At 73.5% G+C, this 54,314-nt stretch carries 58 protein-coding genes and 1 tRNA gene (1 of these 59 running past the window's edge); 31 read left to right on the top strand and 28 right to left on the bottom strand.

Annotated elements, in window-relative coordinates:
• Positions 1–580 carry the 5' portion of an HAD family hydrolase gene (locus ACZ55U_RS00295; RefSeq protein WP_465520833.1) on the bottom strand. The gene continues 107 nt to the left of window position 1, outside the view, so the window shows 580 of its 687 coding nt (coding positions 1–580); its start codon is at positions 578–580; its stop codon lies beyond the left edge, outside the window.
• Positions 577–1,425 carry a GntR family transcriptional regulator gene (locus tag ACZ55U_RS00290; RefSeq protein WP_380533194.1) on the bottom strand — a complete coding sequence of 283 codons (849 nt, stop codon included), beginning with the start codon at positions 1,423–1,425 and terminating at the stop codon, positions 577–579. Before ACZ55U_RS00290 ends, ACZ55U_RS00295 begins: the two co-directional genes overlap by 4 nt.
• Positions 1,426–1,957: 532 nt before the next feature.
• Here ACZ55U_RS00290 and ACZ55U_RS00285 point away from each other — a divergent pair.
• The 16 genes from ACZ55U_RS00285 (at position 1,958) to ACZ55U_RS00210 (ending at position 12,134) form a co-directional block, all read left to right on the top strand.
• Positions 1,958–2,227: a hypothetical protein gene (locus tag ACZ55U_RS00285; protein ID WP_465520831.1), complete on the top strand. Its 270-nt coding sequence runs from the start codon at positions 1,958–1,960 to the stop codon at positions 2,225–2,227.
• Positions 2,224–2,877, top strand: coding sequence for a hypothetical protein (locus ACZ55U_RS00280; RefSeq protein WP_465520829.1), 654 nt, complete (start codon positions 2,224–2,226; stop codon positions 2,875–2,877). The genes ACZ55U_RS00285 and ACZ55U_RS00280 overlap by 4 nt, the downstream gene beginning before the upstream one ends.
• Positions 2,874–3,035: a hypothetical protein gene (locus tag ACZ55U_RS00275; RefSeq protein WP_465520827.1), complete on the top strand. Its 162-nt coding sequence runs from the start codon at positions 2,874–2,876 to the stop codon at positions 3,033–3,035. Before ACZ55U_RS00280 ends, ACZ55U_RS00275 begins: the two co-directional genes overlap by 4 nt.
• Positions 3,023–4,300 (top strand): hypothetical protein, encoded by a 1,278-nt coding sequence (locus tag ACZ55U_RS00270; RefSeq protein WP_465520825.1) that lies wholly within the window; start codon positions 3,023–3,025, stop codon positions 4,298–4,300. The genes ACZ55U_RS00275 and ACZ55U_RS00270 overlap by 13 nt, the downstream gene beginning before the upstream one ends.
• Entirely contained in the window at positions 4,297–4,638 is a 342-nt protein-coding gene (locus ACZ55U_RS00265; RefSeq protein ID WP_465520823.1) for a hypothetical protein, read from the top strand. The genes ACZ55U_RS00270 and ACZ55U_RS00265 overlap by 4 nt, the downstream gene beginning before the upstream one ends.
• Before the next feature lie 134 nt (positions 4,639–4,772).
• Positions 4,773–4,910, top strand: a complete 138-nt coding sequence (locus tag ACZ55U_RS00260; protein WP_465520821.1) for a hypothetical protein — start codon at positions 4,773–4,775, stop codon at positions 4,908–4,910.
• 230 nt (positions 4,911–5,140) lie between these two features.
• Positions 5,141–5,953 carry a hypothetical protein gene (locus ACZ55U_RS00255; RefSeq protein WP_465520819.1) on the top strand — a complete coding sequence of 271 codons (813 nt, stop codon included), beginning with the start codon at positions 5,141–5,143 and terminating at the stop codon, positions 5,951–5,953.
• A 16-nt stretch (positions 5,954–5,969) separates the two neighbouring features.
• Entirely contained in the window at positions 5,970–6,401 is a 432-nt protein-coding gene (locus ACZ55U_RS00250) for a hypothetical protein (RefSeq protein WP_465520817.1), read from the top strand.
• Positions 6,401–7,132: a hypothetical protein gene (locus tag ACZ55U_RS00245; RefSeq protein WP_465520815.1), complete on the top strand. Its 732-nt coding sequence runs from the start codon at positions 6,401–6,403 to the stop codon at positions 7,130–7,132. The genes ACZ55U_RS00250 and ACZ55U_RS00245 overlap by 1 nt, the downstream gene beginning before the upstream one ends.
• A 151-nt stretch (positions 7,133–7,283) precedes the next feature.
• Positions 7,284–7,448 carry a hypothetical protein gene (locus ACZ55U_RS00240; RefSeq protein WP_465520813.1) on the top strand — a complete coding sequence of 55 codons (165 nt, stop codon included), beginning with the start codon at positions 7,284–7,286 and terminating at the stop codon, positions 7,446–7,448.
• A 115-nt stretch (positions 7,449–7,563) separates the two neighbouring features.
• The gene (locus tag ACZ55U_RS00235; RefSeq protein ID WP_465520811.1) at positions 7,564–7,731 is read left to right on the top strand and encodes a hypothetical protein; all 168 of its coding nucleotides are present in this window, start codon (positions 7,564–7,566) and stop codon (positions 7,729–7,731) included.
• A gap of 33 nt (positions 7,732–7,764) precedes the next feature.
• Positions 7,765–7,935: a hypothetical protein gene (locus tag ACZ55U_RS00230; protein ID WP_465520809.1), complete on the top strand. Its 171-nt coding sequence runs from the start codon at positions 7,765–7,767 to the stop codon at positions 7,933–7,935.
• Between the two features lie 104 nt (positions 7,936–8,039).
• Positions 8,040–8,330 (top strand): hypothetical protein, encoded by a 291-nt coding sequence (locus ACZ55U_RS00225; protein ID WP_465520807.1) that lies wholly within the window; start codon positions 8,040–8,042, stop codon positions 8,328–8,330.
• Positions 8,327–10,303 (top strand): YfjI family protein, encoded by a 1,977-nt coding sequence (locus ACZ55U_RS00220; RefSeq protein WP_465520805.1) that lies wholly within the window; start codon positions 8,327–8,329, stop codon positions 10,301–10,303. The genes ACZ55U_RS00225 and ACZ55U_RS00220 overlap by 4 nt, the downstream gene beginning before the upstream one ends.
• Before the next feature lie 254 nt (positions 10,304–10,557).
• Positions 10,558–10,743, top strand: a complete 186-nt coding sequence (locus ACZ55U_RS00215; protein ID WP_465520803.1) for a helix-turn-helix transcriptional regulator — start codon at positions 10,558–10,560, stop codon at positions 10,741–10,743.
• Positions 10,743–12,134 carry a tyrosine-type recombinase/integrase gene (locus tag ACZ55U_RS00210; protein ID WP_465520801.1) on the top strand — a complete coding sequence of 464 codons (1,392 nt, stop codon included), beginning with the start codon at positions 10,743–10,745 and terminating at the stop codon, positions 12,132–12,134. Before ACZ55U_RS00215 ends, ACZ55U_RS00210 begins: the two co-directional genes overlap by 1 nt.
• Positions 12,135–12,285: 151 nt before the next feature.
• On the opposite strand, the gene ACZ55U_RS00205 is transcribed toward ACZ55U_RS00210, so the two are convergent.
• Positions 12,286–12,366: transfer RNA gene (locus tag ACZ55U_RS00205), tRNA-Tyr, on the bottom strand.
• Positions 12,367–12,583: 217 nt separating this feature from the next.
• Here ACZ55U_RS00205 and ACZ55U_RS00200 point away from each other — a divergent pair.
• A complete protein-coding gene (locus tag ACZ55U_RS00200) occupies positions 12,584–13,072 on the top strand; it encodes a YajQ family cyclic di-GMP-binding protein (RefSeq protein WP_465520799.1) in 489 nt (162 codons plus the stop codon).
• 98 nt (positions 13,073–13,170) lie between these two features.
• On the opposite strand, the gene ACZ55U_RS00195 is transcribed toward ACZ55U_RS00200, so the two are convergent.
• Both ACZ55U_RS00195 and ACZ55U_RS00190 read right to left on the bottom strand, forming a co-directional pair.
• Positions 13,171–13,665 carry a hypothetical protein gene (locus tag ACZ55U_RS00195; RefSeq protein WP_465520797.1) on the bottom strand — a complete coding sequence of 165 codons (495 nt, stop codon included), beginning with the start codon at positions 13,663–13,665 and terminating at the stop codon, positions 13,171–13,173.
• Between the two features lie 42 nt (positions 13,666–13,707).
• Entirely contained in the window at positions 13,708–14,367 is a 660-nt protein-coding gene (locus tag ACZ55U_RS00190) for an ArsR/SmtB family transcription factor (protein WP_465520795.1), read from the bottom strand.
• A 139-nt stretch (positions 14,368–14,506) separates the two neighbouring features.
• Here ACZ55U_RS00190 and ACZ55U_RS00185 point away from each other — a divergent pair, with 139 nt between their 5' ends.
• From ACZ55U_RS00185 to mug, 4 genes are all read left to right on the top strand, one after another.
• The gene (locus tag ACZ55U_RS00185) at positions 14,507–15,907 is read left to right on the top strand and encodes an MFS transporter (protein WP_465520793.1); all 1,401 of its coding nucleotides are present in this window, start codon (positions 14,507–14,509) and stop codon (positions 15,905–15,907) included.
• Between the two features lie 584 nt (positions 15,908–16,491).
• The gene (locus ACZ55U_RS00180) at positions 16,492–17,571 is read left to right on the top strand and encodes an aminopeptidase P family protein (protein WP_465521247.1); all 1,080 of its coding nucleotides are present in this window, start codon (positions 16,492–16,494) and stop codon (positions 17,569–17,571) included.
• 117 nt (positions 17,572–17,688) lie between these two features.
• On the top strand, positions 17,689–18,720 hold the full coding sequence (locus tag ACZ55U_RS00175) for a phosphatase PAP2 family protein (protein WP_465520791.1): 1,032 nt from the start codon (positions 17,689–17,691) through the stop codon (positions 18,718–18,720).
• 14 nt (positions 18,721–18,734) lie between these two features.
• On the top strand, positions 18,735–19,283 hold the full coding sequence (gene mug, locus ACZ55U_RS00170; RefSeq protein ID WP_465521245.1) for a G/U mismatch-specific DNA glycosylase: 549 nt from the start codon (positions 18,735–18,737) through the stop codon (positions 19,281–19,283).
• Between the two features lie 23 nt (positions 19,284–19,306).
• Here mug and ACZ55U_RS00165 read toward each other — a convergent pair whose 3' ends face one another.
• Complete coding sequence (locus ACZ55U_RS00165; RefSeq protein ID WP_465520789.1) at positions 19,307–20,323, bottom strand: LysR family transcriptional regulator; 1,017 nt, start codon at positions 20,321–20,323, stop codon at positions 19,307–19,309.
• Positions 20,324–20,547: 224 nt separating this feature from the next.
• Between ACZ55U_RS00165 and ACZ55U_RS00160 the strand changes: the two genes are divergently transcribed.
• Entirely contained in the window at positions 20,548–21,552 is a 1,005-nt protein-coding gene (locus tag ACZ55U_RS00160) for an NADP-dependent oxidoreductase (protein WP_465520787.1), read from the top strand.
• Positions 21,553–21,585: 33 nt separating this feature from the next.
• Here the strand turns inward: ACZ55U_RS00160 and ACZ55U_RS00155 are convergent, their stop codons facing one another.
• Entirely contained in the window at positions 21,586–22,458 is an 873-nt protein-coding gene (locus ACZ55U_RS00155) for a sigma-70 family RNA polymerase sigma factor (RefSeq protein ID WP_465521243.1), read from the bottom strand.
• A gap of 302 nt (positions 22,459–22,760) precedes the next feature.
• Here ACZ55U_RS00155 and ACZ55U_RS00150 point away from each other — a divergent pair, with 302 nt between their 5' ends.
• Entirely contained in the window at positions 22,761–23,447 is a 687-nt protein-coding gene (locus ACZ55U_RS00150) for an NAD(P)H-dependent oxidoreductase (protein WP_465520785.1), read from the top strand.
• Between the two features lie 6 nt (positions 23,448–23,453).
• Here the strand turns inward: ACZ55U_RS00150 and ACZ55U_RS00145 are convergent, their stop codons facing one another.
• The 13 genes from ACZ55U_RS00145 to ACZ55U_RS00085 all read right to left on the bottom strand — a co-directional run bounded on the left by ACZ55U_RS00145 (position 23,454) and on the right by ACZ55U_RS00085 (position 36,422).
• A complete protein-coding gene (locus ACZ55U_RS00145; RefSeq protein WP_465520783.1) occupies positions 23,454–24,410 on the bottom strand; it encodes a M48 family metalloprotease in 957 nt (318 codons plus the stop codon).
• 3 nt (positions 24,411–24,413) lie between these two features.
• Positions 24,414–24,839 (bottom strand): BlaI/MecI/CopY family transcriptional regulator, encoded by a 426-nt coding sequence (locus ACZ55U_RS00140; protein WP_465520781.1) that lies wholly within the window; start codon positions 24,837–24,839, stop codon positions 24,414–24,416.
• Positions 24,840–25,021: 182 nt separating this feature from the next.
• A complete protein-coding gene (gene htpX, locus ACZ55U_RS00135) occupies positions 25,022–25,885 on the bottom strand; it encodes a zinc metalloprotease HtpX (RefSeq protein WP_465520779.1) in 864 nt (287 codons plus the stop codon).
• A 275-nt stretch (positions 25,886–26,160) separates the two neighbouring features.
• Positions 26,161–27,708, bottom strand: coding sequence for an NADH-quinone oxidoreductase subunit N (locus ACZ55U_RS00130; RefSeq protein ID WP_465520777.1), 1,548 nt, complete (start codon positions 27,706–27,708; stop codon positions 26,161–26,163).
• Positions 27,709–27,764: 56 nt separating this feature from the next.
• Complete coding sequence (locus tag ACZ55U_RS00125) at positions 27,765–29,345, bottom strand: complex I subunit 4 family protein (protein ID WP_465520775.1); 1,581 nt, start codon at positions 29,343–29,345, stop codon at positions 27,765–27,767.
• Positions 29,346–29,398: 53 nt separating this feature from the next.
• Positions 29,399–31,459 carry an NADH-quinone oxidoreductase subunit 5 family protein gene (locus tag ACZ55U_RS00120; RefSeq protein WP_465520773.1) on the bottom strand — a complete coding sequence of 687 codons (2,061 nt, stop codon included), beginning with the start codon at positions 31,457–31,459 and terminating at the stop codon, positions 29,399–29,401.
• On the bottom strand, positions 31,456–31,848 hold the full coding sequence (gene nuoK, locus ACZ55U_RS00115; RefSeq protein ID WP_465520771.1) for an NADH-quinone oxidoreductase subunit NuoK: 393 nt from the start codon (positions 31,846–31,848) through the stop codon (positions 31,456–31,458). Before nuoK ends, ACZ55U_RS00120 begins: the two co-directional genes overlap by 4 nt.
• A complete protein-coding gene (locus tag ACZ55U_RS00110; RefSeq protein WP_465520769.1) occupies positions 31,848–32,630 on the bottom strand; it encodes an NADH-quinone oxidoreductase subunit J family protein in 783 nt (260 codons plus the stop codon). Before ACZ55U_RS00110 ends, nuoK begins: the two co-directional genes overlap by 1 nt.
• Positions 32,627–33,178 carry a NuoI/complex I 23 kDa subunit family protein gene (locus tag ACZ55U_RS00105; protein WP_465520767.1) on the bottom strand — a complete coding sequence of 184 codons (552 nt, stop codon included), beginning with the start codon at positions 33,176–33,178 and terminating at the stop codon, positions 32,627–32,629. The genes ACZ55U_RS00110 and ACZ55U_RS00105 overlap by 4 nt, the downstream gene beginning before the upstream one ends.
• Positions 33,179–33,278: 100 nt before the next feature.
• Complete coding sequence (gene nuoH, locus ACZ55U_RS00100; RefSeq protein WP_465520765.1) at positions 33,279–34,238, bottom strand: NADH-quinone oxidoreductase subunit NuoH; 960 nt, start codon at positions 34,236–34,238, stop codon at positions 33,279–33,281.
• Positions 34,235–35,383: an NADH-quinone oxidoreductase subunit C gene (locus ACZ55U_RS00095; protein WP_465520763.1), complete on the bottom strand. Its 1,149-nt coding sequence runs from the start codon at positions 35,381–35,383 to the stop codon at positions 34,235–34,237. Before ACZ55U_RS00095 ends, nuoH begins: the two co-directional genes overlap by 4 nt.
• On the bottom strand, positions 35,380–36,015 hold the full coding sequence (locus tag ACZ55U_RS00090) for an NADH-quinone oxidoreductase subunit B (protein ID WP_465520761.1): 636 nt from the start codon (positions 36,013–36,015) through the stop codon (positions 35,380–35,382). Before ACZ55U_RS00090 ends, ACZ55U_RS00095 begins: the two co-directional genes overlap by 4 nt.
• Complete coding sequence (locus tag ACZ55U_RS00085; protein WP_465520759.1) at positions 36,006–36,422, bottom strand: NADH-quinone oxidoreductase subunit A; 417 nt, start codon at positions 36,420–36,422, stop codon at positions 36,006–36,008. The genes ACZ55U_RS00090 and ACZ55U_RS00085 overlap by 10 nt, the downstream gene beginning before the upstream one ends.
• Before the next feature lie 340 nt (positions 36,423–36,762).
• Between ACZ55U_RS00085 and ACZ55U_RS00080 the strand changes: the two genes are divergently transcribed.
• The gene (locus ACZ55U_RS00080) at positions 36,763–37,932 is read left to right on the top strand and encodes a sensor histidine kinase (protein WP_465521241.1); all 1,170 of its coding nucleotides are present in this window, start codon (positions 36,763–36,765) and stop codon (positions 37,930–37,932) included.
• Between the two features lie 145 nt (positions 37,933–38,077).
• On the opposite strand, the gene ACZ55U_RS00075 is transcribed toward ACZ55U_RS00080, so the two are convergent.
• A complete protein-coding gene (locus tag ACZ55U_RS00075; RefSeq protein WP_465521239.1) occupies positions 38,078–39,187 on the bottom strand; it encodes a S1C family serine protease in 1,110 nt (369 codons plus the stop codon).
• 211 nt (positions 39,188–39,398) lie between these two features.
• Between ACZ55U_RS00075 and galE the strand changes: the two genes are divergently transcribed.
• Entirely contained in the window at positions 39,399–40,385 is a 987-nt protein-coding gene (gene galE / locus ACZ55U_RS00070; RefSeq protein WP_465520757.1) for a UDP-glucose 4-epimerase GalE, read from the top strand.
• A gap of 64 nt (positions 40,386–40,449) precedes the next feature.
• Here galE and ACZ55U_RS00065 read toward each other — a convergent pair whose 3' ends face one another.
• Positions 40,450–42,816 carry an outer membrane protein assembly factor BamB family protein gene (locus ACZ55U_RS00065; protein WP_465520755.1) on the bottom strand — a complete coding sequence of 789 codons (2,367 nt, stop codon included), beginning with the start codon at positions 42,814–42,816 and terminating at the stop codon, positions 40,450–40,452.
• A 361-nt stretch (positions 42,817–43,177) separates the two neighbouring features.
• On the opposite strand from ACZ55U_RS00065, the gene ACZ55U_RS00060 reads away from it, so the two are divergent.
• On the top strand, positions 43,178–43,825 hold the full coding sequence (locus tag ACZ55U_RS00060; protein WP_224284690.1) for a TetR family transcriptional regulator: 648 nt from the start codon (positions 43,178–43,180) through the stop codon (positions 43,823–43,825).
• A gap of 347 nt (positions 43,826–44,172) precedes the next feature.
• Here the strand turns inward: ACZ55U_RS00060 and ACZ55U_RS00055 are convergent, their stop codons facing one another.
• The 6 genes from ACZ55U_RS00055 to ACZ55U_RS00030 form a co-directional block, all read right to left on the bottom strand.
• On the bottom strand, positions 44,173–45,120 hold the full coding sequence (locus ACZ55U_RS00055; RefSeq protein WP_465520753.1) for a beta-ketoacyl-ACP synthase III: 948 nt from the start codon (positions 45,118–45,120) through the stop codon (positions 44,173–44,175).
• Positions 45,121–45,242: 122 nt separating this feature from the next.
• On the bottom strand, positions 45,243–46,463 hold the full coding sequence (locus tag ACZ55U_RS00050; protein ID WP_465520751.1) for a L,D-transpeptidase family protein: 1,221 nt from the start codon (positions 46,461–46,463) through the stop codon (positions 45,243–45,245).
• A 117-nt stretch (positions 46,464–46,580) separates the two neighbouring features.
• The gene (gene mqnE / locus ACZ55U_RS00045) at positions 46,581–47,744 is read right to left on the bottom strand and encodes an aminofutalosine synthase MqnE (protein ID WP_465520749.1); all 1,164 of its coding nucleotides are present in this window, start codon (positions 47,742–47,744) and stop codon (positions 46,581–46,583) included.
• Between the two features lie 53 nt (positions 47,745–47,797).
• On the bottom strand, positions 47,798–48,760 hold the full coding sequence (locus tag ACZ55U_RS00040; protein WP_465520747.1) for a threonine ammonia-lyase: 963 nt from the start codon (positions 48,758–48,760) through the stop codon (positions 47,798–47,800).
• A gap of 3 nt (positions 48,761–48,763) precedes the next feature.
• Entirely contained in the window at positions 48,764–49,222 is a 459-nt protein-coding gene (locus ACZ55U_RS00035; RefSeq protein ID WP_030055719.1) for an Lrp/AsnC family transcriptional regulator, read from the bottom strand.
• 119 nt (positions 49,223–49,341) lie between these two features.
• A complete protein-coding gene (locus tag ACZ55U_RS00030; protein WP_465520745.1) occupies positions 49,342–50,016 on the bottom strand; it encodes a UbiX family flavin prenyltransferase in 675 nt (224 codons plus the stop codon).
• 89 nt (positions 50,017–50,105) lie between these two features.
• Between ACZ55U_RS00030 and ACZ55U_RS00025 the strand changes: the two genes are divergently transcribed.
• From ACZ55U_RS00025 to ACZ55U_RS00005, 5 genes are all read left to right on the top strand, one after another.
• Positions 50,106–50,849: a cyclase family protein gene (locus ACZ55U_RS00025; protein WP_465520743.1), complete on the top strand. Its 744-nt coding sequence runs from the start codon at positions 50,106–50,108 to the stop codon at positions 50,847–50,849.
• Between the two features lie 67 nt (positions 50,850–50,916).
• Positions 50,917–51,633 (top strand): MOSC domain-containing protein, encoded by a 717-nt coding sequence (locus ACZ55U_RS00020; RefSeq protein ID WP_465520741.1) that lies wholly within the window; start codon positions 50,917–50,919, stop codon positions 51,631–51,633.
• Positions 51,634–51,758: 125 nt separating this feature from the next.
• Positions 51,759–52,151, top strand: a complete 393-nt coding sequence (locus tag ACZ55U_RS00015; protein WP_465520739.1) for a GntR family transcriptional regulator — start codon at positions 51,759–51,761, stop codon at positions 52,149–52,151.
• Entirely contained in the window at positions 52,148–53,056 is a 909-nt protein-coding gene (locus ACZ55U_RS00010; protein ID WP_465520737.1) for an ABC transporter ATP-binding protein, read from the top strand. Before ACZ55U_RS00015 ends, ACZ55U_RS00010 begins: the two co-directional genes overlap by 4 nt.
• A complete protein-coding gene (locus ACZ55U_RS00005) occupies positions 53,053–54,045 on the top strand; it encodes an ABC transporter permease (protein WP_465520734.1) in 993 nt (330 codons plus the stop codon). The genes ACZ55U_RS00010 and ACZ55U_RS00005 overlap by 4 nt, the downstream gene beginning before the upstream one ends.
• Positions 54,046–54,314 lie beyond the last annotated feature (269 nt).

The following is a 54,314-nucleotide window of genomic DNA, read 5'->3' as shown; positions in this document are numbered from 1 at the left end:
GGATGCCGGCGGCCTCTCCAGCCTCGACGTCGCGGGCCGCGTCGCCGATGAAGATGCAGTGCTCGGGCCCGGTACCTGCGGCTTCCATGGCTTCAAACAGGAGGCGCGGGTTCGGCTTCATGGAGGAGGGGTCGCCGGGGGTGCGCCCGAAGACGCCGGCTACGTAGTCGCTGAGGCCGTGCTCGGCGAGGTAGGCCGTGATGGCCGCGCTCGCGTTGTTGCTGACCACGGAGACCAGGCGGCCGGAGCGGGCACACGCATGGAGAACCGATTCTCCGCCCGGGGTCGGGCGAGCGGCCCGGACAGCTTCAGTCTCCAGCGCAGCCAGCGCTGCGTCCGTGCTCTCCGTGAGGTCGGGCCGGGCATCCGAGATCAGCCGGAGCAGGGCGAGCGGGTCGTTCTCCTCCTCCGCCCCGGCCGGGGCCTGCTCGCCCGCGGCTAGCAGGCCCTCCAGGAGGCGCCGTGCGACCTCCGGAGCCGGGAGGCCGGCGAAGACCGAGCAGACCGGCCCGTCGAAGTCGAAGAGCACGTGCTTCACCGGCCGTAGCACATCGGCGAGTTGCCGAGGGGTCGCGATCATGGCTGCCGCTCGTACGCGATCGTGCTCCACACGCTGTCGAACCACATCTGGGCCTGCTGGACGTACTGCGATCCGAGCGAGGCGTCGTCCGGGCCGGCGGCGTGGTGGAACAGGGTGGTGTCCTTGCCGGTCACGTCGTAGAAGGTGTGGGCGGTGTCGTCGATCGCCACGGTGCGCTCGCGGAGCGGGTAGAAGCCGAAGAAGGCCTCCGAGCGGTTCAGGATGTACAGCTTGAACAGGCTGGACGCCCGGTGCACCTTGACCTGGACGCTCGCCTTCTGGACCAGGCCCAGCTCGGCCAGCATCTCCACCGAGTGCGCGATCCCGCCGGCGTTCGTCAGCGCGATGTTGCGGGCGCGCTGCCGGAGGGCGGCCTCGTCCTGGAGGCCGTCGACCAGGACCGGCACGGCCATCGGCGCCGTGGTGTCCGGCAGAAGCAGCCGGACCGTGATGGACTCCGGCGCCAGCCGCCCGGAGCGGACCTTGTCGAGCGGCTCCTGCAGCGCGTTGTGCAGCGTCTCGCTGGAGAAGCCGGCGAAGTCGAGCGTCACCTGCTGCTGCTCGAAGGCCGCTTCGAGGTGCGGCCGCAGCCCGACCGGACGCGAGGTGCGCTCCCGAACGAACGAGCCGCTCCCCTGCCGGGTCACGATCAGCCCCTCGGTGCGGAGCAGGTCGAGCGCCTTGTCCACCGTGCCGCGCGCCACGCCGAAGTGCTTCGCCAGCTCGGGGCCGGAGGGCAGCTTGTCGCCGGTCTCGAAGCCCGGCTTCTTCGTGAGGATCGAGGCCCGCAGAGAGCTGCCGACCTGCTGATACGGGGGGCGAGAGTCATCCGGGTCTAGGGCCATGGACCAATGCTAGGGGAGGTGCCCAACAGGCGCGAGAAACCCAACTCTCTTGACCTGCCTAAGCAGGTTGTCTATGTTGTGCGTGTCGCACCGAGTGAGACAGGGGCGGCACAGAGGGGCCTTCTTTGGGCTGCTCTGACCTGCACGAATGCGCCCGTGAATGGCCGGCTGCCGCCGTGTCCAGGGCGAAGGGGCCCGGGACAGATCGGGCCGAGGCAACCGGCGCCTTGGCAGTCCGGATGGCTAGAGACCGAAAGGTCAACGCCGCCCATGCCTGGGAGTACATCCCGAAAAGGCGGCATCACGGGCCCTGCCCGCTTCGGCGATACGGGCCCGTCTGCGTGAACGAGTGACTTTGGCCCGGCCCTTCCGCTTCGCGGCTGGGCCGTGGCCATGGCTACTCGTGCACCACGAGTGGCTGGGCCCACATCAAACGGGCCGCCGCGCTCCGGCCAAGGAACGCGCGGCGGCCCTCAGGCCCGCCCCCTACGAGAGAGGAGGTAGACCCGTGAGGTCGATTGTTGCAGGCCAAATGGCCTTGAACGAAGACGAGTTCGCCGAGCTGGCGCTCGGTCTCGCCGTGGACTCGGAGTTCACCCGGTTGTTCACCGGCATGCCCGGCGAGGACGAGGCCGAGCGCGAGGCCCGGATCGACGCGGCCGAGGACATCGTCACGGACCTGCGCCGGGAGGACCCGGAGCTGGCCGCCTACGCCGAGCGCCTGCTGGCCATCGCGCCGGTGCCGCTGCGGCGCCCGGCCGTCATCCGCCGCACCGCCAGCGTCGAGCGGGTGGCCGCGTGACCACCACCATCAGTTCGGCCTGGCACCTGGACGACGAGTCCGGGGCGATCACCCGCCACCCGAAGCCGCCGATCACCTTCCCGACCACCGCCTACCGCATCCTCGACCTGCCGGACCATCTGCTGCGCGAGAAGATCGCCGTCCACGAGGCCGGACACGCCGTCCTCGCGCTCCACCTCGGCCTGCGGTTCACGTCCGTGCAGGTCGCCGACGACCTCGGCCACAACGCGGGCAAGCTCGGCTCCGCCGGCTACGTCGAGATCGTCGGAGGTTTCACCGCGCCGGCGTACTCCGTGATGCTCCTCGCCGCCGCCGGGGAGCGGGCCGAGGACCGCTGGCTGCGCGAGCGGGGGCTGTGGACCCCGGTCCGCGCCTGGGTGGTCGAGCGCCTCGCCGCCTCCGACCGGGCCCTCATCGACCACACCGCCCGAAGCCTCCACCCCGACGGCCTCACCTACGGCACCGGCACCGACCCGCACCGGGACCTCGCCGCACTCCACGACGACACGGACGCCCTGCTCGACTCGCTGTGGGAGCAGGTCTGCCGGGTCGCCGACGCACTGAACGAGCGCGGGCGGCTGACGGAGGAGCAGGCCGCCGAGGCCGCCGGGTTCACCCTCCTGTCCAGCCGCCCGGAGGTGGCGTCGTGACCGCCGACGCCCGCGCGGACGCGGAGCGGGCCGTGGCCGCCGCCGAAGCCGCCCGGATCGCCGCGGCCGCCGCCGCCGAGGCCGCCCGCACCACCCGGGAAGCCGCCCAGCCCCTGATCACCGCCGAGATTCCCGGAGGTACCCCGTGCGCGGACTGAACGACTACCGCGCCGAGCGGCGCGAAGACCGCCGGGCCGACCGTGCCGATGACCGGGCGGACCGGCGCGAGGAACGCGAACAGCGCCGTCTGGACGCCGAGGCCGCCCGCCTTCGGCGTCAGGCCGACCAGCGCGATGCCGAGCAGGCCAGGAACCGGCGCCGCGCGGCGCGGGCCGCGCGCTTCGGCCGGGTCACCGGCTGGGTCGCGGCCAACCCCGCGCGGGCGTTCGTCCGCCTGGTGCAGGCCTGCTCGATCGTCCCGGCCGTGGTCTCCCAGGTCGCCGCGCTCGACCACGCCAAGGTCGCGATGGTGCTCGCGGTGCTGCTGGCCGCCATGCTGGAAGGCGGCGCGTGGGCACTGGTTGCCATGGGCGCCCAGGCCGAGGGCGAGCGCTCCACCCACACCTACCGCCTCGGCGCCTGGGCGGCCGGTGGCGTGGCCGCCGGGATCAACTTCGCCCACGGCTGGACGCAGTACCCGCAGCACCACTGGGTGGCGTTCGTGCTGGCTCTGTCCAGCATCGGTGCCGTCTGGCTGACCGATCTCCAGACCCACGGCGGCCGGGGCCCGACCACGGCCGAGAAGAAGACGGCCAAGGAGCGCGCCGAACACGCCCGCCGACGCGCCGAGCACCACCCGCAGGTGCGCGAGGTCGCGGACCGTCTGCTGTCCGCCGCCGCTTACGGAGCGTTGTCGGCGGACGAGGCGTGGCGGATCGCGTGGGAGTACGTCCACGGCGTCACCGCCCCCGGGCTGACCGCCGAGCTGCTGGCCCAGCGGCTCAACGCCCGCGCCCGCGTGGCGGAGCTGAGCGCGCTTCCCGCACCGGCGGATCTGTGGCCGGGGATGCCCGACGACCCGTTCCCCGCCCTCACCCTCCCGCTGCCCTCCGGACCGCCGGACAGCGTCTATCTCGACACCGTTCCCGGCGGCCTGCGGAACGCTTCCCCGATCACGACGGAAGCGCTCGAAGCCCTTTACGGAACAGGGTCGACCGTGCCCGCACCGAACCCGACCGAGTCCGCGAACGAGCCCCCGGCCGACGGCGGCGGGAACGCTTCCGCCCCGCCCGGGGAACGGCCGCTGGACCCCGTCGATCTGGCCCGGGTCCGGGTGCTGGCCGCCGACCTCGCCGCCGCCGGCGAGGAGTTGTCGACCCGCAAGGTCCGCGCGCTGCTCGGCTGCCGCAACGAGACCGCCGTCCGCCTGCGCGCCGCCGTCGAGGCCGAGCGCACCCACCCCGGCGAGGAGAACGCACAGTGACCACCCCCGAGTACCCGGCCGGAGCCCCTCAGCTCACCGCCGCCAGCGCCCTGCTCTCCGTCCTCAGCGCCCACACCACCCTGCCCGAGCCGCACGTGAGGCTGAACCTCGTCCGCCGCGGCGGCGACGACCGCCCGACGCACTGGGGCGTGGAGCTGGTACTGAACGACGACATGGCCGGCTTCGAGCAGTGGCGCGAGGCCCTGGGGATCGATCCCGCCGACGTCGACAGCGGCCGGTACGAGCTGACCGGCTGGCTCATCGCCGGCACCACCCACGCCGGCGCCCCGGTCACCCTGGTCGTCTACTTCGACCTGCCCGACCCGGGCGACGAGTAGCCCCGCGGCCCGGCCCCAACTCCGGGCCACGGAGAGCCGCCGGGCCCTGTCCGCCGCACCTGTCCGCGCACCTCGGCACCTGCCTGACCTGCGCTGACCACGCCGCCCTCGCGGCCTAAAACCAAGGACCCACCATGGACAGCTGCCTCTTCTGCGGCACGACCGACGACGTCGAGATCTGTGCGGACCCGTTCGCCAAGGACGTCAACAACGAGGAGTGGATCATCCCGATCTGCTCCGACTGCTACGGGATGCGCTGCGACGAGGTCTGACCCTCGAAGCCCGCGCCGCTGACCAGGAGTTCGACCCCGCGACCCGGCCCCGCGCCCGGTCGCGGTCCTCCTGCCTCACCCGAGGGGCCCGGCTCCGGCCGGGCCCGACCCCCCGAGAGGGAACAGACCGTGATCTCCATGCTGCTGTGCTGGGCGTTCTGGGTCATCGACCTCGCCCTGGCCTGCTACGCCACCAGCCTCCTCGCCCGCCGGGGCCGGGGGTGGCGGCGATGACCATCCCCCCTCCCCCGAACAAGCCGCCCACCGCCGGCATCCCCACGCCCGTGGCCGAGTGGTGGCGCAAGAGCGGGCCGTGGAGCCCGCAGCGCGCTTCCGCCGAATCCGCCGGATCCGCGCCGCTGCCACGGTTCACCGCCGAGCCCGTCTACGTCGACCTCCGCAAGACCGACTCCGCCGGCGCCACCGAGGATCAGGCCACCGAGGACGACGACCAGGAGCAGGCCGACGAGCAGGCCTCCGAGGAGGACCAGGCCGCCGAGGACGTCGAGGACGCGCCGCGGACCTCCGCCTTCCAGAGCATCCGCGACATGATCAGCATGACCCCGGAGGAGCACGCCGAGCAGGCCCGCCTCCGGCGTGAGGAGACCCTCCGGCGGATCGAGGCGGAGGAGACCCCGGAGGAGCGCGAAGAACGGCTCCGCGCCGAGCAGGCCCGGCTCCACGCCGACCAGGTCACCCGCGAGCGCCGGGCCTCCGTGCTGTGGCGTCAGCCCCACTCCGAGCGCGCCCGCCGCTTCCGCCGCTGGTGCGTCCTCACCGCCGCCTCCGGCATCGCGGGCTACCAGATGGGCCTGGTCACCCTCGCCGCCCACGTGCCCCTGAGCGTCGCCACGATCGGCGCGGGCCTCGGCTGGCTCATCGACCTGCGGATGCGCGGGTGGGGCCACGTCCGGGTCTCCGAGGTCCGCGGCCCCGTCGGCATCGCCGTCCTGGTCCTCGTCCGGGTGCCGTTCGCCTCCGCCCTGGTCGGCGCGCTCGGCCTCGTCCCCCTGATCGCCCTCGCCTCGACCACCCCCCACTGACCGTCAGGAGATCGACATGGACACCCAGCTCCTCGGCTCGTTCGGCTCCGGCGGCGTCTGCCTGACCATCGCCGTCTGGATCATCCTCGGCAGCCGCAAGGCCGACAAGCAGGGCAAGCTCGCCAAGAAGCACAAGGCCGAGCACACCGCCTGGCTCATGATCGCCTTCGGGACCTTCGCCGCCGGGGCCGGACAGGCCTTCAGCGCCCCCGGCCAGGTCGGCGAGGCCCTCACCCACGCCCTCACCTCCCAGGACGCGTTCGGCAACGTCGGCGCCGGCGCCGTCGCCGCGATCCTCACCTTCCTGCTGTTCGGCACCAAGCCCCACCCCGTCAAAGACTCGGTGCTCGGCGCCACCGTGCCGAGCGTCTACGCCGCCGCCCAGGGGCTCTGGGCGCTGCCCCTCACCGTCATCGGCTCCGTTCTCAAGGGCGCGGTGGGCGCCTGATGAAGCCGCACCGCTACCTGGAGGGCGCCTCCCTCACCGCGCTCGGCCTCGGCAACCGCCTGATCATCCGGACCCTCCGGCCACGCATCGCGAAGGCCAAGGTGACCAGGCGGCAGGTCGGGGGAGCGCTCGCCCTCGCGGCGTTCTTCTCCCCCGTCCTGGCCCGGCCCGTCGCCCGGTACGCGCCGACCACCATCACCGTCGTCCTCGTCCTGTGGGTGGTCGTGGCCGTCGTCCTCGGCAACACCCCGGCCGCCGCCGAACTCGCCCAGGCCGACGAGGACGCCCGGGAGAAGGCGGCCAAGGCGAAGCCCGCCAAGAAGGCCGCAGCCACGACCTCCCCCAACACCGGGACCGGGGAGGGGACTTCGGCGGACAACCCCTCCCCCGCCGAGCAGGACAGCGCCGACAACCAGGCCGGGCCCGGGCCCCAGGACGCCCCCGCCGACGCCGACCTCTACGCCCTCATCCGGTACGTCGCCGCCATGTCCGACCAGGGCACCGCCGCACACCTGTCCCACGTCCTGGAGGAGGGCCAGGCGCGAGGCCTCTTCGGCGGCTGGGAGGTGCCCGATCTGAGGGCCCACCTGGAGGGCCGGGGGGTGGCCCTGATCGAGGGCAAGAAGCTGAGCTTCAACGGCCGCCCGCGCAACCGTCTCGCGGTGGCCCTGGACGCCCTCCCCGAGACCGCCCCCAGCCCCGTCCCGGCGGCCCTCCAGAAGTCCGCCTGACCCCTCTCCCCCACCCCCTCCCGACGCCCCTCCCGGGAGCCGGTAGGGCGGTAGGAACCGCAGGTCAGCCCCTACCTACCGCCCTACCTACCGGCCCCCTACCTACCGCCCTACCCCACTTCGGCCGCCCCCCCAGAAGGGGAGGACGATCATGAATCACCGCCAGAACCGCACCCGCCGGGCCCTTCTCGCGGTCCTGACCTACACCACCGCCCTCGCCCTCCTCTCCCTCGCCTTCCTCGGCTTCTACGCCGCCTTCACCACCCTCGGCGAGCTGGCCGACATCGCGGGCTACCTCATCCGCCCCGACCGCTGACCCCTCCCCCTGCCCAGCCCCCTCCCGCACGCCGGTAGGGCGGTAGGAACCGCAGGTCAGCCCGCGCCTACCGCCCGACCCGGCCGACCAACCCGCCAGAAGAAAGGCACCTGCCATGACCGACCGCTGGCCGAACAAGACCGTCCCCGACTTCACCGACGCCGAGCTGTCCACCGCGATCGAGCAGCACCAGAACGACCCCGACCCGGCAACCCGGGACCTCGTCCGCAGCTGCACCCGTGAGTGGGAGCGCCGCCACGGGCTCACCCCGGCCGAGGACTGAGCCAAAGCTCCCCCGCAACGAAGGGACAACACCGTGTACGACGACTACGACGAGGACGACGCCGCCGACTGGGCGCCGGGCGAGTGCGACCACTGCACCGGAGGCGAGCCCAGCGACACCCCGCTCGGACTCATCTACTGCGCCTGCCAGATCGGCCAGGGCGCCGCCCCCGAGGACTGCCTCTGCGGTCCCGAGGACGACTGACCGACACAGCACAAACGCCCCGCAGCAACCGTCGACCTTGGCGGGTGACAGCCGGTTGCTGCGGGGCCCATCCGATCCCCTTCCAGAGACCAGAGGACTCCAGCATGCCCGGAAACACCCCCGCGCCGCAGCAGCTCCGCTGCGAAGCCGCCCACCTGGGCGACGAAAGCCCCTGCGAGGGGCCGCGCGACGCCGTGACCATCCTCGACCGCCACGGCGACGCCGCCAAGGCCTGCGTCCACCACGGCATCCGCCTGTACGCCAGCCTCGTCGGCCCCCGTGTCTACCCCGGCAGCGTCCCCGGCGCCGCCATCGAGGTCTACAACCGCGCCCAGACCACCTCGGCGTTCGCCTGGCTCGACCACCACCAGCTCCCCAGCGAGGACGAGCGGTGATCGAGTACGCCCCGAACGTGATCCCGTTCCGGCCCGAGCCCGCCGAGGTGAAGACCGCCGAGCAGGCCGTCATCGGCGCCGCCCTGCTCGACCCCGTCCAGATCCCCGTGCTCGCCGCCCAGCTCGGCGACCCGGGCGCGTTCTACCACCCCGCGCATGAGACGATCTGGCGCGCCATCACCCGCATGGCCGGCGGCGAGCGGCCTGTAGACCCGATGCTGCTGGCCGAAGTCCTACGCGCCCAGGGCGACTTGGGGCGCGTCGGCGGCCCCAGCTACCTCCACGCCTGCATCGAGGCGACCCCGACCGCCGCGAACGGCGAGTACTACGCTGAGATCGTGCGCGTGGCCGCCGAACGGCGCCGCATCAACACCGCGACCAGCCGCCTCGCCCACATGGCCGGCGACGACCAGGCCGACCTGGACGCCGTCCGCACCGCCGCCCTCGCCGCCCTCGCGGACCTCGCCTCCGGCGAGACCTGGCTCGACCCCGTCCCGCTCGGTTCCCACGGCGCCCTGCCGACGTTCCCCGTCCACGCCCTGCCCAAGTGGGTGGGCGCGTACGTGGAGGCGGTGGCCGAGTTCACCCAGACCCCGGCCGACATGGCCGCCACCATGGCCCTGGCCGCGCTCTCGACCGCCGCCGGCGGCCGGGTGAACGTGGAGATCCGGCCCGGCTGGCGCGAGCAGTCCAACCTCTACCTGGTGTGCGCGATGCCGCCCGCCAGCCGGAAGTCAGACGTGTTCGCGTTCATGACCGCGCCGATCTACCGGATCGAGGACGAGCTCCGCGCCGAGGCCCGCGCCCGGATCATCGAGGCTGAGACGGCCAAGGAGACCGCGCTCGCCGAGGTCGAGGCGCTCATGGCGAAGGCCCGCAAGAACCCCGACCTCGACCGTGCCCACCTGGTCGCCGAGATCTCGGCGGCCCGGATGCTGGCGGAGGAGATCACCGTCCCTCCAAGTCCGCGGCTGACCCTGTCCGGGGATATCACCCCGGAGACCGTCACTCACCAGCTCGGCGTGCACCGCTGCCTGGCCGCGCTCTCGCCCGAGGGCGACCTGTTCGACAGCATCGTGGGCCGCTACAGCAGCAAGCCGAACCTGGGCGTGTTCCTGCAGGCGCACAAGGGTGAGCGCCTCCAGGCCGACCGGATCACCCGCGAGCAGCCCACGGTGGACAAGCCCGCGCTCACCATCGGCGTCACCCCGCAGCCCGCCGTCCTCCAGGAGCTCGGCGCCGCTCCCGGTGCCCGCGACCGCGGCCTGCTCGCCCGCTTCCTGTACTCCCTCCCGGCCTCCAACCTCGGCTACCGCAAGATCCGCACCACCCCCATCCCCGAGCCGGTCGCCACCACCTACGACGTCCGCCTGTCCGCGCTCCTGCGCACCCTCACCGCCCTGGACGAGCCGGTCACCGTGAAGATGACCGAGGCTGCCGACCTCGCCGTCGAGAAGCTCCAGGAGAAGTTCGAGGTCCAGCTCCGCCCGGACGAACCGCTCGCCCACATCAAGGACTGGGCGGGCAAGCTCGTCGGCCACATCACCCGCATCGCGGTCCTCCTCCACCTCGCCGACCACGTCGGCGGCGACTGGCGCGCCCCCGTCCAGGCCGCCACCGTCGACCGCGCCGCCGAGATCGCCGAGTACTACACCGCCCACACCCTCGCCGTCTTCGACCTCATCGCCGCCGACCCCGCCACCGAGGACGCCCATGCCCTCCTCCAGTGGCTCCAGCGGCCGAAGAGAGACGGCACCTTCCGCACCCACATCAAGGCCCACGACGCCGTCGCCAGCAGCCGCCGGTTCAAGAAGGTCGCCGACGTCGAACCCGCCCTGAACCTCCTCGAACAGCACGGCTGGCTCCGCACCGACCAGCCCCCGGCCGGCGGCCAGCGCGGCCGCCCTCAGGCTGTCACCTACCGTGTCCACCCGGCCGCGAGCACCAGCACGGACACGGAAACGATCACCTGACCGTCAGGAGTGTCAGGACAAAGCCCTGACCAGCCCAAACACCGCCGGACAGGCCGTCAGGGAACGTCAGGGCTGTCAGGGATAACCGAGATCCCCTGACAGCCCTGACACCCCCTGACGCTCCGGCAGGCGCCATATCCGCAGGTCAGTGACTTCCCCTGACTCTCCTGACGCTCTCCGCCCTTCGCATCCGTCCGCGAAAGGGCCAACAGCACTCCGCGACCATCATCCGCATCCCAGCAGGAGACTTCGCCATGCCCAAGCGCGAACTGCTCAAGCTCTCCGTCGTGCTCGCCGAACTCGGCATGTCCCGTGCCGCCTTCTACCGGATGCGCGCCCGGGGCCAGGCGCCGCGCCTCATCAAGCTTCCCAACGGCCAAGTCCGGGTCGACCGGGCCGACCTGAACGCGTGGCTCGAAGCCTGCGAGGTCGCCGCCTGATGGCCACCTCGTACAAGGTCAAGTTCTGGGACCACCGACACCGCCCGGACCGGCGGGCGCCCTGGATGGTCCGCTGGACCGTCGCGGGGCGGGAGTTCTCCGAGTCCTTCCTGACCAAGACCGCAGCCGACGGCCGGAAGTCCGAGCTGATCTCCGCACTCCGCGACGGGCAGCCGTTCGACGTCGACCGGGGCCTGCCGCTCTCCGAGCTGCGCAAGGAGAAGCAGATCAGCTGGTACGAGCTCGGCCGGCGGTACGTCGAGGCCCGCTGGGAGGGTGCTCCGGCCAAGACCCGCACGACCTGGGCCGACGCCCTCGCCACCGTTACGTTCGAGCTGGTGAAGTCGAAGGCCGGCATGCCGGACAAGCGGATCGTCCGCCGGGCGCTCTACAGCTGGGCGTTCAACGTCAACGCGTGGGGAGAGGAACCGCCGGCCGACTGGGCCAAGGCCCTGGCGTGGGTGCAGAAGCAGTCCGTGGCGGTCTCCGCCTTCGAGGAGCCGCCGATGGTGCGCCGCTTGCTGAACGCCCTGGCGGTGAAGCTGGACGGCAAGAAGGCGGCCCCCTCGGTCATCCTGCGCAAGCGTCGCATCCTCGGTCACCTCTTCGGCTACGCCGTGGAGGAGGGCTACCTGACCGCCAACCCCCTGCCGACCGTCCAGTGGCAGCCGCCGGAGGCCGAGGAGGAGGTCGACCCCGGTGTGGTGGTCAACGAGGACCAGGCCGCGGCGCTGATCGAGGCGGTCGGGCGGCAGGGGAAACGCGGGGCCCACCTCCGGGCCTTCTTCGCCTGCCTCTACTACGGCTGGCTGCGGCCGGCCGAGGCCGTGTTCCTCACGCTCGCCCGCTGCCACCTCCCGGTCGAGGGCTGGGGCTACGTGGTCCTGGACGAGACCCGACCGCGGGTCGGCTCGGCCTGGACGGACGACGGGACGTCGCACGACAAGCGCGGGCTGAAGCACCGGGCCGAGAAGGCGACCCGTCGCGTTCCGATCCCGCCCGAGCTGGTGGCGATCCTGCGGGAGCACGTCGCCGCCTTCGGCGCCGCGCCCGACGGGCGGCTGTTCCGGACGTCCCGGGACGGCATGGTGCAGGAGAGCGGGTACGGGGTCGTCTGGCAGCGGGCCCGCGCCGAGGTGCTGTCGCCGGTCGACTGCGCGACGAAGCTCGGCAAGCGGCCGTACGACCTGCGGCACGCCGGGATCTCGCTCGGGCTGAACTCCGGGGTCGACCCGACCGAGGTCGCCCGGCGGGCGGGGCACAGCGTGGCCGTCATGCTCCGGGTCTACGCGAAGTGTTTGCACGGCACCGTCGAGTACGCGAACGAGTTGATCTCGAAGCGGCTCAACCGGAACCGCCCGGCGCCGCCGACCCCGGATCCTGGTCCGTAGCTGGTCCGTATGCGCTGGTCAACACCGGGATTCAGGTGGCGCAAAGTGAGACAAGCCACCCAAATGGGGCCCGACGCCGTCCGCAAGTCAACTCAATGAGAAAGGGCCCGTGATCTGCGTTTCCGCAGGTCACGGGCCCTTCTCTATCCTGTGGCTGGTGCAGGGTTCGAACCTGCGTAGCTTTCGCGACAGATTTACAGTCTGCTCCCTTTGGCCGCTCGGGCAACCAGCCAGGATTTTCGTTTCCCGGGGCGTTCGCCCCGTTCGACTTGGTAAACCATACCTGATGCCGGGGGGTGCTTCGCCACTCGATAGGTCACGCGATGATCAAGAGGCCTGGGGCGGCCGCTACGGGCGGGGCCGGTGTGGCGCTGGATAGGCTGGGGCCGTGGGCCGCACGGTGGGCGGGCCGCGCCAGTGAAGCCAGAGCATCAAGGAGACCAACACCCATGGCCGACTCCAGTTTCGACATCGTCTCGAAGGTCGAGTGGCAGGAGGTCGACAACGCGATCAACCAGACCTCCCGCGAGATCGCGACCCGCTTCGACTTCAAGAACGTGGGCGCCGAGATCAGCCGCTCCGGCGAGAAGATCGAGATGAAGGCGAACGGCGAGGAGCGCGTGCGCGCCGTCCTCGACATCCTCCAGACGAAGTTCGTCAAGCGGGGCCTGTCGCTGAAGGCGCTGGACGCGAACGAGCCCCAGCTCTCCGGCAAGGAGTACAAGATCTTCGCCAACGTCAAGGAGGGCATCAGCACCGAGGACGCGAAGAAGGTCGCGAAGATCATCCGCGATGAGGGCCCGAAGGGCGTCAAGGCGCAGGTCCAGGGCGACGAGCTGCGGGTCAGCTCGAAGAGCCGCGACGACCTCCAGGCCGTGCAGGCCCTGCTCAAGGGCAAGGACCTGGACTTCGCGATCCAGTTCGTGAACTACCGCTGACCCCGGTCGGTCGGTCCGACGGACGACGGCGCGGCCCTGCTTCCCGGTTCGGGGGCGGGGCCGTTCGCGTCGGTGGGGCGGCGCGGGTGGGCGGCGGCTCAGTCGGTGGGTTCCGCCCAGCCGGCGGTGGTGCGGTGCCGGCCCAGGCCGACCGTCTCGAACTCGTCGGCCCGGCCCTCCTCGGTGCGCGCGCCGATCCGTCGCAGGACGCGGGAGATCGGGGTGCCCTCGTCCGGGGAGGGTTCGAACTCGCCGATGGTGAGCGGGCCGAGGGCGATCTTGCCGTCCACCCAGACGGCGGCGCGCTGGGTGCCGCTGCCGCCGAAGTACTCGGCCTCGACGCAGGCGATCGGGCCGGCCTTCGACCAGGCGGCCAGCCGGAGTTCGAAGCCGTCCGTGTGCCAGCCGAACCCGGCTCCGCCGCCCGGCTCGCGCACGCTGCCGTCGCTCTGGAGCCCGGCGAGGACGGCGGGGGTGACGGGGATCAGCGCCAGGCCCTGCGCCAACGGCACCACCCGGGCCGCGGGAACCTCCGCCGCCGCCACCGCCAGCAGCTCCTGTGTTCCTATCAGCGCCTGGAGTTCGTAGGACATGCCGGACATGGTGTCCCACCGCACTGACAGTCGACCCGGAATTTATGATTCCGTGCCCGGTCGGAGACCGTAGAGCAGGGTAAAGGCGGTCACGTCCAGCGCATCCTCGCTCGCGCTCGGACCTTCTTCGTTCAGTTCGTCGAAGATTTCGGCCAGTTGGGAGCGCAGGCGTTCGAGCCGCTCCGGACTGAGCCGCATCGTGAAGTCCGCGAACAGCCCGTGCGGCGGGCGGCCCGAGCCGTCGGACGGACGGCCGAAGTCCAGCCGCCCGTCGACGATCCTGGCGCGGAAGTCGGCCCGCACCCGGTCCATCGCCGCCACGATGGCCTCGTAGGCGTCGGAGCGGGCCGGCGAGTCGGCGGTGAACATCCCCGGGGACAGCCGGATCGAGGCCTGGGCGACCCGGTAGCGGCTCTCCACGATGCCGGAGACCAGCCGGGTGCCGGCCACCAGGACCAGCCCGGCCTTCTCCAGCTGCTTGATGTGCCGGTAGAGCTTGGTCTGCGGCTCGTCGAGCGCGGCGGCGATCTCCTTGGCCGTCAGCGGGCGCTCCCCGGAGGACTGGAGGGCGCCGAGGATGGCCAGGCGCAACGGGTCGGCCAGGGCCTTGAGGACCGCGACGTCGGACACCTGGCGCTCCTTGACCCAGGTGACGGGCTGCTGCTCGCCGCTGTCGGCGGGTTCCGGTGCGTGCTCGACCACGGGCCCACCCTTCCAGACCGGTCGCGCCCGACGCAATCACGCCTCGGTGAGCGCTCACCCTTGTGGGATCAATCATGTGTTCGTCATCATTCACTCAAGCGTGAATGGTGACAGCGGTCGCAATGATGGGGGCGGGCAGATGACGGACCAACCGACGGGAGCGGCGGAGGCGGCGGAGGCGGCAGCAACGGCGGAAGCGGCGGAGCCGCGACCCGAACCGCTGTCGCCGCTCGTGCCGCTGCGGCGCAACCTGCGGTTCCAGGCCCTCTGGGCCGGCCAGGCCTCCGCGACGCTCGGCATGGTGATCGGCGACACCGCCTTCCCCCTGCTGGTCCTCGCGCTCACCGGCTCCTCCACCTCCGCCGGGGCCTTCGGCGCCGTGCAGATGGTCACCACCCTGCTGCTGGGCGTCCACGGCGGTGCGGTGGCCGACCGGGTCGACCGCCGCCGGGTGCTGATCGCCTCCGACACCGCCCGGCTGCTCGCCCTCGCCAGCGTCCCGGTGGCCCTGGCGTTCGGCCCGGTGAACCTCGCCCACCTGCTGCTGGTCGCCGCCGTGATCGGCGCGACCGTCGCCTACAGCGGCCCGGTCCGGCTGCTCGCGCTGCGCTCGGTGGTCCCGCCGGAGCAGCTGTCCCAGGCGCTGGCCCAGGACGAGGCCCGGATGAGCGGCGCCTCGCTGGCCGGACCGCCGCTGGCCGGGTTCCTGTTCGGGCTCGGCCACGCGGTCCCCTTCCTCGGGGCCGCCCTCGCCTCGCTGTTCGCGGCGACCGCCGCCGTCGCGGTGCGCTTCCCCAGCCCGCACCGGTCCGGGGCTCCCGGCGAGCGCACCGCGGACAGCGCCCTGGCCGGCTTCCGCGTCCTCGCCGCCTCCCCGCTGCTGCGGAGCGCGCTGGCCGTCCTGCTGGTGCTCAACCTGGCCGGGGCTGCGCTGCTGCTGCCCGTCATGGTGCTGCTGCGCGAGCACGGCACCAGCAGCGCGGGGATCGGCCTGGCCCTGGCCGGCGAGGCGGTCGGAGCGCTGGCGGGCGCCGCGCTGGTCGCCCGGCTGCACCGGCTGGCCGGGCCCGGCGTCCTGCTGCTGGCGGTCGCCTGGAGCGCCGTACCGGTCCCGCTGGCGCCGCTGCTGCCCGGCGGAGCGGCCACCGTCTTCGCCGCGCTGTTCGTGTTCGGCGCGGGTGTGCCGACGCTGCGGGTGATGCTCGACCTGCTGGTCTTCCGCCAGGTGGCGGACGCGCTGCGCGGCCGGGTGATCGCGGCGACCATGACGTTGCTCACCGCCGGCATGCCCGCCGGGAGCTTCGTCGCCGGCCTGCTGCTGGACCGCTCCTCCCCCGCCACCGTACTGGCCGCGCTCAGCGCCCTGCTCGCCGTCGCGCTGCTGGCCGCGACCGCGAGCGGCACGCTGCGCCGCGCCGCCTGGCCCGCCGAAGCGACGGCCGAGACGACGGTGGAGGCGGCGGCCGAAGCGAGGGCCGAAGCGGTGGCCGAGGCAACAGCCGAGACGAAGGCCGAAGCGACGGCCGGGCAGCAGGGCTGACGCCCCGGCCGGGCGACCACCGGTCCGTGACCGGCCGGTCACCCGCCCGGGCGCCCGCCGCATGCGACGCACCCGGCAACCGGGTGAACTGACCGGGTACGGCCCGCAGCGGGGTGCTCCCGGGCGGGCCGCGGCGCGGTGACGGCACGCCCGCGCCGGGCCCGCACCCGAGGAGGACCGGATGAGCTCCACGGCCCCGCCCCCACCCGGCGCCAGGACGGCCGGCCATCCGGCCGTGACCGCCCTCCTGCGCTTCCTCCGCCTCCTCCGCCTCCTCCGTCTCCTCCGTCTCCTCCAGCTGCTCCGTCCTTCCCGGCCGCCGACCGCACCCTCTGCCTGCCCGCCGGCCCCGCACCCGCCGCCCCCTACCCGGACCGCTCCCCGGACCGCTCCCCGGACCGCTCCCCGGACCCGCCCGGCCGACCGCGCCCGTCGGCCGGGCCACCCTGCCGCCTCCCCACGGGCTTCGCCAACTCGGCCAGCACATGATGGAGTTGACGCGCCGAAGCACCAACCGCCCCACCCGGCCCCGAGGAGGAACCGCCGTGCCCAGCCCGTTCACCGTCGAGGACCACCGCGCCCGGATGGCCCGTGCCACCGCCGAGGCGACCGCCGCCGGACTGGCCGGCCTGGTCGTCGCCCCCGGCCCCGACCTGGCCTACCTGTGCGGCTACACCCCCACCGCGATCACCGAGCGGCTGACCGCCCTCGTCCTCGCCACCGGGCGCGAACCCACCCTGGTCGTCCCCAAGTTGGAGCGCCCGGACGCCGAGAAGGCGGTCGGCGCCCCGGCCGTCCGGCTGCTCGACTGGTCCGACGGCGAGGACCCGTTCGCCACCGCCGGCCCGCTGCTCGACCCGACCGGACGGTACGGCGTCTCCGACAACACCTGGGCGCTGCACCTGCTCGGCCTCCAGGCCGCACTGCCCGGCGCCTCGTTCACCTCGCTCACCGAGACCCTGCCGATGCTCCGCGCCGTCAAGGACACCGAGGAACTGGAGCTCCTGGCCGCGGCCGGCGGCGCGGCGGACGCCGCCTACCGGGGCATCCTGGAAGTCCCCTTCGCCGGCCGCCGGGAGACCGACGTGGCCGCCGACCTCGCCGCACTGCTCATCCGGTACGGGCACAGCCAGGTCGACTTCACCGTCGTCGGCTCCGGCCCGAACGGGGCCGATCCGCACCACGAGGCCGGTGACCGGGTCATCCGTACGGGTGACACCGTGGTGCTGGACTTCGGCGGCCTCAAGGACGGCTACGGCTCCGACACCACCCGCACGGTGCACGTCGGCCCGGACGTCCCGGAGGAGGTGCGGACCGTCCACGAGCTGGTCCGGCGCGCCCAGCAGACCGCCTTCGAGGCCGTCCGCCCCGGGATCGGCTGCCAGGAGATCGACCGGATCGCCCGCCGGGTGATCACCGAGGGCGGGTACGGCGAGTACTTCATCCACCGCACCGGCCACGGCATCGGCACCACCACGCACGAGCCGCCGTACCTGGTCGAGGGCGAGGAGCGGCCGCTGGTGCCCGGGATGTGCTTCTCGATCGAGCCCGGGATCTACCTGCCCGGCCGGTTCGGCGTGCGGATCGAGGACATCGTCACCGTCACCCCGGCCGGCGGGCGCCGCTTCAACAACACCCCGCACGAGTTGGCCATCGTGTCCTGACCCCGCCCGGCCCGCCGGACCGGCCTTCGAATCGAGTGTCGACCGGCCGGACACTCTTACGATCCAGTCATATTTCACCCAGAGTCCTCCAAGTTTGGGTTGGTAGGTTCGGTGCGCATGACCAAGACCCTTCCCCCGGCCCCGCACGACGTGCGGGCCGGGCAGCCGCGCCCGGTGCCTCCGCCCCGCCCACGCGTGACGGGCTGGTCGAGACTCCGGCTGCTGGCCTGGCCGATCTACCTGACGTTCTTCCTCTGGTTCCTGCGGACCGAGGGCATCCCCGCCGCCAACGACGTCCTGTTCCTCTGGCTGATCGCCGCCCTGCTGACCGCCGCCGTGCACAGCGGGCACGGCCCCCGCGGCTTCCTCCTGGTCCTGCGCGACTGGGTCCCGGTGATGGCCGTGGTGTGGACGTACTCGCTGCTGCGCGGCTACGGCGCCCACACCCCGTGGGCCCCGCACTGGCTGCCGCAGCTGCGCTTCGACGAGGTGCTCGGCTTCGGCGAGACCTGGACCGTCCGGCTCCAGCACGCCCTCTACACCCCCGGTTCGCCGCACTGGTACGACTACGCCGGGGTGGCCGTCTACCTCTCGCACTTCTTCGTCGTCTTCCTGCTGCTCGCGGTGCTCTGGCGGCGCGCCCACCACCGGTTCCGGCAACTGCTCGCCGCCTACCTGACGCTGACCTTCGCGGGCTTCGCCACCTATCTCCTCTACCCGGCCGACCCGCCGTGGCTGGTCGCCCAGGAGGGCAACCTGCCGCACCTGTCCCGGGTGGTCTGGGAGGTGATCTCGGTGAGCGGGCTGCCGCAGGCCGGCTCGCTGCTGGAGAACGGCAGCCAGTTCGCCAACGACGTCGCCGCGATGCCCTCGCTGCACTCCGCCTACCCGGCGATGCTGCTGTTCTTCTTCTGGCCCACCGCCAAGCCCTGGCTGCGGGCGGTGCTGGTCGCGTACCCGCTCGCGATGACGTTCACCCTGGTCTACGGCGCGGAGCACTTCATCATCGACGTCTTCGTCGGCTGGGCCTACGCGGCCGTGGTGGTGTTCGGCCTGCGCCGGCTGCGCGACCGCCGGGCGGCCGCCAGGAGCGCGGCACCGGCCCCGGCACCGGCCCCGGCGGAGGGCACGGCAGACTTGGCCGGGTGAATCCGCGCGCACCGATGAAGCCCACCCCCGAGCAACTGCTGGCCGCCAAGGACACCACCATCCCGGACGTCTCCGGGCCCGGGCTGCGGGTGCTGTTCTGCGGCATCAACCCGGGCCTGTGGTCCGGCGCCACCGGGCACCACTTCGCCCGCCCCGGCAACCGCTTCTGGCCAGCCCTGCACCGCTCCGGCTTCACCCCGCGCCAGTACCGTCCGGACGAGCAGCGGGAACTGCTCGCACTCGGCCTGGGCATCACCAACGTCGCCCCGCGCACCACCGCCAAGGCGGACGAGCTGACCGCCGAGGAGCTGCGCGAGGGCGGCGCCGCGCTGCGCGAACGGGTGCTGCGGCTGCGTCCGCGCGCCCTGGCCGTGCTCGGCATCGGCGCCTACCGGACGGCCTTCGGGCAGCACCGGGCCGCGCTCGGGCGCCAGCCGAAGGGCATCGGCGACACCGAGGTGTGGGTGCTGCCGAACCCCAGCGGCCTCAACGCCCACTACACCGTGGACGGGCTGGCCGCGGAGTTCCGCAGGCTCCGGGAGGCCGTGGAGAGCCCTGCCTGATCGGACCGCACCGGAACGGAGGGTCACGCCCGAGCGGAGGCCCGTGCCTGAGCGGAGGGCTGGAGGGAGGGCTGAGAGGACCGAGCCGAGGACCAAGCGGTGGGCTGAGCGGAGGGCCGAGCGGAGGCCTGAGCGACCGCCGGACGAGCCGCCGACAGCCCGGCCGGCAGCGGCAGCTCGCGCAGCTCCCGGATCACCGCCCGGACGGCCGCCGTCCCGGCCAGCTCGGGCGTGGTGACGTACCCGACGGAGCGGCTGGGCGGCCGCGGCCCGAGGTCGGTGACGGCGAGTCCGGCCGGGGCGCCGAGCAGGGCGGTCCGGGGCATGATCGCCATGCCGAGGCCCTGGGCGACCAGCGAGAGCGCCACCGTGTCGTCCTCCACGTCCACGGTCGCGGGCGGGATCCACTCCTGCCGCTGCCACCAGTCCCGGGTGTACGAGCCGCAGTTCTCGTCCCAGTCGACCAGCGGGAGTTCGCGCGGCGCCGGGTGGCCGTGCGGGTGCGCGAGCGCGTACGACTCCTCGTACAGGCGCACCGCGACCAGGCCCGGGACGGGCGGCGGCCCGCCGGCGTCGAGCGTGGCCAGCCCGAGGTCGGCGCGCCCGTCGGCGACCTCCCCGGCGCTGCCCCGGCCGATCTCCCGGACGATCCGGACCCGGGTGCCGAGCCCGGGGTGGCGCTCGGCCAGCCGGGCCAGGACGGGTGGCAGCAGATGGGCCGCGGCGCTCCGGAAGGCGGCGATCCGCACCGTGCCGGTCAGCGGCCCGTCCGCTCCGGCGCCGCGCACTTCGGGGCCGATCGCATCCAGCAGCCGCAGGATCCGGCGGGCGTACGCCACCGCCCGAGCGCCGCCCTCGGTGGGGCGTGCGCCGTGGCGCCCGCGGTCGAAGAGCACCGTGCCGAGCTTCCGCTCACAGGCGCGCACGGCGTGCGAGACGGCGGACTGGGTGGTGCCCAGGCGCACGGCGGCCGCCGTGAAGCTCCGTTCCTCCTCGACGGCGACCAGGGCGCGCAGCTCGTGCGGGGCGAGATCGGTCATGGGCCCGAATCTAGCCCCCCGGGCGCCGCGCCACCCGCCTCGGCCCGCGCCGCCCCACCTCGGACGCACCTCTTCTCCGCCCCACGCCCCCGCCTCGGATCCGCGATCCATCGATCCCGCTCATGGATGCCGCCGTTCCATCGGCCGGTACCCCTGCCCGGCCGCTCCCCCGCTTCCTACGGTGATCACGTCCCGTCGCCGTAGCAGCCCCCGGAGCAGCCCCGATGTCCCGTCCCACCGTCCGCGCCGTCCACCTGGTCTCCCGCCCCGACGGCATGCCGACCCCCGGGAACTTCGCCTTCGTCGAGGAGGCCGTCCCGGCACTCGCGGCGGGCGAGGCCCTCGTCGAGAACCTCTACCAGTCCGTCGATCCGTACATGCGCGAGGAGATGGAGGAGGGCGGCTGGGCGCTGCACGCACCGCTGGAGGGCCGCGCCCTCGGCCGGGTGGTGGAGTCCCGGGCCGACGCCCTGCCGGTCGGGGCGCTGGTCCAGCACCGTCAGGCCTGGCGCACCCACTCGGTGGTCACCACCGAGCGGGCGAGCCCGCTGCCCGCCTTCGACGGCGTTCCGCTCAGCGCCCACCTGTCGGTGCTCGGCGGCACCGGGCTGTCCGCCTGGGTCGCGCTGACCAGGATCGCCCGGCTCCAGCCCGGCGAGACGCTCTTCGTCTCGGCGGCGGCCGGCGGGGTCGGTACCGCCGCCGGCCAGCTCGCCCGGCTGCTCGGCGCCGGACGGATCGTCGGCAGCACCGGCTCCGCCGCCAAGGCCGCCCGCCTCACCGAGCGGCTCGGCTTCGACGCCGCCTTCGGCTACCACGACGGCCCGATCGCCGAGCGGCTGCGCGAGGCCGCCCCCGACGGGCTGCACGTCTACCTGGACAACGTCGGCGGCGACCACCTGGAGGCCGCCATCGGCGCCCTGCGCGACCGCGGCCGGATCGCCTGGTGCGGCGCCGTCGCCCAGTACAACCGGCTCGGGAACCCGCCGGCCGCCCCGCGCAACCTGTTCGACGTGGTCGGCAAGAGCCTGCGGCTGGAGGGCTTCCTGGTCCGTGACCACCTGGACGCCCGGCCGGAGCTGTACGACTTCCTCGTCCCGCACCTGCGCTCGGGCGCCGTCGTCCCGGACGAGACGGTCGTGGACGGCTTCGACCGGGTGGTGGACGCCTTCCTCGGCATGCTGCGCGGCGCCAACACCGGCAAGATGCTGGTCCGGATCGCCGACTGACGTCCACCGGAGCCCTCGGGCCGCCGGCCCGGCTCACCCGGGCAGGACGGCCAGTTCCAGCGCGGCGAGCCGGGCCTGGTCGGCGATCACCTCGAACCCGGCCACCCGGCCGTCCGCGACCGCCATCCGCAGCACCAGCCGCAGCCGCCCGTCCGGGGCGACCAGGATGCCGGGCATCCCGTCCACCAGCGCCACCGCGCCGTAACGGGCCCGGCGGCCGAAGACCGTGGTCTCCTGGGCGATCGCCTCCGCGCCCCGGGCCACCGGGGCGCGGCCCGGCAGCAGCGCCGCCGGATCGGCGCGGCGCACCGCGTCCGGGGCCAGGACGGCCAGCAGGGCGGACAGGTCCCCGCCCCGGGCGGCGGCCAGGAACGCCTCCACCACCCGCCGGTGCCCGGCCAGCGGCTCCGGCGGCAGCGCGGCCGTCCCCCGGACCCGCTGCCGGGCCCGGCTGGCCAGCTTCTTGGCGGCGGCCGGGGTCCGCCCGACGATCGGCGCGATGCGGTCGAAGGGCACCGCGAAGCCGTCGTGCAGCACGAAGGCGACCCGCTCGGCCGGGCCCAGCCGGTCCAAGACCACGAGCAGCGCCCGGCCCACCGACTCGACCAGCAGCGCCTCCCGCTCCGGCTCCGGGCCGCCGCCCGTCGGGTCCGGCAGCGCCTCGCCGGTCGGCTCCTCGCGGCGCGCGGCGCGGGCCCGCAGCAGGTCCAGGCAGATCCGGGAGACCACCGTGGTCAGCCAGCCGGGCAGGTTGTCGATCTCCGCCTCGTCGGTGCGGACCAGCCGCAGCCAGGCCTCCTGCACGGCGTCCTCGGCCTCGCCGGTCGAGCCGAGCATCCGCTGGGCGATCGCCCGCAGCCGTCCGCGCTCCGCCTCGAAGCGAGCCGCCACCTCCTCTGCTGCCACCGACCCTGCCACCGCCTCCCCGGCCGCCAACCGCTCCACCGCCGCTTCCCCTGCTACCACCGACCCGGCCGTCTCCCCTGCCGCCACCGACCCTGCCACCGCCCGCCCGGCCGCCAACCGCTCCACCGCCGCTTCCCCTGCTACCACCGACCCGGCCGTCTCCCCTGCCGCCACCGACCCTGCCGCCGCCCGCCCGGCCACCGCCTCCGGCATCCCGTTCCGGTCCATCGGTCACCTCTCCCCGGCCCGCCTCGTCACCGCTATGACGATCCGTCCTCCTCCGAGGTGACCAGGAGACCACCATGACCCCCGCCACGCTGCTCCACCTGGACTCCAGCATCAGCCCGTCCGGCTCGGTCAGCCGTGCCCTGACCGCGCGGTTCGCCGCGGCCTGGCGCGCCCGGCACGGCGCCGCCGCCCGGTACCGGCACCACGACCTCGCCGCCGACCCGCTTCCGCCGGTGCGCGCCGCCTTCGACGCCCTCGGCCGCCGCGCCGAGCGCAAGGGGGTGCTCCCGCTGGACGACATCGGCCGCCTCGCCGAGGAGCCGGACGAGGCGCGCGAATGGGCGCTCAGCCGCCCGCTGATCGAGGAGCTGCGGACCACCGGCACCCTGCTGATCGGCAGCCCGATGTACAACCTCACCGTCTCGACCGGCCTCAAGGCGTGGATCGACCGGGTCTCCTTCCCCGGCGTCTACCAGGACCCGGACAGCGGCGAGCCGCTGCTGCGCGACACCCGGGTGGTGGTCGTCGCGGTCCGCGGCGGCGGCTACGGGCCGGGCACGCCGCGCGAGCACTGCGACTTCCAGGCCCCGTACCTGCGGGCGTACTTCGAGAGGATCGGGGTGTCCGCACACCGGCTGCACGTCGTCACCGCCGAACTCACCCGGGCCGCGGACATCCCGGCGCTGAACGGCCTCCAGCCGCTCGCCGCCGCATCGCTGGCGGCGGCCGAGGCCGCCGTCGACGAGCTGAGCCGCCACTAGGGCGTGTCAGAGCGGCGTGACGGCCTTCAGCACCACCAGCAGGGCCACGACGGCGTTGAGCGCGCACAGCGCCGACGCCGCCGTGCCGATCGCCGCGACCATCGCCGCCAGGCCCGCCGGGGTCTTGGCCGGCGGCCAGTTGCGGGAGGTCGGCACCGGGCCGAGCAGTGCGGCGACCCGGCGCGGCACCGGACCGGCCGCGGCGGCCGGGGTGGCGAAGGCCGCGAAACCCGGCGTCGGGACGGCGTGCGAGACCAGGGCCGCCCGGGCCACCGCCCGGGCGGTGATCCGGCGGTCCCCCACGGCCTGGGCCGAGTCCTCGTCCGCCCACCGCTCCGCGCTGTACGCCACCGCGGACTGCAACGGCCGCAGGAACGGATTGACGCAGGCGGCCAGCTGGGTGGCGAGCAGGTACCGGTGGTGCCGGTGGCGCAGGTGCGCCCGTTCGTGCGCGAGCAGCGCCTCGCGCTCGTCGGCGGCCAGGCCGGCCAGCATCCCGGTGGAGACCACCACCCGACCGGGCGAACCGGGCAGCGCGTAGGCGTACGGGCTCCGGTCCGGCAGCACCGCGAGGTCGCTGGACCCGTCCGGCCCGGCGGGCAGCCCGGCCAGGGCCCGGCGGGCGCGTGCCCGCACCCGCAGGTGCCGGACGATCGTCCGGGTGGAGGTGAAGCTCACCAGGGCCAGCAGCCACATCGCGGCCGTGCCGACCGTCTCGTGGTACGGCAGCGCGGCCCGCACCTCCGGGTCGGACCAGCTGTCCGGCAGCGGGTTGCCGGGGATCTGCGCGGTGCCCACCACGCCGATCAGCGCCAGGCAGAGCACGCTGCACACCGCCATCACCGCGCTGATCACGGTCATCAGCCGGGTCGCGCCGCGCGGATGCAGGTGCTGCTCGGTCAGGCGCGCGATCGGGACCGCGGTGAGCGGCAGGACGAGCGGGAGGAAGACGACGAAGCCCACGGGTCAGCTCTCACGGTCGGGCGCTGCCGGATCGGCGGACGCGGCGTCCAGCAGCGCCCGGAGCAGTTCCTCGTCGTGCGGCAGCAGCGCGCTGACGAAACTGGCCAGGACGGCGTCCCGGTCCGCCTCCCCGTCGAGCATCCGGCGCATCCGCAGGGCGGCCAGCCCGGCGGCGTCCGAGGACGCCTGCCACAGGTACGAGCGGCCGGAGCGGCTCCGGGTGACGGCGTTCTTGGCGTGCAGCCGGGACAGGATGGTCATCACCGTGGTGTAGGCCAGGCCGCCCTCCAGGCGCTCCTGGACCCATCCGGCGGCGACCGGACCGGGCGCCCGCTGGAGCACCGCGAGCACCTGCGCCTCCAGCTCACCCTGGCCGCGTCGTCGGGCCGGCGCGTCCCCGGCCGCCGGGACGTGCCTCTCGTCTGCCATGACGGCCCACTCCCTCCGGATGCCGCGCCCGGACCGCCGGACGCGGACTCATCCTAACGAGCAGGGCGCCGCCGCGAACCCGGTCGGCGCAAGGGTTCGGGGGCGTACGGCGCCCTCCCGGCGGCCCTGCCGGGGCACCTGCCGACGGGCCGCCGGGGGCCCCGTCGGTGGCGCGGGGTGCGCTACCGCCCGTAGCCCGCCATCCGCTCCAGGCGGGCGATGCGCTCGGCCATCGGCGGGTGGGTGGAGAAGAGCCGGGCGCCGGCCTCGCCGGGGCGGAAGGGGCTGGCGATCATCATGTGGCTGGCCGTCTGGAGCTGCGGCTCCGGCGGGAGGGGCAGCCGGCGGGTGCCGGCGTCGAGCTTGCGCAGGGCGCTCGCGAGGGCGAGCGGGTCCCCGGTGATCCGGGCGCCGTCGGCGTCGGCCTGGTACTCGCGGGAGCGGCTGACCGCCATCTGGATCAGCCCGGCAGCGAGCGGACCGAGGATCATGATGGCGAGCATCCCGAACAGCCCCGGGCCGTCGTCGTCCTCGCTGCGCCCGAACGGCACCAGCCAGGCGAAGTTCACCAGGAACATCACCACCGAGGCGAGCGCCCCGGCCACCGAGGAGATCAGGATGTCCCGGTTGTAGACGTGGCTCAGCTCGTGCCCGAGCACGCCCCGCAGCTCGCGCTCGTCCAGGATCCGCAGGATGCCCTCGGTGCAGCAGACGGCGGCGTTGCGCGGGTTGCGGCCGGTGGCGAAGGCGTTCGGGGCGGGGGTCGGGGAGATGTAGAGGCGGGGCATCGGCTGGCGGGCCGAGGTGGAGAGCTCGCGGACGATCCGGTACAGCCCGGGGGCCTCGAACTCGCTGACCGGCCGGGCCCGCATCGCCCGCAGCGCGAGCTTGTCGCTGTTCCAGTAGGCGTAGGCGTTGGTGCCGAGGGCGACCAGCAGGGCGATCAGGAAGCCGGTGCGTCCGAAGAGGCTGCCGATCACCAGGATCAGCGCCGAGAGGCCTCCGAGCAGGACCGCGGTCCTCAGTCCGTTGTGCCGGCTGTGCACGTCAGGCCCTCCAATGGTGCGGTGGGGAAGCCCTTTCTGCCTCGTCCCTCTTGCCCGGTCAACGGGTGGGGCCGAGGGCCTTGTTCCCTTGTGACCCGACACGGTGACCGACGCGACACCGCCTCGGCGCCCTCCCGATGCCGTCCCGATGCCGTCCCGGCGCCCGCTCGGCGCCCGCTCGCCACCGCCGGGCCGCGCTCCGGCGCGACCCGGAAGCGGTGACGGCACCGCTCCGGAAGCGGCCGGGGACCGACCCGGAACCGGGCCGGACCGGCTCAGAACAGCGAGCCGCCGGCGACCTGGAGGACCAGCTGCGGCGCCACCGACAGGACCACCGCCGCCGAGGCGGTGAGCCCGAGCGTCGCGCTGAGGCTCAGCGGCAGTCGGCGGCCGGCGACGGCCCCTCCGGCGGGCGCGTCCTCCGCCACCGGGGTGAACAGCCGGGCCGCCCACAGCAGGTAGTAGTACAGGGCGACGACCACGTTGACGGCCATCAGCACGGCCAGCCAGCCCAGCCCGGCGTCGACCGCCGCGCGGAACACCACGACCTTGCCGAACAGGCCGACCACGCCCGGCGGCAGTCCGGCCAGGCAGAGCAGGAAGAAGGCGAGCGCCAGCGCCGTCCAGCGGTCCCGGGCGAACAGGCCGCGGAAGTCGTCCACGCTGGTCCCGGCCCGGCGGCCGACGGCGGCGACCGCCCCGAAGGCGCCGAGGTTCACCACCCCGTAGATCAGCGCGTACGCGGCGGTGGCGCCGAGCGGGTCAGCCCCGGACGGCCCGTAGCCGGCCGCCGCGAGCGGCACCAGCAGGTACCCGGCCTGGCCGACCGAGGACCAGGCGAGCAGCCGCACCGCGCTGTACCGGGTGTCGAAGCGCTGCCGCAGCGCGCCGACGTTGCCGGCGGTCATGGTGACGGCGGCCAGGACGGCGAGCACCGGCCCCCAGGTGCCGGCGTACGGGCGGAAGGCGACGGTGGTGGCGAGCGCGAGCCCGGACAGGCCGGCCGCCTTCCCGACGACCGAGAGGTAGCCGGCCACCGGCAGCGGCGCGCCGGTGTAGGTGTCGGGCACCCAGAAGTGGAACGGGACGGCGGCGACCTTGAAGGCGAAGCCGACCAGGGTCAGCACCGCGCCGGCCTCGCCCAGCACCTTGAGCTGCGCGGGGGCCTGCTCCAGGCCCTGGGCGACGGCGCCGAGGTGCAGGCTGCCGCTGGCCGCGTAGACGAAGCCGACGCCGAGCAGCATCACGGCCGTCGCGGTCACCGAGGAGACGAAGAACTTGAACGCGGCCTCCGCGCCCCGGCCGTCCCGGCGCAGCGCGACCAGGGCGAAGGCGGGCAGCGAGGCGACCTCCAGGGCGATCACCATGGTGGCGAGGTCGCGGGAGGCGGGCAGCAGCGCGGCGCCGGTGGCGCTGGAGAGCAGCAGGAACCAGTACTCGCCGCGCGGCAGCCCGTCCACCTCCACGGTGTGCGCCGACAGCAGCGCCGCGATCAGCGCGCCGCCGAGGGCGAGCAGCTGGAACACCAGGGCGAAGTGGTCGGCGACGTACGAGCAGCCCCCGTTGTCAGACCCCCCTGCTACGTTCTGCACGCAGAAGGTCGCTCGGGGTGATCCACCGGTGAGGGGGAGGAGTGCGATGAGGGCGAGGGCGAGTCCGGCCGCGGTGAGGCGGCCGAGCCACTTCTTGTGCCGCTCGGGCAGGAACAGGTCCGTGAGCAGCACCGCGAGGGCGGTCACGGCGGCGATCAGCGGGGGCGCGAGCGCCACCCAGTCCACGGACTGGATCAGGCTGCCCGGGTTGGCTACGGCGAGGGAGGTCACAGTGTGCTGCCCCGTGGAGTGAGGTCCGAGTGCGGCGGTCTGGGCGGCGAGCACGGTCAGCCACCCCCGAGGAGGTGCTTGACGGCGGGGTCGGAGAGGCCGAGGAGCAGCGCGGGCCAGAGGCCGGCGAGCAGGGTGAGCGCGGCCAGCGGCGTCCAGCTGACGGCCTCGTACGGGCGCAGGTCGGCGAGCTCGGCCACCGGTGCGGGCTGCTCGGGGTCGCCCATGCAGACGCGCTTGACCACGATCAGGAGGTACGCGGCGGTGAGGAGGGTGCCGAGGCCGGCCACGGCCATGTAGGTGACGAACGCGGGGCGCGACAGGCCGTCGGCCGGGTCGAACGCGCCGAACATGGCGAGCAGCTCGCCCCAGAAGCCGGCCAGGCCGGGCAGGCCGAGGCTGGCGACGGCGGCGAAGGCGAGCAGCACGCCGAGCCGCGGGGCCCGGCCGTACAGGGCGGCGCCGGTGGTGCCGGAGAGGGTGTCGAGGTCGGCCGTGCCGTAGCGGTCCTTGAGCGCGCCGACGACGAAGAACAGCAGACCGGTGATCAGACCGTGGGCGATGTTGGCGAACAGCGCGCCGTTGACGCCCACCGGGGTGAGGGAGGCGATGCCGAGCAGCACGAAGCCCATGTGGCCGACGGAGGAGTAGGCGATCAGGCGCTTGAGGTCGCCCTTGGCGCCGGGGCGCGAGAGCGCCAGGCAGGCCAGTGAGCCGTAGACGATGCCGACGGCCGCGAAGGCACCCAGGTAGGGGGCCAGCGTGGCGGCGCCGTCCGGCACGACCGGGAGGAGGACGCGGACCAGGCCGTACGTGCCCATCTTCAGCAGCACGCCGGCGAGCAGCACCGAGCCCACCGTCGGGGCGGCGGTGTGCGCGTCGGGGAGCCAGCTGTGCAGCGGCCAGGCGGGGGCCTTGACCGCGAGGCCGACCAGGATCGCCAGCGCGGCGGTCACCTGGGTGGTGTGGCTGAGGCCGCTGCCGTGCGCGGTGGCCAGGGCCTGCATGTCGAAGGTACCGGCCTTGCCGCCGACCAGCAGGAAGCCGAGCAGCATCACGGCCGAGCCGAGCAGCGTGTAGAGGATGAACCGGTTGGCGGCCGGCACCTTGGCGCCGATCCCCCAGCGGGCGATCAGGAAGTACATCGGGATCAGCACGATCTCGAAGGCCAGGAAGAAGAGCAGGAGGTCCAGCACCGCGAAGGTGGCGAGCATGCCGACTTCGAGCAGCAGGAACAGTCCGACGAACGCCTGCGCGGACGGACGGTGCTCGTCGGGGGCCCCGCCCCGGGCACCCCCGTCCGGCAGGCGCTTCTCCGAGTACAGCGCGCAGAGGAAGGTGAGCAGTGCGGTCAGCACGATCAGCGGCAGCGAGACGCCGTCCACCCCGAGGTGGAAGCGCACGTGCAGGGCCGGGATCCAGGACAGGTCGGTGGTGGCCTGCATCCGGGCGGGTTCGTCGTGGTCGAAGCCGGCCGCGAGGGCGACGGTGAGCAGGAACACCGCGCCGGTGACGACGGTGTTCAGCCGCAGGGCCCGCCGGTCGGCCACGGCGCGGTCCGGTCCGAACACCGGCGCCAGGGTGAGTGCGGCACCGAGCAGCGGCAGCGCCAGGAGGGCGATGAGGACTGCGTTCATCGGGGGCTCCCGGCAGCGGTCGAGGGGGCGGAGGTGGAGGACAGCGGCACCGGTTACACCGCCACCAGGACGGCCAGCAGGACGACCCCGGCCAGCAGGGCGCTGAGGTACGTCTGCGCGTTGCCGGTCTGCGCGAGCCGGACGGCCCGGCCGAGCAGGTTGGCTCCCACACTGCTGCCGCGCACGTAGGTCTCGACGACCTCGCGGTCGAGGAAGCGGACCAGCCTGGCGGCGGCGCCGACCGGGCGGACGAACAGCGCGTGGTACAGCCGGTCGACGCCGAAGCCGTGCCGGGCCGGCTCGAACAGCGGGCCGAGCAGGGTGCGCCCGGGGTCGGCGACGATCACCTCGGCGACCGGGGCTCCGCCCTGCCCGGGCACTCGGCCCGGGAGGGCCGGGGCCGGACGGCCCGTGTCCAGCCGGGCGGTCGCCGCGCGCCAGGCGCCGTACGCGGCGATGACGCCGACGACGGCGAGCCCGGTCGCGGTGACGGCGGTGACGGCGGAGGGCCGCAGCGTGCCGCCGTCCAGCAGCGCGGGCAGCCAGTCCGAGCGCAGGCCGACGACGCCGAAGCCCATGGTCGGCACGGCCAGCACCCAGAGCGGCCAGCGCATCGCGGGCGGCTCGGCGGTGGCCGGGTCGGCCTCGTCGAGCTCGGGCGAGTACGGCGCGCCGGCCTCGTGGTCGGTCGCGACCGTGGACCGGTCCGGGGAGGGCAGCACCACGGGTGCCACCGCGGCGGCCCCGGCCGGGCTGTGGAACGCCACCAGGAACAGTCGGGTCGCGTACGCGGCGGTGAGCAGCGCGGTGAGTCCGGCGGAGATCAGCACGATCCACCCGGCCGCCTGCGGCACCGCCGAGGACGGGCCGAGCCCGCTGGTCAGCGCCTCGCCGTTGGCGGCGTGCTCGGCGGCGGTCAGCACCGCCTCCTTGCTGAAGAAGCCGGAGAACGGCGGCAGCCCGACCAGGGCGACCAGCGCGATGCCCATCGTCCAGTAGGCGTCCGGCACCCGCTTGCGCAGTCCCGGGATGCGGGACATCGCGGAGATCGAGTTGGTGTGCGCGGCGTGGATCACCACACCGGCGGCCAGGAACAGCAGGGCCTTGAACGCGCCGTGGCTGACCAGGTGGAAGACGGACGCCTCGCGGTCCCCGCTGGCCAGCGCGCCGGCCATGTAGCCGAGCTGGCCGACGGTGGAGTAGGCGAGCACCCGCTTGAGGTCGTCCTGGGCGAGCGCGCAGAGCGCCGAGCCGATCATCGTCACGGCGGCCATCACCGCGAGCACGACCAGCGCCGCGCCCGACAGCAGGAAGACCGGCAGCAGCCGGGCGACCAGGTAGATGCCGGCCGCGACCATGGTGGCGGCGTGGATCAGCGCGGAGACCGGCGTCGGGCCGGCCATCGCGTCCGGGAGCCAGGTGTGCAGCGGGAACTGCGCGCTCTTGCCGGCCACGCCGGCGAGCAGCAGCAGCGCGGTCAGCGTCGGGTGGCCGAGCCGGCCCTCGGTCGCGGCGGCCAGCACGTCCGGGACGCGGAAGCTGCCGGCGTCCGCGCCGAGCAGGAAGATCCCGAACAGGAACGGCACGTCACCGAGCTTGGTGACCAGGAACGCCTTGAGCGAGGCCGAGCGGGCGTCCTCGGTCTCCCAGTGGTGGCCGATCAGGAAGTACGAGCACAGGCCCATGACCTCCCAGCCGACCAGCAGCACGATCAGGTCGCCCGAGTAGACCACCAGGAACATCGCCGCGGTGAACAGCGAGACCAGCGCCGCGTACGACGGGTAGCGCGGGTCCTTCGCGAGGTACGCGGTCGAGTAGACCTGGACGCAGGTGGCGACCAGCCCGACCAGTACGGAGATCAGCGAGCTGAAGCCGTCCAGGTGGAGGGCGAGCGCGATGTCCGGGCCGCCGGTCGGGGTGAGCCGGGTGGCGGCGTCCAGGGTCTGGCCGGTGCCGAGCTGGAGGGCGACCACCAGGGCGAGCACCGCCGAGACGGCGACCGGGACGATCGCCAGCGGCCGGGCGAGCCCGGGCGACTTCTTGCCGACGGCCAGGGTCGCGGCGGCGCCGAGCGCGGGCAGTGCCGGGACGAGTGCGGGCAGGGCGAGGTTCATGCGGTGGCCTGGCCCTTCCGTGCCTCGGCTCCGGCCGGGGCCTCGGCCCCGGCCGGCGACTCGTCGACGGCGAGCGCCTCGGCCGGGTCCCCGAGCGCGGTGGCCCGGTCGATGTCCGCGGTGCCCCTGGCCCGGAACAGCAGCAGGACGATGGCGAGCCCCAGCCCGATCTCGGCGGCGGCGACGGTGATGGTGAACAGGGTGAGCGCCTGCCCGGCGTGCAGCGAGTCGCGCAGCCAGGCGTCGAAGGCGACCAGGTTGAGGTTGACGGCGTTGAGCATCAGCTCGACGGACATCAGCACCAGGACGGCGTTGCGCCGGGCGAGCACGCCGTACACGCCGACGCTGAACAGCAGCGCGGCGAGGACCGCGGGGTAGGCGAGGTGCATCAGCTCTCCTCCGTCACGGGCTCGGCGGCCGGCGGAGCCGACTCGGGCGCGGACGGCTTCGGCGTGCCCGACTCGGCCGTGACCGACTCGGCCGTGGACGGCTTCGGCGCGGACGGCTCGCGCTCGGACGGCTTCGGCGCGGACGCTGCGACCGTCCCGTTGGAGCCGACCGGCCGCCCGGCGCGCAGCTTGCCCGCCCTGGGCGCCGGCACCCACCGCCCGGACCCCCGGGACAGCACGATCGCGCCGACCAGCGCCGCCAGCAGCAGCACGGACAGCGCCTCGAAGGGCAGCACCCAGTGCCGGAACAGGCTGGCCCCGGTGACGGCCGTCGAGCCGCCGCCCTGGCCGAGGTCGATCCAGGAGGCCCGGAAGGCGTCGACCACCAGAGTGACCAGCGTCCCGGCCGAGGCCAGCGCCACCACCAGGGCGACCGGGCGGTTCCCGGAGTCGGCGTCCGGCGAGCGCCCGATCGGCGCCTTGGTGAGCATCAACCCGAACAGCACCAGGACGACCACCGAGCCGAGGTAGATCAGCACCTGCACCCAGGCGATGAACTCGGCCGTGAGCAGCAGGAACTCCACCGCCAGCCCGCCGAGCGCGACCACCAGCCAGAGCGCGGCGTGCACCAGCTGCCGGGTGGTCACGGAGACCACCGCCGAACCGAGCACGGCTATGCCGACCAGCAGGAAGACGATCTCCTGCCCGGTCGGGGACAGGAAAGAACGGGCGGCCGGGTCCAGGGACCCGGTCGCCGCGAGAAGCGTGGCGGCACCACTCACGCGTCGTCGCCCTCCTTCTCGGTGGCGGCCGCGGCCGCCAGCTTGTCCGCCGCCTTGCGCGCGGTGGCGATCTCCTTGGGCTCCTCGGCCGCCGGGTCCAGCGCCGGGGGCGCGGGGACGGTCCACATCCACTCGCGGAGCTTCTCCCGCTCGTGGGTGAGCTCGTGGATGTCGGTCTCCGCGTACTCGAACTCCGGCGACCAGAACAGCGCGTCGAAGGGGCACACCTCGATGCAGATCCCGCAGTACATGCAGAGCGAGAAGTCGATGGCGAACCGGTCCAGCACGTTGCGGGTGCGGGCCCGGGCGTTCGGCTCGGCGGCCGGCAGCGTCTCCTTGTGGGAGTCGATGTAGATGCACCAGTCCGGGCACTCGCGCGCGCAGAGCATGCACACCGTGCAGTTCTCCTCCAGCAGCGCGATGACGCCGCGGGAACGCGGCGGCAGCACCGGCTGCACGTCGGGGTACTGCGCGGTGACGCTCTTCCTCGTCATCGTCCGCAGGGTCACGGCCAGCCCCTTGGCCAGGCCCGCACCGGGAAAACTCATGCGCCCACCTCGCTACGCCCGGCAGGGGCGTTCGCCCGTACGCGCCGACCGATGATTCGCTCTCCCCCAGCCTCCGGCCGGGGGTACCCCCATCGCTCGTTCACGCGATCGCCACCTTGATGATGCCGGTGAGGGCCAGCTGGACCAGCGCGAGCGGGATCAGCCCCGTCCACGCGAAGCGCATCAGCTGGTCCTCGCGCAGACGCGGGTAGGTGACCCGCAGCCAGATGACCACGAAGGCCAGCGCGAAGGTCTTGAGGATCATCCAGAGCCAGCCAAGCTGGTCCGCCATCGGGCCGTGCCAGCCGCCCAGGAAGAGCACCGCCGTCAGCGCCGACACCACCAGGATGCCGACGTACTCGGAGAGCAGGAAGAACGCGAAGCGCAGCCCGGTGTACTCGGTGTACGCGCCGAAGATGATCTCCGAGTCGGCGATCGGCATGTCGAACGGCGGGCGCTGGAGCTCGGCCAGGCCGGCCGTGAAGAAGACGAACGCGCCGATGATCTGCCAGGGCAGCCAGTACCACTCCCAGGCGTCCACGATCCCGGGCAGCGAGAGCGTCCCGGCGGCCATCGCCACCGAGGCCGCCGCCAGCACCATCGGCAGCTCGTAGGACATCAGCTGGGCGGCCGTGCGCAGGCCGCCGAGCAGCGAGAACTTGTTCGCCGAGGCCCAGCCGGCCATCAGCTTGCCGATCACGCCGACGCCCATCACGGCCAGCACGAAGAACAGCCCGGCGTCGATCGCCTGGCCCACGAAGCCGTTCGGGCCGACCGGGATCGCCAGCAGCACGAAGAGGTACGGCAGCAGCGAGACGGCGGGCGCCAGCTGGAAGACCCGGCGGTCCGCCCCGGCCGGGACGATGTCCTCCTTCTGGGCGAACTTCACGCCGTCCGCGACGAGCTGTGCCCAGCCGTGGAAGCCACCCGCGTACATCGGGCCGAGCCGGCCCTGCATGTGCGCCATGACCTTGTGCTCGGTCTGGCCGATGACCAGGGGAAAGACCAGGAAGACGACGAGGGTGGCGACGCAGCGCAGCACCGTGTCGAGCAGGTTCACGTACCGTCTCCGTCCTGGTCGGCCGCCGCGGCCGAGGTGTCGTCCTGCTGCTCGACGGGCTTCTCCTCCGACGGCTTCTCCGCCGACGGCTTCTCGTCGTGGGCGGGCACCGGGTTGTGCCAGGGCGCGTCGGAGGAGCGCGGCCGTACCGGCGGAGCGCCCTCGGCCCCCGAGGTGGCGGGAGCGGCGGGAGCCGCACCGGCGGCAGCCTGACTCGCCGACCCCTCCGACACCGACCGGGTCCGCCGCGGCCGATCCGCCCGCACCGGCGGAGCACCCTCGACACCCGAGGCACCCGAGGCGGCGGGAGCCGCGGGAGCCGCGGGAGCCGCACCGGCGGCAGCCTGGCTCGCCGAACCCTCCGACACCGACCGGGTCCGCCGCGGCCGATCCGCCCGCACCGGCGGCGGAGCACCCTCGACACCCGAGGCACCCGAGGCGGCCGGAGCCGCAGGAGCACCAGGAGCCGCACCGGCCGCACCCGCCCGGGGCCCGCGCGCCGCCCCCGCCGCCCGCGCACCGCGCGCCGGCCGCTCGGCGACCGGCGGCAGGGTGCCCTTGAGCGGCCCCCACTCGTTCGGGTCCGGCACACCGGCCGGCTGCATCTTGCGCCGGGCCGGCCCGCCGCCGTGGTCCGACTCGCCCGGCTCCTTGGCGCCCGGCCAGTCCTTGGCGACCCGCGCCGCGAGCACGAACTCCTTGCGCAGCGGGTGCCCCTCGAAGCCGTCCGGCAGCAGCAGGGTGACCAGGTGGGGGTGCCCGGGGAAGTCGATGCCGAACATCTCGTGGGTCTCGCGCTCGTGCCAGGCGGCCCCCGCGTACACCGCGACGGCGGTCGGCAGCGCCGCCCCCTCGCGCGGCAGCCGGGTGCGCAGCGCGAGGTGCCGCACCCCCGGCGCCTCGGCGGCGGCCAGGTGCGCGACCACGGAGAAGCCCTCGGCGAGCTCGTCGACGGCGCTCAGCCAGTCGAAGAAGCCCAGGCCCAGGACGTCCCGGGCGTTGGTGAGCGCCTCGATCCAGTGCTCGGCGGGAACGTCGACGGTGATCAGCCCGTACGCCTCGGCGCCGGTCGCCCACTCCCCGACCGACGCCGCGTACTGCTCGGCCGTGAGCCGCTCGGCAGTTCGCTCGCCGTACTCGCTCATGACGCTCCCCCGTCACCGGACGGGCCGGCCACCAGCGGGCGCCGCAGCGCGGACGGCGGCGCGGTGTAGCGGCCCGGGAGGGACTCGGCGGCGATCTTCTCCTGGAGCTTGAGGATGCCCTGGAGCAGCGCCTCCGGCCGCGGTGGGCAGCCGGGCACGTAGACGTCCACCGGGATGATCTGGTCCACGCCCTTGGTGACCGAGTACGAGTCCCAGTACGGCCCGCCGGAGTTGGAGCAGGCGCCGAAGGAGATGACGTACTTCGGCTCGGGCATCTGCTCGTAGAGGCGCTTGACGGCGGGCGCCATCTTGTCGGTGACCGTCCCGGAGACGATCATCAGATCGGCCTGCCGGGGGCCGGGCGCGAACGGGATGACGCCCATCCGGATGAAGTCGTGCTTGGCCATGGAGGCGGCGATGAACTCGATCGCGCAGCAGGCCAGCCCGAAGTTGAAGCACCAGAGGCTGTAGCGGCGGCCCCAGTTGAGCACCACCTTGACCGGGTCCGGCGCGAGCCGGGCCAGCGGCCCGAGGCCGCGGCGCTCGACGGCGCCGGGGTGCGCCGGGTCCGGCAGGCCGAGCGGCACCGGGCCGTCCTGCGCGCCGTGCGGGTGGGAGTGCGTCACGTCCATTCCAGAACGCCCTTCTTCCAGGCGTACAGCAGCCCGACCGCGAGGAAGCCGATGAACAGGAACATCTCGACCAGCGTCCCGGCGCCGTACCCGGCGGAGGCGAAGACGGTCGCCCAGGGGAACAGGTAGATCGCGTCCACCGCGAAGATCACGTACAGGAAGGCGTACACGTAGTAGCGGATCTGGGTGTGCGCCCAGTCGTCGCCCACCGGGTCCACGCCGCACTCGTAGGCGAGGAGCTTCTCGGGCGAGTGGACCACCGGTCGCAGCAGCCGGTTGGCGGTGAACGCCACGGCGACGAAGAGCACCCCGACGACGGCCAGCAGGCCCATCGCGGCGTACGCGTCGAAGTAGCCGCCGCCGACCGCCGGGTCGGCCGCGCCGGCAGCCGCGTGCTGCCCCTCCATGCCTTCGCCTCCACCTCGGCCGTGAACCCGCCCTCAGGACAGTTCTACGACGTTTGCTCTCATGGTCCTAACCATGGCCAATGCGTGAGTCTAAGGGGACCGATCCGCTCCACTCGACCCCCGCCCGATCCGCAAGACGACCGGTGGACGTCCCGGGCGGACCCCGGACGACCGGGCCGGGGGTGGGGATAACCCCCGGCCCGGAAGATGTATCACCCCCATGGCACCCGCCGCCCGCCGTTCGGGAAGCTTGGTCCAGCCGCACGACGACGAGGGACGGTAGATCCGCATGAAGCCGCTGCACCAGGCCGTGGACGCCATCAAGGCGCAGGACGCCCGGATGGAACGTCCGCCCCTGTACGGCCGCCGGATGTGGCACCAGGCGGGTCGGCTGCTGCTCAACCTGCCGCTCGGCATCTTCGGCTTCGTGCTCGCCGTCACCACGCTCGCGGTCGGCCTGGGCCTGTCGATCACCGTGATCGGCCTGCCGCTGCTGGCCGGCGGGCTGGCCGTCTCGCGCTCCCTGGGCGCGCTGGGCCGGCGGCGGGCCCGGTCGGCCTACGGCTCCGGGATCGACGAGCCGGAGCCGGTGAAGCCCCGGCGCCCGGGGGTGGTCGGCTACACCATCGCCCAGCTCACCGACCTGCTGAACTGGCGCTCGGCGCTCTACAACGTGCTGATGCTGCCCTGGGGCGTGCTGAGCTTCGCGCTGACCCTGGTCTCGATGGTGGCGCTCTGGCCGGTGCTGCCCTGGGTGGTCCGCGGGCTGGCCGCGGTCGACCGCATCCTGATCGAGTCGCTGCTGTTCCCCGGCGCCCTGGCGGAGCGGGTGCGCGAGCTGGAGGACGACCGCGGCACCGTGGTCGACACCGCCGCCGCCGATCTGCGCCGGATCGAGCGCGACCTGCACGACGGCGCCCAGGCCCGGCTGGTCGCGCTGGCGATGGACCTCGGCATGGCCAAGGAGCGGCTGCGCGAGGTGGAGACCGAGGACGACATCGCCGTCGCCACGAAGATGGTCGACAACGCGCACGGCGAGGTGAAGCTGGCCCTCCAGGAGCTGCGCGACCTGGCCCGCGGCATCCACCCGGCGGTGCTCACCGACCGGGGCCTGGACGCCGCGCTGTCCTCGGTCGCCGCCCGCTGCACCGTCCCTGGCGGCGTCCGGGTGAACGTCGACCTGTCCGGCCCGGACGGACAGCCCGAGCGCCCGGACTCGGCGGTCGAGGGCATCGCGTACTTCACCGTCAGCGAGCTGCTGACCAACGTCTCCAAGCACGCCGGCGCCCGCTCCGCCTCGGTCGAGGTGTGGCGCTCGGACGCCCAGCTGATGTTGCTGGTCCAGGACGACGGCAAGGGCGGCGCGGCCCCCTACCCGGGCAGCGGGCTGGCCGGGCTGGCCGAGCGCATCCGCGCGGTGGACGGGGTCTTCCTGGTGGACAGCCCCGACGGCGGCCCGACGACCGTCACCGTCGAGCTGCCCTGGCGCACCCGCACCGCCCGCCGCTGAGCCGGCCCCCTGGGGGCGCCGGGCGTACGGCACGGCAAGGCGCCGGGCCCCGTCGGGGATGGACGGGGCCCGGCGCCGGTCCGGTGGGGCACCCGGCCCGCCGAACCCTTGCGCGGCGTGCGGCCCGGTGTGCCCGTACCGGGGCTCAGGGGGAGCTCTGGGCGCCCTGCAGCTCGCCCAGGGTGACGTCGGCGGTCTTGCCGGCGCCGTCCCGGGTGTAGCCGACGGTGACCTTGGCGCCCGGGGTGAGCGAGGCGAGCGCGGTGGTGAGCGCGTTCAGCGAGTCGACCGGGGTGTCGCCGATCCTGGTGATGACGTCGCCCGCCTGGAGGCCCGCCGAGGCCGCCGCCCCGCCCGGGGTGACCGCCACGATGACCGCGCCGGCCGGCTGGAACTGCTGGTTGAAGGCGGTCCGGGCGGTGATGCCGAGCGCGGCCCGGCCCGAGTTGGTGACCTTGCCCTGCTTGATCAGCTGGTCGGCGATGTTGGTGATGGTGGACGACGGGATGGCGAAGCCGATGCCGGGGGCGGAGGCGCCGTTGGACTGCGGCTCGGTCGCGGCGAGCGTGTTGATGCCGATCACCTTGCTGTCCAGGTTGACCAGCGCGCCGCCGCTGTTGCCCGGGTTGATCGCCGCCGAGGTCTGCACCATGTTGCCGATGGTGGCGCCCGGCGAGCCGGGGCCCTGGGGCTCGGAGACGGTCCGCCCGGTGGCCGAGACGATGCCCTGGGTGACGCTGCTGGAGAGCCCGAGCGGGCTGCCCATGGCCAGGGTGATCTGGCCGAGCTGGACCTTGCTCGAATCGGCGAAGCTGGCCGGCTTGAGGCCGCTCGGCGGGTTGCTCAGCCGGATCACCGCGAGGTCGGAGTCGGGGTAGCTGGCGACCAGGCCGGCGTCCAGCGCCGTGGTGCTGTTGGCGAGGGTCACGGTGAAGCTGGTCGCCGAGCCGATCACGTGGGCGTTGGTGACGATGTCGCCCTTGTCGTCGTAGACGATCCCGGAGCCGAGGCTGTTGCCGGTGGTGATCTGCACCACGGAGGGCAGCACGTTGGTGATCACCGTCTGGTAGGCGTCCTGGAGCTGGGTCGCACCGTTCGGCGAGTCGGGCGTCGAGGGGGCCTGCGCGGAGCCGGAGGCGGCGGGCGAGCCGGTGGTGACGGCCGAGGAGGAGGTGGGCGAGCCGCTGCTGCACCCGGCCAGCGCCAGCGCGGCCGCCAGCGCGACCGGGACCGCCGCCGGCAGCCGCCCGGCCACCGCCCTCGGTCCGGTCGGCCGCGGCCCGGTCGGCAGGGGGCGGGCTGGTTCCTTGTGACGGCTCACCTGGCTGCCTCCGATTCGTCACCACGCCTGGGGCGCGGGTGTGGGAGCACGGAAATCTTTGTCAGCTTTTCACCACTTTGTCCGAATTGCCTGTTCGACTCGCCCGAGGGGAAACGAGACAAATCCGAACGCCTAGGATCGGCACATGACTTGGTTGATCACCGGCGGTGCCGGATACATCGGCGGACACGTCGTCCGACAGCTGCTCGACGCCGGAGAGCGCGTCGCCGTCCTGGACGACCTCAGCACGGGCGACGCCTCCCGGCTGCCCGCCGGCGTGCCCCTGATCGAGGGCTCCACCCTGGACCGCGCCGCCCTGGACGCCGCGATCCGCGAGCACGGCGTCGAGGGCGTCCTGCACTTCGCCGCCAAGAAGCAGGTCGGCGAGTCGGTCGAGCAGCCGTTCCTGTACTACCGCGAGAACATGATCGGCCTCCAGACCGTCCTGGAGGCCGCCGCCGAGGGCGGGGTGAAGCGCTTCCTCTTCTCCTCCTCCGCCGCCGTCTACGGCATGCCGGACGTCGACCTGGTCACCGAGTCCACGCCCTGCGCCCCGATGAGCCCGTACGGCGAGACCAAGCTGGCCGGCGAGTGGCTGGTCGCCGCGGCCGGCAAGGCCCACGGCATGTCCACGGTGGCCCTGCGCTACTTCAACGTGGCCGGCGCCGCCTCCCCCGAGCTCTCCGACGCCGGGGTGTTCAACCTGATCCCGATGGTCTTCGAGCGGCTCACCGCCGGCCAGGCCCCGCGGATCTTCGGTGACGACTACCCGACCGCGGACGGCACCTGCGTGCGCGACTTCATCCACGTCTCCGACATCGCCTCGGCCCACGTGGCGGCCGCCAAGCGGATGGCCGCCGACCCCGTCGGCGCGACCTCCCTGGTGCTGAACATCGGCCGCGGCGAGGGCGTCAGCGTCAAGGAGATGCTGGAGGTGATCGGCAAGGTCACCGGCTACGACACCGCCGCCGAGGTGACCCCGCGCCGCCCCGGCGACCCGGCCCGGGTGGTGGCCTCCGCCGACCTGATCCACCGCGAGCTGGGCTGGACCGCCCGTCACGACGTGACGGAGATGGTCTCCTCCGCGTGGGAGGGCTGGTGCGGCCGCCACCCCGGGGCCCGCAAGGCCTGACCGACCACGGCCGGTAGGGCCCCGAGGCCCCGGCCGGCCGCCACGGCGGTGTCCGCCCCGCGGTTCAGCGGGCGGGCACCGCCGTTCCGTAGAAGGCGTCCAGCGCGTACACGCAGCGGTCCTTGGAGCCGACGAAGACCCGGCCGCCGACCGCCACCGGCGAGCCGGTGAGCTCGCCCTTGGTGCCGAGCTCCCAGCGCAGCTGACCGCTCGCCAGGTCGAGGGTGTGCAGCGAGTGGTCCCGGCTGCCCAGGTGCACCAGGCCGTCGGCCACCGCCGGGGAGCCGACGATCTCGCCGCGGGCGGTGTAGCGCCAGCGCTCCCGGCCGGTGGCCGCCTCGAAGGCGTACAGCACCTCGCCGTTGCCGACCAGCACCATGCCGTCCGAGACCACCACCGGGTCGGCGCCCTGGCGGCGGCCGGTGACCCCGCGCCAGCGGTCCAGGCCGGTGGCCGCGTCCAGCGCGTAGACCGTGCCCAGGTAGTCGGCCACGTAGACCGCGTCGGCGTCCAGGGCGGGCGGGGTGAACAGCACCACCGGGGCGTCGAAGCGCCAGCGCTCGGCCCCGCTGGCCGCGTCCAGCGCGTACACCCGGGTGCCGGCCGACACGTACAGCACGCCGCCGCGCTCGACCGGGTGCGAGGGCACGTCCTCGCCGACCGGGAAGGACCAGCGCAGGCCCGCGCCGCGCGGGTCGACGCAGCGCAGCCGTCCGGCGCCGTAGTAGTAGGCGGCGCCGCCCACCAGGACCGGGCCGGACTGGGGGTTCTCGTACTCCTGCTGGGCGTCGTCGGCGCGCCACAGCTCGGCGCCGTTGGCCGCCGAGCGGAGCTGGACGCCGCCGCCCCGGATCCCGCAGCAGAGCACCCCGTCGGCGGCGGAGAGCGAGTAGACCCAGCCGTCCAGCGAGGTGCGCCAGCGCTCGGTGCCGTCCGCGGCGTCCACGGTGTACAGGTGCGGGCCGTCCGCGGCGTGCGCCCGGCCGGCGTCCACCGCGAGCGCCCAGGCGACGTCCCGGGTCTTGTAGCGGCGCTCGCCGGAGGCGATGTCCAGCGCGTGCACCTCGAAGCTGGAGACGAAGAGCGTGCCGTCGGCGACGACCGGGGTGCCCCAGACGTCGTTGGACATCCGGAACCGCCAGGGGCGCCAGCGGGCCACCGGGGCGGGCGGCGGGGTGGGGGCCCGGCGGACCCAGTCGGTCGTGGCCGGGGCGGTGTCCGGGCCGGGCTGCTCGTACTCGGCCCGGGGCCCGGGGCCTATCCGCACCGAGGCTCCGGACAGCCGCACCTCGACGGCGCCGCCGGTCGGCGCCCGGTGCTTGTTCGGGGAGGCGATCTTCGCGGTCGGGATCTCGGCGTCCGAGGCCGCGCCCGAGCGCGGCAGGCTGTGCACCGGCCCGGCCGGCGGCTGCGCGTGCCGCCCCGGGTTGGTGCGCGGGTCGGCCGCGCCGAAGTGCTGCGAGGGGACGTGCGCGGGCGGCACCTGCGGCGGCACGGGCGGCTGCGGCGGCAGCGCCGGGCGGGACGGCGCCGCGACCGGCCGGCGGCCGCGCTTGCGCTCGATCAGCTCCAGCGCGTTGGCCGGCAGCCAGTCCCCGGCCTCGCCGGTGGCGTCGTCCCGGGAGAACAGGTGCGGGGCCAGCTCGGCCTGGATCTGCGCCGGGGTGGGCCGGTGCTCGGGCGCCTGCTGCATGCAGGCCCGGACCAGGTCCATCAGCTCGGGCGGCATGCCGGTCAGGTCCGGCTCCTCGCGCAGCAGCTGGAACACCGTCTCGACCGGGTTGGAGCCCCGGTAGGGCGGGTGCCCGGTGGCGCAGAAGACCATCAGCGAGCCGAGCGAGAAGACGTCACTGGCGCCGCGCACGTTGCGGCTGTCGCGGGCCTGCTCGGGGGACATGTACGCCGGGGTGCCGACCGCGACGTTGGTCATGGTGAGCCGGGTGCTCGACACGCCGGCCGCGATGCCGAAGTCGATCACCTTCGGGCCGTCCTCGACCACCAGGACGTTGGAGGGCTTCAGGTCCCGGTGGATCAGCCCGGCCGCGTGGATGGACTGGAGGGCCTCCGCGATGCCGGCGACCAGCCAGCGGGTGGCCTCCACCGGCAGCGGGCCGCAGTCCTCGACCAGGTCCTCCAGCGAGGGGGCCGGGATGTAGGCGGTGGCCAGCCAGGGCACCCGGGCGTCGGCGTCCGCGTCCACCACGGCCGCCGTGTAGAAGCCGCCGACCGTCTTGGCGGCCGCGATCTCCCGGGCGAAGCGGACCCGGAACAGCTCGTCCTCGGCCAGCTCACCCCGCACGGTCTTGATGGCCACCCGCCGACCCGCCGCGGACCGCGCCAGGTAGACCAGCCCCATCCCGCCCGCGCCGAGCCGCCCCAGCACCTCGAAGGGCCCGATCCGCCTCGGATCGTGCGCCGTCAGCTGGTCCACTCCGCTGCCACCTCCCCGTTGTCCGCACCCGCCGCGTGGTGCCGGACCCGATTCTCCAATGCAGTCCCGCGCATATCCAACCTCCCCCGGGCGACCGGAGCCGCCGTCCGGGCCGGGACGACGGCTGGTTCCGGACGGCTCCGCCCCCTCCACCCTCCGTCACGCTGCGTTACCCGACCACCCCTCAGCGGACTCGCCGTCACGCTGTGAGATCAAAGGCATACGGGGGGGCTACAAGATGGGCATCGAAGCCCGGTGAATATCCGTCCGAAGTGGTTCGCGGCGCTAAACCAGCCCCCCGTGCGGAGTAATAGTCGCATCACCGAATCGCGCCAAGATCGTGCCACGGTAAGCTGACGGCATGACAGGACAAGTTCGCACCGTCGACGGTCGCGTCGCCGGGCGACGCGGACAGGAGACGCGGCAGAAGCTGCTCGATTGCCTCCGCGAGATGCTCAGCACGTCGCCCTATCGGGACGTCAAGGTCATCGACGTCGCCCGTATGGCGGGTACCTCCCCCGCGACCTTCTACCAGTACTTCCCGGATGTCGAGGGCGCCGTCCTCGAAATCGCCGAGGAAATGGCCAAGGACGCCGACCAGCTCAAAGAGCTGGTGGCCGGAAAGTCCTGGGCAGGGAAGTCCGGACCGACCACTTCGGAAGAACTGGTCGACGGATTCCTCGCCTTCTGGCGCAAGAACGACGCCATTCTCCGAGTGGTCACGCTCGGTGCCGCCGAAGGGGACAAGCGGTTCTTCAAGATCCGCATGACGGTCCTCAACGCGGTGGCCAAGCCGCTCGCCGAGGCCGTCAAGGAACTCCAGGCGAAGGGTCAGGCCGACAAGTCGCTCGACCCGAACGCCGTGGCCGGGGCCCTGGTCTCGCTGCTGGCATCGGCGGCCGAGCACCAGAAGGCCTTCACCTCCTGGGGCGTCAAGGTCAAGGACCTCAAGCCCAACCTCGCTCCCCTGGTGTACCTGGGTGTCACCGGCAAGAAGGCGCCCAAGTAGGACCGTCCTCCGACCCACCATCCGCTCCGCGCGCGGCCCCGGCCTCCTGTCCGGGGAACGACGGACGGCGGCCGTGTCCTCGGGGGAGGTCCGCCGACGTGCCGTACGCGCGCCCGACATGCCGGTGGGCGGGCCCCCTCGCGGGGTGCCCGCCCACCGGCATGTCCGGTCTCCCGGGCCCGTCGCGCACCCGGGCCCGGGTCGGTCTTCGCTCAGTCGGTCAGCCGATCAGTCGGCTGGTCAGTCGGTCTTCGGTCAGCCGGTCAGTCAGTCAGTCGGCCGGTCGGTCAGCCGGTCAGCCGGTCAGTCAGTCAGTCGGCCGGTCGGTCGGTCAGCCGGTCAGCCGGTCAGGGGCAGCGCACGACCTGCCCGGCGTAGGCCAGGCCGCCGCCGAAGCCGAAGAGCAGCACCGGGTCGCCGGGCGAGAGCTCGCCGCGCTCGACCAGCTTGGAGAAGGCCAGCGGGATCGAGGCGGCCGAGGTGTTGCCGGAGTCGACGACGTCCCGGGCGACCACCGCGTCCTCGGCGAGGCCCAGCTTGCCGGCGATCGCGTCGATGATCCGCAGGTTGGCCTGGTGGGGCACGAAGCCCCTCAGCTCGGCCGGGTCGATCCCGGCCCGCTCGCAGGCCTGCCGGGCCAGCGGGGCGAGCTGGGTGGTGGCCCAGCGGAAGACGGACTGGCCCTGCTGGCTGATCACCGGGTCCCAGCCGGTGATCACCACGGCGTCGCCCCGCTCGGGCTCGGAGCCCCAGACCACCGGGCCGATGCCGGGCTCCGCGCCGTCCTCCTGGGCCTCGACCAGCGCGGCGCCCGCGCCGTCGGCGAAGATCACGCAGGTGGAGCGGTCGGTCCAGTCGAGCGTGTCGGACATCCGCTCGGCGCCGATCACCAGCGCGCGGCGGGCCGAGCCGGCCCGGATCGCGTGGTCGGCGGTGGCCAGGGCGTAGGAGAAGCCGGAGCAGACCGTGTTGACGTCGTACGCGGCGGGCGAGCGCACGCCGAGCCGGGCGGCCACCGCGGCGGCGGTGTTGGGGCTGCGCTCGATCGCGGTGCAGGTGGCGACCACGACGAGGTCGATCTCCGCCGCCGTCCGGCCGCCGTTGGCGAGCGCCTTCTGCGCCGCCTCGGTGGCCATGTCGACCAGGCTCTCGCCCTCGGCGATGTGCCGGGTGCGGATGCCCACGCGGGTGCGGATCCACTCGTCGTCGGTGTCGACGAGTGCCGCCAGGTCGTCGTTGCTGAGGACCTTGGGGGGCTGGTAGTGGCCGAGTGCCACAATGCGCGAACCGCTCATGCTGCCATGGAACCGCGTTACCGGCGGGTCGGCTGGGTACGACCGGTGACAGGATCCGCCCCCGCGATCTGTAGGGGATCGACAAGGGGCGTTGCGGCGTCTGGGCCCCGCTCCGGCCGAGGTCAGGCGGCCAGTGTCGGCGCGTCGCCCATCACGATGACCGGGTGGGCGGCCGGGTCCAGGGTGCGGATCAGCTGGGCCATCTTGTCCTCGGGGATCGACACGCAGCCGTGGGTCGGGCCGTCGTGGTCCACGTGGAGCCAGATGCCGCCGCCCTTCTTGGAGCCCATCGGGCGGCGCGGGTCGAGCGGGGAGTTGCCGGCGACGCGGTTGTAGTTGATCGCGACCACGTAGTCGAAGGAGCCGGCCAGCTGGTCGCCGAAGAAGCCCGTGCCGGAGACCACGAAGCTCGGGTCCTTGTCGTACGGGAGCTTGCTGCCCGGGTCCGCCAGGCGCCCGCCCGCGTCGGTGAGGCTGAAGACGCCGATCGGGCTGCGCAGGTCGCCCTCGTTGTGGTCGGTGGTCCAGCCGTTCTTGCCGTTGTGGCCCTGCCAGGTCTCGCCGGCCAGCCAGCGGCCCTCGGGGGTGCGGGTCCAGAGGGTGACGGTGTTCTTGTCGGTGTTCTTGTCCTGGCCGGAGGCGACCACGACCTGGGTGGTCTCGGCGGGGATCTTCGCGGTGAAGGCCGCGCCGAGGCCGGGTATCGCGGCGACCGAGCCGTCCTGGCGGGCCTGGCCGCGGGCGGCGGCCGGGGCCGCGGACTGCCGGTCGGAGGCGGCCTGGGCGGCGGCGGGGTTCGGGCCGGGCTGGTCGGGCTTGCTGACGCCCTCCGGGCCGGGCCCGTCGGCGGCGGCGATGCCGGGCTTGGCGTCGTCCTGGCCGACGGCGTACCACCCGGCGGTGGCGGCGACCAGCAGGGCGGTGCCCGCCATCATCGCCTTGCCGTGACGTTTCTGCTTGGCCTTGCGCCTCCGGCCCCGGGCGGCCGACCGGCCACCCTCCACCGGGGCGGCGGCGAGCACCACGGGCTCGGGCGCCGTCAGGGCCGGCTCGGGCGCGTACGCGGGTTCGGCGGCGTAGACCGACTCGGCCTCGTAGCCGGGTGCGTCCTGGTACCGGAGGGGTTCCGGCTCGGGCCGGTACGGCGGGACCGGCTGGTCGTACGTCTCGGAGTACCCGTCAGGGGCCTGCCGGTACGGCTGGTAATCGCCGTAGTGGTAGCCCTGCTGGACCTGCTGCTGGTAGAGCGGGGAGCTCTCGTACTGCTGCGGTGGCATCAGGTCCCCCGGCTCCTGCATCGGCTGGTGCGACGGGTACGCGGTGGCACGATCAGAACCGGACATGCCTTCGATCCTGCCAAACGCCGTACCCGTTGGTAAACCCGCCCCCCGTGCGGAGGCCGTGAAGACAACCGCCGCCCGGGCCGGAGAGCGGCCCGGGCGGCGGGGACGTCAGGCGGGTCAGAGGCGCATGGCCTGCGGCGACTCACGGCGCGTCAGGTCCGGCCCGTCGTACTCGCGGATGATCTCGTAGCGGGTGTTGCGCTCCACCGGGCGGAAGCCGGCGTCCCGGATCAGGCCGAGCAGGTCGTCGCGGCCGAGCTTGTTCGGGGTGCCGAAGTTGTCCGCGTCGTGGGTGATCTTGTACTCGACCACCGAGCCGTCCATGTCGTCCGCACCGTGGCTGAGCGCCAGCTGGGCGGTGGTGACGCCGTGCATCACCCAGAAGACCTTGACGTGCGGGACGTTGTCGAAGAGCAGCCGGGAGACGGCGAAGGTCTTCAGCGCCTCGGCGCCGGTGGCCATCTCGGTGCGGGCCATCAGCTTGTTGCGCACGACGCCGTCCTTGGAGTCGTGGAAGTCGTGCTGGTAGCGCAGCGGGATGAAGACCTGGAAGCCGCCGGTCTCGTCCTGGAGCTCCCGCAGCCGCAGCACGTGGTCCACCCGGTGGCGGGGCTCCTCGATGTGGCCGTACAGCATGGTGGCCGGCGTCTTGAGGCCCTTGCTGTGCGCGAGGCGGTGGATCCGCGACCAGTCCTCCCAGTGGGTGTCGTGGTCGACGATGTGCTGGCGGACCTCCCAGTCGAAGATCTCCGCGCCGCCGCCGGTCAGCGACTCCAGGCCGGCGTCGATCAGCTCGTCCATGATCTCGTCGGCGGACAGGCCGCTGATCTTCTCGAACCAGTGGATCTCGGTGGCGGTGAAGGCCTTCAGCGAGACGTTCGGCAGGGCCGCCTTCAGCTCCCGCAGCGAGCGCGGGTAGTAGCGCCACGGCAGGGTCGGGTGCAGGCCGTTCACGATGTGCAGCTCGGTGAGGGACTCGACCTCCATCGCCTTGGCGAGGCGGACGGCCTCCTCGATGCGCATCGTGTACGCGTCCTTCTCGCCTGGCTTGCGCTGGAACGAGCAGTACGCGCAGGACGCGTTGCACACGTTGGTCATGTTGAGGTGGCGGTTGACGTTGAAGTGGACGACGTCGCCGTTCTTCTGCGTCCGCACGTGGTGGGCCAGCCCGCCCAGCCAGGCCAGGTCGTCGCTCTCGTAGAGCGCGATCCCGTCCTCGCGGGTCAGCCGCTCACCCGCGTAGACCTTCGCCTCCAGCTCGCGCTTGAGCCCTGCGTCCATGCGGTGCCCCGCCTCCTCCGACATTCGATTCGTTGCCGGAGACGAGGTTACGCCTATGCCGAGAGCAGCTCGGCGAGTAGTGCCGGGTCGATGTTCCCGCCGCTGACCACGGCCGCCACCGTCTGGCCCCCGGTCTCGGCGGCGCGGTGGAAGTAGGCGGCCGGGGCGACCGCCCCGGAGGGCTCGGCGACCAGTCGGCCCCGGCGGGCCAGCACGGCCACCGTCTCGCGGATCTCGTCCTCGGTGACGGTGACGATGTCGTCGACGTAGGCGGTGACGTGCTCGAACGGCAGCACGCCCAGGGAGGGGGTGCGCAGCCCGTCCGCGATGGTCCGGTAGGTGTCGGCGACCGGCCACTCGACCCGGCGGCCCGCCCGCAGGCTGGCCCGGGCGTCGGCGGCCAGCTCGGGCTCCACGCCGACCACCCGGATGCCCGGGCGGGTGAGCTTGAGCGCGGCCGCCGTGCCGCCGATCAGTCCGCCGCCGCTGACCGGCACCAGGACGGTGTCCAGCTCGGCCGGGGCGTCCTCGGCGATCTCCAGGCCGACCGTGCCCTGGCCCGCGATGATGAACGGGTCGTCGTACGGCGGCACCCAGACGTAGCCGTGCTTCTCGGCCAGCTCCCCGGGCAGGGTGTCCCGCTCCTGCGGCGGGACCAGGACCACCTCGGCGCCGAACGAGCGAGTGGCGTCCACCTTCACCGCGGGCGAGGTGTCCGGCATCACGATCACGGCCTTGACGCCCAGCGTCCGGGCCGCGTACGCGACCGCCTGCGCGTGGTTGCCGCTGGACTGGGCGACCACGCCGCGGGCCCGCTCGTCCTCGGTGAGCGCGGCGAGCCGGTTGTAGGCGCCGCGGGTCTTGAAGGCCCCGGTCGGCTGGAGGTTCTCGGGCTTCAGCCACAGCCGCCGCTCGCCCTCGGCCGCCCAGGGGGCGGGGACCAGCGGGGTGCGCACGGCGACCCCCGCGATCCGCTGCCGCGCGGCGCGCAGTTCCTCCAGACCGACCAGTGCCATGCGTCACTCTCCTACAGGAGGGAGTTCACTCACCCGGTTCTCCCACTTCGTGGAGAGTACGACGGTGGTGCGGGTCCTGGCCACGCCCTTCGTGCCCGAGATCCGCTTGACCACCGACTCCAGGCCGGCCACGTCGGCCACCCGGACCTTGAGCATGTAGGAGTCGTCGCCGGCGATGAACCAGCAGTCCTCGACCTCGTTGAGGTCCTTCAGGCGGAACGCCACGTCCTCGTGGTCGGCGGCGTCGGTGAGCTGAAGGCCGATCAGGGCCGTGACGCCGAAGCCCAGCGAGGCCGGGTTGACCGTCGCCCGGTAGCCGGTGATGACCCCGGCCTGCTCCAGGCGGTTGATCCGGTCGGTGACGCTCGGGCCGGAGAGCCCGACCAGCCGGCCCAACTCGGCGTAGGACGCGCGGCCGTTTTCCCGGAGCGCCTGGATGAGCTGTCTGTCCACCGTGTCCATATACCGTCCGCGTCCTTCCGAAGCTCACCAGACCCACAGATCATTATCCGGATTCAAAGGCGCCGTGCGCCGACCGACCCGGATATCGCAGAGAAGATACTCTCCCGCCCTCGGTCTCCTTACTCCCCCTCAGGCCGAGCGCCGTCGCCTTCGGCCGTCTTGCGGGCGGCCGCTCCCAACTCCCCTTCCCAGCGCAGGTACAGGGAATGCGGCACGCCGACGGCGTCCAGCACCCGTCCTGCCACGAAATCCACCAGCTCGCGGACGGTGGAGCCGCCGGCGTAGAAGCCGGGGGACGCGGGCAGCACGACCGCCCCCTGTGCGTCGAGCTCCACCAAGTGCTTCAACGTCACCCCGTTGAGTGGTGTCTCGCGGACGCAGACGACGAGCGGGCGGCGCTCCTTGAGGGTGACGCTGGCGACCCTCTGCAGCAGGTCCTTGCTGAGGCCCAGCGCGATCCCGGCCACCGCGCCGGTGGTCGCGGGCACCACGAGCATGCCCTTGGCGGGGTAGGACCCGCTGGACGGGCCGGCCGCGAAGTCCCCGGCGGGCCAGTAGCGGACGTCGTCGAGGCTCTGGTCCGTCCCCAGCCAGGCGGCGAGGTCGGTGGTCCAGTGGGCGTCCCGGAAGGAGATGCCGGTCTCGTCCAGGATGGTCAGCCGGGCGGCGCGGCTGACGATCAGGTCCACCGCTTCGCCGGCCGCCAGCAAGGCGCGGATCACCGAGGCCGCGTACGGCGTCCCCGACGCTCCCGAGACCCCGACCACCCACGGCTGACGCTTCGCAGTTCCCATGGGTCAATTCTGTCCCGGCTCCATCCGCGCGTTCGGCCCGGGCGGACCGGGAGGGTCCGGAACCCACCGGCCCCTGGGAGGATGGGGCCATGCCAGCGACCCTCGTCGACCTCACCCATCAGGTGACCACCGCGATGCCGGTCTACCCCGGCGATCCGGCCGTCCTGCTGGAGCCCGCGCTCACCACGGCCACCGCCGGGGTGAACGTGCTGGCCCTGCACCTCGGCTCGCAGTCCGGGACGCACGTGGACGCCCCGTACCACGTGGACGTCACCTGGCCGACCCTGGACGGGCTGCCGCTGGAGCGGTTCACCGGCCCGGCCGTGGTCGCCGACCTGCGCGGGCTGGAGCCCCGGGCGGCCGTGACCCCCGAGCTGCTGGCGCCGGCGCTGGAGCGGGCCGCCGAGGGCACCGTCCTGCTGCTGGCCACCGGCTGGGCCCGGCACTGGGGCACCGACACCTACCTCGCCCACCCCAGCCTGACCCCGGCCGCCGCCGAGGCGATCGTCGCCGCCGGGGTGCGGACGGTCGGGGTGGACGCGCTCAGCGTCGATCCGACCCCCGACCCGGGCCCGGGCGACCCGGCGGTGGCCGCCCTGCTCGCCGACCTCACCGACGAGCACGACCAGGCCACCGCCGACGAACCCTCGCTCGCCGCCCACCGGGTGCTGCTGGGGGCGCCCGGCGGCGGGGTGATCGCCGAGAACCTGACCGACCTGCGGCCGCTGCTGGCGGCCCAGGAGGCGGGTCTGCCGGTCGAGGTCTCGCTGTTCCCGCTGCGGCTGGTCGCGGCGGACGGCGCGCCCGTGCGGGCGGTGGCCCGGCTCGGCTGAACCCACGAGTAACCTCTTCACACTTGGTCTAGACCATCCCCCGTCAACGCCAGTACGCTTTCCGGCCATGGCTGAGATCATCGGAGTGATCGAGCGGATCTGGCGCTACCCCGTGAAATCCACCGGGGGCGAGCGGCTCGACTCCGTCGACGTGGATGAGCGCGGCCTGGCCGGAGACCGTCTCTACGCCGTCCGCGACGCGGCCGGGAAGCTCGGCTCGGGCAAGACCACCCGCCGCTTCCGCCGGATGGACGGCCTGCTCCGCCTCTCCTCCCGGCTCGGCCGCCGGATCGACGGGCCCGAACTGTTCGACCCGCTCGGCCGCCCGGTCGAGCGGCCCAACGCGTTCCTGCGCGCCTACCTCCAGCTCGACGACGTCGAGCTGGCCCGCGAGGACGCCGTCTCGCACTTCGACCAGCTGCCGGTCAGCGTGCTCAGCACCGCCACCCTGGAGTGGGTCGGCGAGGCCGTGCCCTTCGTCGCGGTCGACGAGCGCCGGTTCCGCCCCAACATCCTCCTGCGCACCCCGCCCGGCACCCCGCCGTTCATCGAGGACGCCTGGCTGGGCCGCCAGGCCCGGGGCGAGGCCCCGGACAGCGCCCGGCTCTCCTTCGTCACCTCCAGCGAACGCTGCTCGATGACCGGCGCCGCGCAGCCCGGCCTGCCGCACGCGCCCGAGATCCTCAAGGCCGTCGTGCACGCCCACGACGGCCGGCTCGACGCCCTCGCCGAGGTCGCCACCCCGGGCCGCCTGCGGGTCGGCGACCGGCTGACACTGGCCTGACCACACCGGCGGGACCGGCCGCCCCTCCGTGCACCTCCGATCCGTCGCCAACAACTGTTCCCGGTTGACGACTTGACCTCTGCACGCCCATCCTGTCTTACTGTCATAAGACAGGAGAACAAGTAGTGATCGAGTTCGTGCTCGACGGCCGCTCCCGGGTTGCCACCTACATGCAGCTCGTGCTCCAGGTGAAGCAGGCCCTGCGGGTCGGCCTGGCCCGGCCCGGCGACCAGCTGCCGAAGGTCCGCGAGGTGGCACGCGCCCTGGCGATCAACCCCAACACCGTCCTCAAGGCCTACCGGGAACTGGAGTTGGAGGGGCTCGCCGAGGGGCGGCCCGGCGTCGGGACCTTCCTGGTCGGCACGCTGGCCGGCCCCTCGCTGGCCAACCAGGCCGAGCTGCGCGCGGACCTGGTGGTCTGGCTGCGCAAGGCCGAGGCCGCCGGGCTCGCCCACGAGGACATCGCCGCACTGATCGACACCACGGTGCGGGCCACACTCCATGGGGGGAAAACATGACAGAAGTCGCCCTGGAACCACGGGAGACAGTCGCGCTGGAGGCGCGCGGGCTGGGCAAGCGCTACGGCAGGTCCTGGGCGCTGGAGGGCTGCTCGCTCCGGCTCCCGGCCGGGCGGATCGCCGCGCTGGTCGGCCCGAACGGGGCGGGCAAGTCCACCCTGCTGCACCTGGCCGTCGGCCTGCTGGAGCCGGACGCCGGCGAGGTCCGGGTGTTCGGGCACGACCCCCGGCAGGGCGTCGAGGCACTGGCCGGGATCGGTTTCGTCGCCCAGGACACCCCGCTCTACCCGGACTTCACCGGCGAAGAGCTGATCACCATGGGCGGCAAGCTCAACCGCCGCTGGGAGGCCGCCGTCGCCCGCGACCGGCTGGCCCGCCTGGACATCCCGCTCGACAAGCCGGTCGGCCGGATGTCCGGCGGCCAACGCGCCCAGGTGGCGCTGGCGTTGGCGCTCGCCAAACAGCCCAGGCTGTTACTGCTGGACGAACCGGTGGCCGCGCTCGATCCCCTCGCCCGGCACACCTTCATGCAGGAGCTGATGGGCGCCGTCGCCGAGACCGGCACCACCGTGCTGCTCTCCTCGCACCTGATCGCCGACCTGGAACGGGTCTGCGACCACCTGGTGGTGCTGGACACGGCACGGGTCCAACTGACCGGCGCGGTGGACGACTTGCTGGCCGAGCACCGCACCCTGGTCGGCCCCCGGGTGGGCGGCGGCCCGATCCCCGGTGTGGCCTCGGTCGTCCAGGCCAGCCACACCGAGCGCCAGTCCACCCTGCTGGTGCGCACCGACGGCCCGGTGGACGAGGACGCCTGGACCGTCCTCCCGGTCACCCTGGAGAAGGTCGTCCTCGCCTACCTGGGCGCGGGCGGCACCCGGCCCACCGCGGAGGTGGCGGCATGACCTGGCTCATCTGGCGCCAGCACCGCAAGCAGCTCCTCTGGGCGCTCGTCACGCTGGCCGCACTGGCCGCGGTGATGCTGCCCACCGGCCTCTCGATGCGCGGCACCTTCCACGACCTCGGCCTCGCCGACTGCCTCGGCAAGCTCGGCCACGCGACCCTGGCGCCGGACGGCGGAGGCTGCGAACGGCTCACCCGGCGCTTCGACAACAAGTACGGGGGACTGCTCTACGCCGCCGTCCTGTTCCTGCTGCTGCCGGTGCTGGCCGGGCTGTTCTTCGGCGCCCCGCTGGTCGCCCGCGAGGTGGAGAACGGCACCCACCGGCTGGTGTGGACCCAGGGGATCAGCCGCCGACACTGGGTGCTCACCAAGTTCGGCCTGGTGGGCGGCACTTCGGTGCTGCTGGCGGTGGTCTACGCGCTCGGCGTGGCCTGGTGGCTCCAACCGCTGACCGCCGCCGGGCCCGGGCGGTTCGGCTACCTCCTCTTCGACGTCCAGGGCTTCGCGCCGGTCGCGTACGCGCTGTTCGCGGTGGCGCTCGGCGTGTACGCGGGAACGGTGAGCCGCAAGGTGCTGCCCGCGATGGGGATCTCGCTGGCCGCGTTCGCCGCGGCACGTGCCCTGGTCGAGACCCTGGTGCGGCCGAGCCTCCTGCCGGCGAAGACGGTGGCGTACGCGGCGGACAGCGGACTGCTCCCCAACCGGCAGTCCGGCGACTGGGTGTTCAGCCAGATCGTGCGCAACGGCGCCGGGGAGACCGTGCTGAGCGACGGCATCGTCGGCTGCCCGCCGCCCACCGATCCGCGCGCCGCCGACTGCGCCCGGAGCATGGCCGAGCACGGCATGGGCGCCGGGCCGTACACCAACGTGATGGAGTACCAGCCCTCGGACCGGTTCTGGACCTTCCAGGCGATCGAGTCGGGGATCTTCCTCGCCCTGACGGCGCTGCTGGTGCTCCTCGCGGTGCGACGGATCCGGCGGATCTCCTGAGCCTGGTACGGGCCCCGGTCGCGGGCCGGGCGGGCGGTCGAGCACGGCCGGGGCCACCTTCCGGGCGCGGCGCCCGATCTTCACTCGATCGAGTGCACTTCGCGGCGGGGCGCCGGGGGCTGCGGCAGGCTTCGGAGCTTGACTGACCCATCGTCAGTATCCAGCGACCGCAAGGAGAATCTCAATGATCGTGTCAAGCCGTCTGCGTGACCGGCGGGGCGGAGGTGAAGAGCCTCTTGTCACGCAGCATCGCCCACAGCACGTCGACC

The sequence above is a fragment of the Kitasatospora sp. NPDC034533 genome (genome assembly GCF_055575155.1).
Note: the sequence above shows the minus strand (reverse complement) of the source record. Positions and strands in the feature narration are given on the sequence as shown.

Bases quoted from the DNA above. Each gene is read 5' to 3' on its own strand.
- ACZ55U_RS00290 (WP_380533194.1), bottom strand. From the start codon at position 1,425: ATGGCCCTAGACCCGGATGACTCTCGCCCCCCGTATCAGCAGGTCGGC.
- ACZ55U_RS00285 (WP_465520831.1), top strand. From the start codon at position 1,958: ATGGCCTTGAACGAAGACGAGTTCGCCGAGCTGGCGCTCGGTCTCGCC.
- ACZ55U_RS00260 (WP_465520821.1), top strand. From the start codon at position 4,773: ATGGACAGCTGCCTCTTCTGCGGCACGACCGACGACGTCGAGATCTGT.
- ACZ55U_RS00255 (WP_465520819.1), top strand. From the start codon at position 5,141: ATGACCATCCCCCCTCCCCCGAACAAGCCGCCCACCGCCGGCATCCCC.
- ACZ55U_RS00250 (WP_465520817.1), top strand. From the start codon at position 5,970: ATGGACACCCAGCTCCTCGGCTCGTTCGGCTCCGGCGGCGTCTGCCTG.
- ACZ55U_RS00245 (WP_465520815.1), top strand. From the start codon at position 6,401: ATGAAGCCGCACCGCTACCTGGAGGGCGCCTCCCTCACCGCGCTCGGC.
- ACZ55U_RS00240 (WP_465520813.1), top strand. From the start codon at position 7,284: ATGAATCACCGCCAGAACCGCACCCGCCGGGCCCTTCTCGCGGTCCTG.
- ACZ55U_RS00235 (WP_465520811.1), top strand. From the start codon at position 7,564: ATGACCGACCGCTGGCCGAACAAGACCGTCCCCGACTTCACCGACGCC.
- ACZ55U_RS00225 (WP_465520807.1), top strand. From the start codon at position 8,040: ATGCCCGGAAACACCCCCGCGCCGCAGCAGCTCCGCTGCGAAGCCGCC.
- ACZ55U_RS00215 (WP_465520803.1), top strand. From the start codon at position 10,558: ATGCCCAAGCGCGAACTGCTCAAGCTCTCCGTCGTGCTCGCCGAACTC.
- ACZ55U_RS00210 (WP_465520801.1), top strand. From the start codon at position 10,743: ATGGCCACCTCGTACAAGGTCAAGTTCTGGGACCACCGACACCGCCCG.
- ACZ55U_RS00200 (WP_465520799.1), top strand. From the start codon at position 12,584: ATGGCCGACTCCAGTTTCGACATCGTCTCGAAGGTCGAGTGGCAGGAG.
- ACZ55U_RS00195 (WP_465520797.1), bottom strand. From the start codon at position 13,665: ATGTCCTACGAACTCCAGGCGCTGATAGGAACACAGGAGCTGCTGGCG.
- ACZ55U_RS00185 (WP_465520793.1), top strand. From the start codon at position 14,507: ATGACGGACCAACCGACGGGAGCGGCGGAGGCGGCGGAGGCGGCAGCA.
- ACZ55U_RS00180 (WP_465521247.1), top strand. From the start codon at position 16,492: ATGGCCCGTGCCACCGCCGAGGCGACCGCCGCCGGACTGGCCGGCCTG.
- ACZ55U_RS00175 (WP_465520791.1), top strand. From the start codon at position 17,689: ATGACCAAGACCCTTCCCCCGGCCCCGCACGACGTGCGGGCCGGGCAG.
- mug (WP_465521245.1), top strand. From the start codon at position 18,735: ATGAAGCCCACCCCCGAGCAACTGCTGGCCGCCAAGGACACCACCATC.
- ACZ55U_RS00165 (WP_465520789.1), bottom strand. From the start codon at position 20,323: ATGACCGATCTCGCCCCGCACGAGCTGCGCGCCCTGGTCGCCGTCGAG.
- ACZ55U_RS00160 (WP_465520787.1), top strand. From the start codon at position 20,548: ATGTCCCGTCCCACCGTCCGCGCCGTCCACCTGGTCTCCCGCCCCGAC.
- ACZ55U_RS00150 (WP_465520785.1), top strand. From the start codon at position 22,761: ATGACCCCCGCCACGCTGCTCCACCTGGACTCCAGCATCAGCCCGTCC.
- ACZ55U_RS00140 (WP_465520781.1), bottom strand. From the start codon at position 24,839: ATGGCAGACGAGAGGCACGTCCCGGCGGCCGGGGACGCGCCGGCCCGA.
- ACZ55U_RS00125 (WP_465520775.1), bottom strand. From the start codon at position 29,345: ATGAACGCAGTCCTCATCGCCCTCCTGGCGCTGCCGCTGCTCGGTGCC.
- ACZ55U_RS00120 (WP_465520773.1), bottom strand. From the start codon at position 31,459: ATGAACCTCGCCCTGCCCGCACTCGTCCCGGCACTGCCCGCGCTCGGC.
- nuoK (WP_465520771.1), bottom strand. From the start codon at position 31,848: ATGCACCTCGCCTACCCCGCGGTCCTCGCCGCGCTGCTGTTCAGCGTC.
- ACZ55U_RS00105 (WP_465520767.1), bottom strand. From the start codon at position 33,178: ATGAGTTTTCCCGGTGCGGGCCTGGCCAAGGGGCTGGCCGTGACCCTG.
- ACZ55U_RS00095 (WP_465520763.1), bottom strand. From the start codon at position 35,383: ATGAGCGAGTACGGCGAGCGAACTGCCGAGCGGCTCACGGCCGAGCAG.
- ACZ55U_RS00090 (WP_465520761.1), bottom strand. From the start codon at position 36,015: ATGGACGTGACGCACTCCCACCCGCACGGCGCGCAGGACGGCCCGGTG.
- ACZ55U_RS00085 (WP_465520759.1), bottom strand. From the start codon at position 36,422: ATGGAGGGGCAGCACGCGGCTGCCGGCGCGGCCGACCCGGCGGTCGGC.
- ACZ55U_RS00080 (WP_465521241.1), top strand. From the start codon at position 36,763: ATGGAACGTCCGCCCCTGTACGGCCGCCGGATGTGGCACCAGGCGGGT.
- galE (WP_465520757.1), top strand. From the start codon at position 39,399: ATGACTTGGTTGATCACCGGCGGTGCCGGATACATCGGCGGACACGTC.
- ACZ55U_RS00060 (WP_224284690.1), top strand. From the start codon at position 43,178: ATGACAGGACAAGTTCGCACCGTCGACGGTCGCGTCGCCGGGCGACGC.
- ACZ55U_RS00055 (WP_465520753.1), bottom strand. From the start codon at position 45,120: ATGAGCGGTTCGCGCATTGTGGCACTCGGCCACTACCAGCCCCCCAAG.
- ACZ55U_RS00050 (WP_465520751.1), bottom strand. From the start codon at position 46,463: ATGTCCGGTTCTGATCGTGCCACCGCGTACCCGTCGCACCAGCCGATG.
- mqnE (WP_465520749.1), bottom strand. From the start codon at position 47,744: ATGGACGCAGGGCTCAAGCGCGAGCTGGAGGCGAAGGTCTACGCGGGT.
- ACZ55U_RS00040 (WP_465520747.1), bottom strand. From the start codon at position 48,760: ATGGCACTGGTCGGTCTGGAGGAACTGCGCGCCGCGCGGCAGCGGATC.
- ACZ55U_RS00035 (WP_030055719.1), bottom strand. From the start codon at position 49,222: ATGGACACGGTGGACAGACAGCTCATCCAGGCGCTCCGGGAAAACGGC.
- ACZ55U_RS00030 (WP_465520745.1), bottom strand. From the start codon at position 50,016: ATGGGAACTGCGAAGCGTCAGCCGTGGGTGGTCGGGGTCTCGGGAGCG.
- ACZ55U_RS00025 (WP_465520743.1), top strand. From the start codon at position 50,106: ATGCCAGCGACCCTCGTCGACCTCACCCATCAGGTGACCACCGCGATG.
- ACZ55U_RS00020 (WP_465520741.1), top strand. From the start codon at position 50,917: ATGGCTGAGATCATCGGAGTGATCGAGCGGATCTGGCGCTACCCCGTG.
- ACZ55U_RS00010 (WP_465520737.1), top strand. From the start codon at position 52,148: ATGACAGAAGTCGCCCTGGAACCACGGGAGACAGTCGCGCTGGAGGCG.
- ACZ55U_RS00005 (WP_465520734.1), top strand. From the start codon at position 53,053: ATGACCTGGCTCATCTGGCGCCAGCACCGCAAGCAGCTCCTCTGGGCG.